Raw genomic sequence first — 55,313 nt, forward strand, 5'->3', positions numbered from 1 at the left:
TGCTTTCAGTTACAGAAGCCAATAAGAAAATTATAGAAAAATTTAATGTAAGGCATTTCGTAAAGCCCGGCATCACAGGTTGGGCGCAGGTTACAGGTTCCCGCGGAGAAATTTTCAGCGAGGAAGATATGCAGCGCCGCATCGAAAAAGATGTGTGGTACATCCAAAACTGGTCTTTTTTCCTTGATTTAAAAATCATATTTTTGACGGTTTATAATCTTATTAAGGGCGATGAGCAAGCCTATTGATTAAATATTTTCTAATGAAACTGATCCAGACACCATTAAAAGACTGCTACATCATCGAGCCCACAATTTTCGAGGATGACAGAGGCTATTTTTACGAAAAGTTTAACGAGAAAAAATTCGAGGAGCTTACTGGGCTGAACGGGCATTTCGTTCAAGATAATATTTCCAAATCGTGCTACGGCGTTTTGCGCGGCATCCATCTGCAGAAAGGTGAAAATGCCCAGGCAAAATTAGTTTCCTGCCTGGAAGGGAAAGTTTTAGATGTGGCTGTGGATTTGCGAAAAGATTCGCCGACTTTCGGTAAATGGTACGGCGTGGAACTTTCTGCGGAAAACAAGCTGCAGTTCTATGTGCCAAGAGGTTTCGGCCACGGATTTTCAGTGCTGAGCGAAACGGCAGTTTTCGCGTACAAATGCGATAATTTCTACAACAAAGAATCGGAAGGCGGCGTGCTTTGGAACGATGCCGATTTGAATATCGACTGGAAACTTCCGGCTTCTGACATCATTCTTTCAGAAAAAGACAAGGTTCAGGCAAAATTCTCGGAGGGAAATTTTTGAGCTTAGATGTGGCCAAGATGCAAGACATAAAACTTGTCATACAAACAACAATAGACAGTAAAAAACCTTTTAATCATTCAACCTTTGAATTTTTTAATCCTAAAATAGAATGCAGTCCATCATTATCACCGGAGGTGCCGGTTTCATAGGTTCGCATGTTGTGCGGGAATTCGTGAAAAACCTGCCCGATACGAAAATCATCAATCTGGATGCGCTCACATACGCTGGAAATCTGGAAAACTTGAAGGATATTGAGAACGAGCCTAATTACATTTTCGAAAAAGCGGACATTACCAAAACCGAAGATCTGCGCCGCGTCTTCGAGAAGCACAAGCCTGATGCCGTGGTGCACCTTGCCGCGGAAAGCCATGTGGATAGAAGCATTGCCAATCCAAATGCCTTCATCAATACCAATGTTTTCGGCACGGCAAATCTGCTGAACCTTTGCCGCGAATTCTGGGAGCTGAACCCTGAGCATACCCACGGAAATTTCCCGGATGAGAAGCGCAAAAACCTGTTCTACCACATTTCCACCGATGAAGTTTACGGTGCCCTGGGAGAGACCGGATTCTTCACGGAGGAAACGGCCTACGATCCGAAATCGCCGTATTCCGCAAGCAAAGCGGCTTCCGATCATCTAGTGAGGGCCTACGGCAATACCTACGGCCTGCCGTTCATCGTGTCCAACTGCTCAAATAATTACGGCCCGAACCATTTTCCGGAAAAGCTGATTCCGCTCTGCATCCATAACATCCTGAACGAGAAGCCTTTACCAATTTATGGCGATGGAAAATATACCAGGGACTGGCTTTTCGTGATTGACCACGCTAAGGCGATTTTCCAGATTTTCCACGAAGCGAAAACCGGCGAAACCTACAACATCGGGGGCTGGAATGAGTGGCAGAATATTGACTTGGTAAAGGAATTAATCCGCCAGGTTGATGAGAAAACCGGCAAGCCAGCAGGCTATTCCGAAAAGCTGATAACCTTCGTGAAAGACAGGCCAGGCCACGATAAGCGCTACGCAATAGACGCTACGAAACTTCACCGAGACTTAGGGTGGAAACCCTCCGTAACCTTTGAAGAAGGCCTTTCCCAAACCATCGATTGGTTCCTTGAAAATCAGGAATGGCTGGAAAATGTGACCAGCGGAGATTATCAGAAATATTATAGTGAGCAGTACGCAAACTGATGCGGATTTTTGGCGAATTAATGCTAATTATTAGCGAATTCTCAAAGGATGGGTGATAAAATTATTTTTCCTGAGGAAAGTTATAGGATTATCGGCATTTGTATGAACATTCATTCACAAATGGGAAGCGGATTTTTGGAGGCGGTGTATTCTGAAATTCTCGAAAAGGAATTTTTAAAAAACCAAATACCCTACAAAAAGGAAGTTCCGCTGGATTTGTATTATAACGGAGAAAAGCTGACGAAGAAATACCGCGCTGATTTTTTGTGTTTTGATGAAATTATATTGGAGATTAAATCGGTGTCGTTTATTCACGATAATCTGCTGCGCCAAACATTAAATTATCTGAAAGCCACAGGAAAAAGATTAGGCCTGCTCATCAACTTTGGAGAGAAATCTTTAACTTATAAAAGGATTTTAAACCCTATTTTGCATTAGTATGTATTTGTAAATTCGCATCAATTCGCAATAATTCGTAATAATCTGCAATAATTCGCAAAAATATGAAAGGAATTATTCTCGCCGGAGGATCCGGCACAAGACTTTATCCGCTGACCATCGCTGTTTCCAAGCAGCTGATGCCGGTGTACGACAAGCCGATGATCTACTATCCGCTTTCCACGCTGCTTTTGGCGGGGATTCGTGAAATACTGGTCATCACCACGCCACACGATCAGGAAGGCTTTAAAAAACTTTTGGGCGATGGCTCAGAAATCGGCTGCCAGATTGAATATGTGGTGCAACCTTCGCCGGACGGCTTGGCGCAGGCGTTTATTTTGGGCGCAGATTTTATCGGCAATGATTCCGCTGCGCTGGTTCTTGGTGATAATATTTTCTACGGCTATGGTATGGGCCAGCTGCTGAAGGAGAAAACCAATCCTGATGGCGGCGTAGTATTCGCCTACCATGTAGCCGATCCGGAAAGGTATGGCGTAGTGGAATTTGATGAGAATTTCAGAGCGGTATCCATTGAGGAAAAACCGCAGGATCCGAAGTCCAATTATGCAGTTCCCGGGCTTTATTTTTACGATAATGAGGTGGTGGAAATTGCGAGAAACATCAAGCCTTCGGCTCGTGGCGAACTGGAAATTACCGATGTGAACAATGTTTATCTGCAAAAAGGAAAGCTGGAGGTCGGCGTTTTGGACAGAGGCACAGCCTGGCTGGACACAGGCACTTTCGATTCCCTGCACGATGCATCGGAATTTGTGCGCGTCATAGAAAAGCGGCAGGGCTACAAAATAGGCTGCATCGAGGAGATTGCGTGGCGCAATAAATTCATCACCGATGAAAAACTTCTGGAAATCGCCGATAAATATGGCAAGAGTGGGTATGGGAATTATCTGAAGAAACTCGTGAGCGAATAGTACAAAAAAAGATATTTATATTTGTAGCCAAACTTCGCGGATGAAATTCTATATCACAGCGGCGAGCCTTTTTGCCGCGTCCTTCTTCTCAGCGCAGTCCATCAAATTTGAAGAACTGCCAATGAGTGAAATACTCGCAAAAGCAGGCAGGGTGGGGAAGCCTGTATTCCTAGATGCCTACGCAAGCTGGTGCGGACCTTGTAAAATGATGGAGCGGAATGTATTTGTAAAGAAGGAAGTTGCAGATTTTTATAATGAAAATTTTATAAACGCCCACCTGGATATGGAAAAGGGCGAGGGCAGGGAAATTGCCCGAAAGTATCAGGTATACTCCTATCCCACCTATCTTTTTTTAAATGCTAATGGCGAGGTGCTTTATCGTGGCGGCGGATATCTTGAGCCTGATGATTTTATCAGCCTGGGTAGGAGGGTGGCAAACCCGCTTGTAAAAGAAGGAAACGCAAAAGAGCGCTTCGAAAAGGGTGAAAAAGATCCGGAATTCCTGAAATCTGCCGTACAGCTCTTTGCGGCTACTGATCCGGAATTTGCCAAAAAGGTAAGCGAGCGCTATTTTGCCAATAAAAAAGACCGCCAGCTAAGCAGGGAAGAATTATCGATGCTTTTGTCTTACATACGGTCAACGAACGACGCTAATTATAAATATTTCTTTGAAAACAAGGCAGAAATCACGAAGTTGCTCCCGGAGGAAGTGTACCGCCAATTCAATGAGCAAATCTTAATAAGCGATGCGCTGGCGAAGGCCATCAACACCAGCGATGGCAGCATAAATGCTGGGATATATCGCAAGGAAATAGCAGGAAAAGTACCGGGGGAAGAGGCTGAAGCAGGCCTAGCAAGGTATGAGATGAATTTCTACCTCACCTCAGGTAATTTTGAGAAATTTGAAGAAACAGCGTTGGCATTTTTTAAAGATGGAAATGGTTTTGATCCTGCTGATCTTGTGCAGCCGGCAATGCTCATCTCCGAACACAGCAATGATGCCCGGTCGCTAAAAACTGCCTCCGCCTGGCTGGAAAAATCTGTGATGTCGCGCGAAACCGTGCAGAATACCTATGCCTTGGCAAAGATTTATCTGAAAACAGGAAAAAAACAGGAGGCCAGGATGTTTGCCGAGCGCGCGCTGCAGCTTGCGGAAAGCGGAAACCTCGATACCAACCCCGTGAAAGAGCTGCTCAATGAACTTTAGAATCTGGGTAAGTTTTTTTGTTGTTTGGAGTGGAATTCTTTTTTCCCAGCAAGCAGAGGAGCGGCAGGTTTTCGTAAAGGGGAATGCCCTACTGCTGCCAGTCGGCATTATTAATACGGCAGCGGAGTTTCAGTTAGCGCCAAAAATCACCCTGCAGGGTGATGCCACACTTTCTCCCTGGAAGTCTTTTGCGGGGCACAATGCCCGCTTTCTGATCGCAGGGGTGGACGGGAGATATTACTTTAAAGAAGCCTTTAGCGGCTGGTATGTAGGTGCTAATGTCTCCGGCGCCGCATTCAACATATCAAAGTGGAACTACTGGAACAATGAATTCTCCAAAAACAAGCAAGGCGAGATTACCCCATACATCAACTCAAATCTTTACCAGAAGGGCTACGGTTTTATAATCGGTGCTGTCGGTGGCTATCAGTTTAGCTGGAAAGAGCGGTGGAATCTGGATGTGTTTCTTGCATTCGGGAACGCGCAGGATAGATATAAAGGCTACGACAAGCTGAGTGGCGACCGCTACGATACAGACCACGGGGACGGCTGGAACCGCAGCGGAGAGTGGCTCCCGTACCGAGGCGGCATTATGGTTTCCTATAAAATTAAGTAAAATGAAACTCTTTGGCAGAAATCATATCGTAGTGTCAGTGCTTACATTTATCATCGTATTTTTGATGAATTACCTCGGTAGTGAAGCTCCCGACCGCCTTCCGAGGGCGTTGTTGAATGCCGTAGCCGGCGTGTTGGGCCTCAGCATAGGGCTTTTTATACTTTATAAAAACAGAGACTCCGGCAGGGGACCAGATTTTGATTAAATTTCCTGGATTTTGAGTTTTCCACTTTATTACGCCAATAAAATTGCTTTAGCGAAAAGTTCTAAAAATAACCTCTCGCGGGTTATCATCTTTATCGGGAGGCTTTCCGTAGCGCTGGGTGTCATCGTCTCCCTCATTACCGTATCTACGGGGCTTGGTTCCAAATACGCTATCAGGGACCGGCTGGCGGATTTCACCGGGGAGCTTATGCTGAAATCTACCCGATCTAATACCTCGTACAACTCTTCCGCCCTCAGTACGGAGGCATTGAATCTCCCTGAAATAAAACGGCTGCAGGGGGTGGAAGGAATGCAGAAGTTTGTAACCGCAAGCGGGATCCTGCGCACGAAAGACAATTTTGCCGGGATTATTTTCAAGGGAGTCGGCAAAGATTTTGACCACGCACGGTTCAAAAAATTCTTGGTAGCGGGGGAGACTCCTCAGGTCACAGAAGATGGATTCAACGGGAATATCGTGCTTTCGCAAAAAATTGCTGTGGATTTAGGCAAAAAAGTGGGCGACAGCGTGGTCGCGATTTTCTCGAAAGAAGACCAGAAGCCGCTGTACCGAAAATTCCGTATCTCTGGGATTTACAGCACCGACATCAAAATGATTGATGATCTCTACATCATTGGAGGTATTAATCACGCCAGAAAAATTACAGGTTTGGGCAATGACGATGCTGGTGGTTACGACATTTTCCTGGACAACCGCTCCGGGACAGACAGACTTGCAGCGGAGATCCAGCAATTGGCTGGCTACAAAAATTATGTTGAAAAAGTCACAGACAATTACCCGCAGATAGTGGACTGGATCAGTATTTTTGATGTCAATATAGCGCTGATCATCGGGATAATGCTTGCAGTGGTAATAATCAACATTATAATGGTGCTTTTGATTCTCATAATAGAGCGCACCAACAGCATCGGGATCCTAAAAACTTTGGGCGCAAATAACCGCTGCATACGGCAGATTTTTATTTATTACACACTTATCATCATGCTGCCGGGGCTGCTTTTCGGAAATCTCATCGGGATTGGCTTGCTTCTGCTTCAGAAATATTTTGGCATAATAAAGCTCAATCCGGAAAATTATTATGTCAGCGAAGTTCCTGTGGACTTAAATCCGTTACTCATCCTTTCCATTTCGCTCGGGATGCTGATTATATCGGCTCTTACACTGATTTTGCCCAGCTATCTCATCAGCAAAATCTCACCCGTACGCTCAATTCGCTACAGTTAATTTTAAAGCGATAACTTTGCGGCTTTAAATTTTCCGAATGAATTACGCAAATAATATTCTTGAAACCATTGGGAATACGCCACTTGTAAAGCTGAACCGAGTTTTGGGCGATGATTTTCCTGCGCTTGTTTTGGCAAAGGTAGAAACTTTTAATCCAGGAAATTCCGTGAAAGACAGGATGGCGCTGAAAATGGTGGAAGATGCGGAGAAAGACGGAAGGCTGAAGCCCGGCGGAACCATTATAGAAGGGACTTCCGGCAATACCGGTATGGGTCTGGCGCTGGCTGCCATCGTGAAAGGCTACCGCTGCATTTTCGTGACGAACGATAAACAGTCGAAGGAAAAAGTAGATGTGATGAAGGCTATGGGTGCGGAAGTTGTGGTGTGCCCAGATGATGTGGCACCAGATGATGAGCGCTCGTATTACTCTGTTTCTCAGCGACTTGCAAATGAAACGCCGAACAGCTGGTATGTGAATCAGTATGACAATTTGTCAAACCGGCAGGCTCATTACGAACAAACAGCGCCAGAAATTTGGGCGCAAACTGAAGGGAAGCTCACGCATTTCGTGGTGGGTGCAGGAACCGGCGGAACCATTACAGGTTGCGGAAAATTCTTCAAGGAAAAAAATCCGGACATCAAAATTATCGGTGTGGATACCTATGGCTCGATTTTGAAAGAATTCAAGGAAACCGGTGAATACAGGCCGGAAAATGCGTATGCCTACATTACCGAAGGCATCGGAGAAGATATTATTCCGCAGAATTATGATTTTTCAGTAATTGACCATTTTGAGAAAGTAACTGATAAGGATGGTGCGCTTTTTACGAGAAAATTAGCAAAGGAGGAAGGGATTTTTTGCGGATATTCTGCGGGAAGTGCGATTTCGGCAATCAAGCAAATGCAAGCGCAATTTACTGAAAATGATGTAGTTGTGGTTCTACTTCACGACCACGGATCTCGTTATGTGGGCAAGGTTTACAACGATGATTGGATGAAGGAAATGGGCTGGCTTTAAGATAAGCCGTTCAAAACTTCCGCTAATTTTTTCGTGAGATTTCTTCTTGAGAATTCTTCAATATTGCTCGTCTTATTTTGAGAATTTCCTAATTTCCATTGATTGTAGGTTTTTAAGATAAATTCTTCAATCTTTGCGGAATCATTAAATTGGAAGTGTTTTCCAGAATTTGTTTTTTCAAGAATTTTTTCAACATCTGCATTTTTTGGTCCGAAGGAAATAATATGGTTTCCTGTTGATAAATATTCGAAAAGTTTTCCGGGAATGATTCCACGGGAATTTTCCTGGGGGAAATTTGTAATTAACAGTAAATCAGAGCTTTGCATTTCTCGATAAGATTCATCGTGAGAAAGATAGCCCATATTTTTGATATGGCTTTTTAAGTTTTTGCGCTCTAAATCCTGTAAGATTTTTTCATCTATTTTGCCTACAAATTTGAGTTGAAAATCATTGGAAAATTCAGCATTCTGTTTTATCATTTTCTCTAAAACCTGCCATAAATTTTCAGGATTTCGTAATTGCTCCAAAATACCGATATAGCTCAGCGAAAATTTTTCAGTTTTGGAATTTGAAACTCCTGGTTCAAAATCGAAACCATTGGTTATGGTCACAGACTTTGCGCCTCTTTCTCTGAAGTTCTCAGCATCTGTAAAGCTGGTAGCGATTGTAATATCGGCAGTTTTAAAAACTTTCCGCTCAAGTTTATGGTGAATAAAGTTGGCTAACTTACTGAGCCTCAGATGTTTATAGTATGAAATTTCAGTCCACGGATCACGGAAATCTGCAATCCATTTTAGTTTGAGATTTGCCTTTTTCAATGCTAATCCGATGAGATGCAAAGAATGCGGCGGACCGGTTGTGATTACTGTATCTATTTGATTTTTAATTAAATACCTTTTCAGAAAATTTACGGATGGCTTCACCCAGAAAACTCTTGCATCCGGAATGAAAAAATTGCCGCGAATCCAAACTGAAAGTTTTGATTTCCAGGATTGGTGTTTCCCGACATCAAATTGCCCAGCTTTAAATTTTTTATTTTGCGGATTTAATTTCTCTGCAAAACGGTACGGTTCCCATATTTTTTTTCTTATAACTTTCAGGTTTTCAGGCACTTCCTTCAAAAGTGATTCGTCAGAAATCGGGTAGCTTGGATTTGCCGGTGCGTAGATTACTGGCTCGAAACCAAATTCCGGAAGGTATTTCGCAAACTTTAGCCAGCGCTGAACACCTGGTCCGCCAGCAGGCGGCCAGTAGTAGGTGACGATGAGGACTTTTTTACTTTGCAAAATTTTTCTGTTTTCTGAAATAGAAAATTCCGGCAAGGCTCAGCGCTAAAAATAAACCGAAGGAGATCCAGGAAAAAAGTTTGCCGCGCTGTAAAACTTCCGGCTCGAAAATCATTTTCACATCGTGCCTTCCGGCTGGAATGTGCAGCGCACGAAGCAAGTAATTCGCCTTGATGTACGGCACTTCCTCACCATCCAAAAACATTTTCCAGCCGTGCGGATAAAATATTTCTGAGAAAACTGCCAGTTGTGATGTGGAACTGTTAGTTTTAAAATGCAACTCGTTCGGCTGGTAACTTGTCAGCTGGATGCTCGCCAAAGAATCACGCTGCAGATTTTTCCCATTAATATATTCTTTGTCATTTGCCGAGATTATTGCGAATTTTTTAGTGTCTATTTCACCTATTTTTTCAATTTCTTCGTTTGGTGTATTGGCAAACTGAATTTCGGAAACTAGCCAGGCATTTCCGTTGTTGTTCGGATTGGCAATCACCTGTCCACTTTCAGTGCCAAGCACAAAGTATTTGGTGTTCAGCATATTAAGGATTTCCATCGTCTGTTTTTCTTCAATAGAATCCTTCGGTGAAAAATATTTCCCGATTAAATCATCGTATCGTCTCAGCTTTGCAGCAGAATATCCACCAACCGAAGATTTAAAATAGGAGGTGTTTGTTTCGCTGAAAGTGCCCAACACCTGATTGTAAATTCTGTAATGATTCTGGTCTTTTTCTGTGATTTCTTCAAGGCGCTTATTGATTTCGATGCTCGCTAAAAGTGGTTCAAGTTTGGGATTTTCCATCATCCGTTCATCGAATTCGGTTTGGAAGGGATGATCGGCGAAGACTTTTTCCACGAAATTATCATTGTTCAAATAGCGCCTATTCACCGTCCACAAATCGAAAGTGCTCACCAAAGCAATGATAATCAGCGCCACATTCCCTGAGATTTTTTTGGAAACAGCAAGGAGCATCGCAGCGGCGGTTATTAGGATGTAAATGATGGCTTTCAGCGTATCGGCCTGAAACATTTTGTAGCGCTCATCTATCAGATAATCAAGGAGATAGGGCGGAAGGTAAGTCTTTTCATTTTCGCTGTAGAAACCTAAAATCGGTTTACTGAAAATCATTAGCAAAAGCAAAAATGCTACAAATCCAGCAGTCAAGAAAATCAGCGTTTTAGCTTTCGGGTTTTTTTTCAGATTGATGAATTTAGCATTACTTTCCGCTTGAGATTTCAGCTCTGCTTTTTTTGTAACCTTTTGATTTTCATTGAGTTGAAAAAAATAATAAAGCCCAATCATTGCAATTAATGGCAACAATAATTCCGGTACTACAAGTATGGAACTTGGCGCGCGGAATTTGTTGTACAGTGGCACAAATTCGATAAAAAAATCGGATAGCCACATTAAATTGCTGCCCCAGGCCAGCATTATGGTGAGAATTGTGGCGGCTAAAATCCAGTAGCGGTAATTTTTCGGTGCAAAGAAAAACCCGAGAAATGCCAGGAAAATTACCACCGCACCCTGATAAGCTGGTCCGGAAGTTCCGGGCTGCTCACCCCAGTAAGTTGGGCTTTGAAGGCCGCGGTAAATATTCTGTAACTCGTTTTCAGATTTTACATTTTCCTGCACAATCTGCGATATCTCCTGCATCATTTTTTCCGAACCTGGCTCATCACTTGCACCACCCATCAGTCTGGGTATCAATAAGTTAAGCGTTTCCATTTTGCCGTAGCTCCACATCAGCATACTTTCCTTATCCATCCCGGATTTTGTGGAAGAGCCGCCTTCGTCCTGCAAAATTTTCTTGCCGCGCACAGTTTCTGTCACATATTCAGCGTTCGCCATCAGGCGCTGTGCATTCATCCCAACACCCAAAACGCAGGCGATGCCCACGATTCCAGTGGAAATCAGGAAGTGCTTCCACGATGATTTTTTCTGAATGGCGCGGATTAATTCCGAAATGAACAAAAATGCCAACGCGATGAACAGATAATAGGTCATCTGTGGATGGTTGGCAGCCACCTGAAGCCCCATAAATAAAGCGGTGATGATAAAACCGAGCAAATATTTTTTGCGGATGTAAACCAGCAAGATACCGGCTAAAAGCGGTGCAAAGTACGATATGGTGTGCACTTTGCCGTTGTGCCCGGCCGCTATGATGATGTAGAAATAGGTGGAAAGCCCGAAGAATAAAGCGCCGAGAAGTGCGTACTTCCAGTTTCGCACGGCCACCATCCCCAGTAAGAAAAAGCCGGCAAACAGCGTGAACAGGTAGTTTACAGGTTTCGGGAAAATGTTCAGCACATCGTCAATTTTGTTGATAACATCGCCGCTGAAACGGGCACCCATCTGATAAGTGGGCATTCCGCCGAACATACTGTTGCTCCAGTAGGTTTCCTTGCCGTGCGCTTCGCGGTAATCCAGCAGTTCCTTCGCACCGCCTTTGTACTGGATGATGTCGTGCTGGAAAAGCTTTTGCCCGGAAAGCACAGGGTTGGCATAGATGAAGCCCAGCAGCACGAAAAGCAGCAGGCAAGCGAGAATGTACAGCCAGTTTCGTTGGTTCTTTTGCATAAAAAAACTTTGGTCTCGCAAAAATAGCAAACCAAAGTTTAAGAGTTTGGTGTTTAAAGTTTAAATTTCTACCATACAATTGTAACCAAAATCACTTCTCGGGATACTTTATCCACATATTTTTCTCGAGTGGGTTTTGGCTGTTTCTTATCGTTTTCTGCTGTGCCAGCCTTCTTTGGTCCAGCTGTGTAGGCGATGTAATCGGTTGATTGTCAATCGTTACCGTGCCGCCATCTTTCAAAACCCGAATCAAATTCTCAAACGGATTTTCATAATCATCCAGCTTTATTTTCTCGTACTGCTTCCAGCTTACCGCTATTGGCTGTGCGCCGTAGTGCGTTTCCACGAAATCCGTAGTGTTGTAGGTTTCCTTCAGCATCTTGTTCTTCACAAGTTTGTAGATGAATAGCTGCTCATCATCGGAAATCTCGAAGATTAAGCCGGGCAAGCCGCGGAATTTGTACGGCCCTTCGTTGATGTTCACATCGTGGGCAAACCACGCCGTCCAGTGCCTTCCGCCGAAATCCGTTTCCGCTTTTTGCAGCTTGTAGCCGTCCACCGTTTTCGTTTCCTTGCCCAGCTTCCATTTCATTTCGTCCTTGGTTTTCAGCTGGAAATAATCGCCACGGTTGTTGGTGAGGTAAGAAATGTTCTCGCTGGAATTTCTCTTCCGCTTCAGCACCTGTCCGCTCTGTGAGTTCGTGCGGAAGTTATGTCCTGGCGTTTTCTTCGTGAGAGAGTCCGTCTCGATGAATTTATAATCATAAAACTTCGTCTCATCAGGGTTTACATCCAGCGCCATATAAAGTTGGGTGTAGTTGTTCCAATCCGGTTTTTTGCTTTTGTATTCATAAACGAAGCGGTTGGTTTGCGCAAAAACATTCGCGAAAACAAGGCTTAATACCATTCGCAAAATTTTTCTCATAATTCTTTTTTTTGATAAATTTATAATGTTTAGGTTAAATCCTTCAAGCAAATTTAATGCAATATTATAAAATTTTTTGGTTGAGGTTAATATAAAGTTTAAGGTTGAGAAAAATTTTCAGGGTAGAAGCAATGAAACGCAATTTGCTCTTGGCTCTTTTTCCTATCTTTACGAAAATTTTCCCAATGAAAAAGTTGGCATACCTTCCGCTGTTTTTCGCCCCGCTTTTCTCGGCGCAAATTCAGGATTACAAATACATTGCCGTGCCTTCCGAAATGAAGGACTTCCGAAAAAATGATTACGGCCTGCCGAAAATCCTGAAGCAAAAACTGAACGCGAAAAACTATGCCGTGCTGGAAGGAAAGCAGCAGGAATGGCCTGCCGAAGCGCAGAACAACTGCAATGTCCTCAGCGCAGAAATCGCCAATTCTTCCAGCCTTCTGAAGAATAAAATCACCGTGAATTTCTCGGATTGTAATGGCAGGCAAATCGCAAGTTTCACGGGCGCTTCCAACGATAAGGATTATGACACAGGCTATCCTGATGCGCTGAACAAGGCGCTTGCCAACCTTCCGGAATCGAAGCCTGTGCAGAAGGATTTTGCCAAAACCGAAGCACCGACGATAGCTGAAACGCCGGCGAAAACGGAACCGAATTCCACCACGAATTCCAAAGCGGAAATCTACAGCAATGGCACCATTTCTCTCAGCAGAATTAATCTCAATTCCAAACAATTTATCTTGTCGAACGCATCCAGCTCTGTACCTTTTGCAACTTTCACGCAGTCCGGAAAGCGCGAGGTCTATCACTGCAAATTGGAAAACGGCAATTTTGCGCTGGGCTATTTCGATGGCAATGATTTAATCATCGAAATCCCAACAAACGACGGCAATTTTGCGAGAACGGTTTATACAAGGGCGAAATAAAAAGTAAGGTTTGGGCTGAAGTTAAGTTTTAGGTTAAGGCGGAGATTAAGGTTAAGGCGGAGATTAAGCTTGAGCGGATTGTCACCCTGAGCTTGTCGAAGGGCAAAAAATTTTTAAGGTTTAGATTGAAAAATTTAAACGCTTCGGCAAGTTCAGCGGGACGACACTTTTTACTTTTACCTTTTGCCTTTTTCCTTTTTCCTTTTTCCTTGGCTCTTGGCTCTTACCCATTAAAATACTCCCACACCACTTTGCCTTTGCTTTTGCCCAGGATTTCTTCCAGCGTTTCCAGCGGTGCTTCCTTGATGCGCTTCACGGATTTCAACTTCGTGAAAAGCAGTTCCACGCTTTTCGGACCAACGCCCGGAATTTCGTCCAGCTCGGTTTTTATTGTTGAATTTTTCCGGCGCGTTCTGTGGTGCCTTACGCCAAACCTGTGCGCTTCGTCTCGCACTCTTTGCAGGATTTTCAGCGTCTCAGATTTTTTGTCCAGATATAGCGGAATGGGATCTTCTGGGAAGAATATTTCTTCCAGCTTTTTCGCAATGCCGATGACTGTGATTTTCCCGTATAGTCCAATCTGCTTCAACGATTTTACGGCGGCGGAAAGCTGGCCTTTCCCACCATCTATCACGATGAGCTGTGGCAAAGGCTCTTCCTCATCCAGCAACCTTTTGTAGCGGCGGAAGATCACTTCTTCCATCGTGGCAAAATCGTTCGGCCCTTCTACAGTTTTTGGGTGGAAGATGCGGTAATCTGCCTTGCTCGGTTTGCCGTCCTTAAAAACCACGCAGGCTGAAACAGGGTTGCTGCCCTGGATGTTCGAGTTGTCAAAGCCTTCTATGTGCCTTGGTTCCTCGGGCATTCTCAGGTTTTTCTGCATCTCTGCCATTATTCGGTTGGTGTGCCTATCGGGATCTACAATTTGGATCTGCTTCAGTTTTTCGATGCGGTATTCCTTCGCGTTTTGCGCGGAAAGCTCTACCAGACGCTTTTTATCGCCAATTTGCGGCACTATGAATTTCACGCCAGGTATTTCGAAATTCAGGTGGAACGGCAGCAGGATTTCCTTTGATTCTGAAGCGAATTTCTGCCGGATTTCTATCAGCGCTTCTTCCAGGATTTCCTCGTCGCTTTCTTCCAGCACCTTCTTTATTTCCGTGGTGTAGCTTTGGATGATGTTCCCGTTCTGAATTTTGAAATAATTGACATAGGCCGCCGTTTCATCGCTTGCCATCCCGAAAACATCCACATCGTTTACCGCTGGGTTTACCACGGTATGCTTCGCCTGGTAGTTTTCCAGCAGGTCCATCCGTTCCTTCACGAGCTGTGCGTTTTCAAATTCCAGGTTTTCGGCGTAGCGCATCATTTCTTCCGTAAGATAGGCCTTCGCCAAGCGGAAATCCCCCTTGATAATTCCACGGATGGCATTGATTTTCCGGTTGTATTCGTCCTCCGCTTCCAGCATTTCGCACGGCCCAGCGCAGTTTTTTATGTGGTATTCTAGGCACACCTTGTATTTTCCCTCGGCTATTTTCTCTGGGCTAAGGTTCAGGTTGCAGGTGCGGATTTTGTAGATGTGCCGTATCGTATCCAGCAGCACCCTTGCTGGCTTTACCTTGGCGTAAGGCCCGTAGTATTCCGAGCCATCCTTAATCACTCTTCTTGTTAGGAAGATTCTGGGGAAATGTTCGTTCTTGATGCAGATCCACGGGTAGCTTTTATCGTCCTTCATATTCACATTGTAGAAGGGCTGATGTTCCTTTATCAGGTTATTTTCCAGCAGAAGTGCATCGTATTCGCTTGGTACTATGGTGGTTTCCAGCCGGTGTATTTTCCCTACCATTATCCGCGTTCTGTAGCCGGAAAGGTTTTTGTTGAAGTAAGATAATACCCTGTTTTTCAGGTTTTTAGCCTTTCCTACATACAGTAGCTGATTGTTCTTGTCGTAATATCTGTAGACGCCCGGTTCATTCGGCAGAGATTTCAATTGAAGTTCCAGCTCAGAATTCATAGGGCAAAATTACGAAGTATGCGCGCCATCCGCAATTCTGTGGATTTTGGCAGTCGCCAAAAAAAAGACCGCGAATCCGCGGTTTTATTTTGTATTGTTCGGTTCATTAGGAATTTCCTCGTACTCAGCCGTCTCCGCATCCCACTTGATTTTACCCGAAGTTCCTTTCGGAAAATTTTCTTCCTTCGGTTTCCTGCTGAATCTTCTCTGGGGAAAAAAGCCCTGCAGCCAGTTCCAAACAAAGAAGACGATGGCAGTACTCAGGATAAGTTCCAGGATGTATTTCATGGCGTCTATTTATTACCCGGGTTTACGATTACTGTGGTCACCGCATTGTTTTTTATCGTCTGGCTCTGTTTCCCATCCGAGATGCTTTCGCTCTGGTTAGTCTTCACGGCGATGTTCTGATTGTAGACCCATCCCGTATTCCGGTCGAAAATTACCGTGCCACTTTGGCTCATTTCCGAGCTGATGCTGTGCGTCATCCCGTCTTTGCTACGCTTGTCAGACTTCTTCGGAATCCCTCCGGATACGCTGAGGATAGCTCTGGTATCATCTACCGATTTCAGAGTGTAGGTAGTTGTAAGTTTTACGGAGCCATCAGGAGAGGCATTTTCCGTGTGCGACCAGCTTTCCCCGATTTTCGCCCCCTTTTTTGGTAAAACATTCAAGTTCTTTTCAAGCTGCTCTTTCAGCGCCCTATCACTTAAACTTTGTTTAAAACCGGCCATGAAATTTTGCTGCTGTTCGGCACTTTTCAGGTGTTTTTTTATCACACTTTCCACCTTTGTGTAAATATTGTCAAAACCAGAAACGGACAGCACTGTGCCATCCGGCTTCATCATCATTTTCAGCTGGCTGCCAGCCAGTGCCTTGTTCACCGCCCACATCAGTTTCAGGTTCTCGTCCTTCGGCTCCGGGGAGTTGGTATCTATGGAAATTTTCTGCCCGTTCGCTGTTTCAGAATTCTTCTTCCCGATGAGGTTTATCGTGATGTCATAAATATTATTTTCAAATTTATTCACCCTAAAGCTCATCTCGTCAGTCGCCTCCGAAGTTCCGGAGACCGCCTTGCCGTCTGGAGCGGTAAGTGTCTGTACATTTTTCGTATAAGTCGTCAGCGGGTAGCTCTGCCCCGGCACCAGTTTGTAAGATTGCGTGTAGACCCCCGCAGAGTCGGAAATAGCGGGTTTCACTTCGGCTATCTCGGGGGCAGGCTCCTCCGTCCGCTCCGTATTTGCGGGCGCTTCTGCACTGGCTTTTCCTGCTTCATTCGTTCCTTTGCTGGTTTGCCCGTCCTTTTTGCACCCGGTGAGAGCTATGCCGATCAGCGCGATTGCTGTTATTTTTTTCATTCTGATGATTTTTTTTAGATTGGCAACTCTGCTATTTCTATGCCGAATTCTGCAGGAGAGCCGGAGATTTTTTATTTTAAATTTCCGCCGCCGGATTTCTGCCGTACCGCCTCGTAGAGGATCGCTCCGCACGCTACGGACACATTCAGGCTCTGCGTTCTGCCAAGGAGGGGCAGCTTTACTTTTTCATCGGCGTGATGCAGAACTTCCTTCGAGATTCCTGCCTCCTCATTCCCCATTACAATGGCGCAGGGCTCTCGCAGGTCGGCATCATAGATGTATTTTTCGGCCTTTTCTGTAGCCGCAAAAACCTGAACGCCACTCTGCTGCAGGTAGTCCAGAGTGTGCGCGAGATTGCTTTCCTTGCAGATTTTAAGGTTGTAAATGGCACCCGCGGAAGTTTTTATCGCATCGGAATTTACCGGCGCCGCGCCCTTCTCCGGGATGATGATGGCGTGAACGCCCGTGCACTCCGCCGTGCGGCATATCGCCCCGAAATTCCGTACATCCGTAAGCCTGTCCAGGATGAGAAGGAAGGGAGTTTCCCCTTGCTCAAAAATCGCCGGCAGCACATCCTCAATTTTGTAAAAAGGAACATCTGAGATGAATGCCACCACGCCCTGGTGGTTCTTCCGGGTGAAGCGGTTCAGCTTTTCGGGGGGCACAATGTTCGGCTTTATTTTCTGCTTCGCAAGAAGGGCTTTCAGCTCGGCATAGTTCTGCCCCTGGAGGCCTTGCTGGAAGAAAACTTTGTCAATAGTTTTCCCAGCATCCAGAGCCTCCATCACGGGGCGGATCCCGAAAATGAAGTCTTCTTTTTTCTCCTTGTTCAAATGTAAATTTTTCGCAAATTTCGGGATTTTTAAAAATATGGATCACTCCTCCCAGCTCCTCTCGCCGAGGATGGCCCTTTTCTGCGCCAGCGCGTAGCCGTAGTGCTGGCATTCGTGCATATTGTTGAAGATTATGGCTTCCTGAATGTCGTGCAGTACCAGCCCGAAACTGGTGGTATATTTCTGGTATTCCGGGAAGAAATCCGCATCATAGTCCTTCAGCAGTATCTTCGATGTCTCCGTCAGCAAAAAATCCAGATCTTCAATCTCGGATGCATTTACGCTCAGGTTCGGCAGCGTACCCTTTTTATAAGTCTCGATCCAGTATTTATCTATACGGAAGGGGTTCCCGCTAAGGTAGTAGTGCAGCAGCTGCTGCGTGGCCACGCTGTGCGCAATGTTCCAGTACATATTGTTATTGAATCCGTCCGGGATTAGCAGAAGGTCTTCCGTAGGGGTCTCGCGCAGCAGCTGGCGGAGGTTTAGTCTGATCTGCCGGTGCGCCTGGAAATGAAAATTCATCGGGAAACTTTTTCCAAAAGTAAGGATAAAGTTTTTAGAAAATTAAAATCAATAGATTTGTAAATTCGGCAACGGGAATCAGGCTTCAAAATTGGGTTCTGCATATTAAGATTCCTAGGGAGTTTTAGAAAATCTGGCAGGAGCGTTAATTGGCTTTAACAAATTTTAACCAAAATTAGACTTCGCCAGCTTGATTAATAGCGGGAATTATCGCAATTTTACCACTTATTTTTTAATAAAAAAATGGCAGAAGCAAATCAGTCCGATGATATTCGGCAGCTGACAGAACGCGTACGCGAGCAGAATTATTTTTTCAGCCTCCTGAGGCAGGAGATCAATAAGGTCATAATCGGGCAGCAGTATATGGTGGACCGCCTGCTGATCGGCCTTTTGGGGAACGGGCATATCCTCCTGGAAGGCGTACCCGGGCTTGCGAAAACGCTCGCAATCAAAACTTTGGCAGAGGCGGTACACGGGGAATTTTCCCGCATACAGTTTACGCCGGACCTCCTGCCTGCTGATGTGGTAGGCACACAAATTTATAACATCAGGGAAAATAATTTTTCCATAAAAAAAGGGCCTATTTTTGCGAATTTCGTATTGGCAGACGAGATCAACCGGTCACCATCCAAGGTGCAGTCGGCATTGCTGGAAGCTATGCAGGAAAAGCAGGTAACCATCGGGGAGGAAACCCTTCCGCTGCCGCGGCCTTTCCTGGTTTTGGCTACGCAAAACCCTATAGATCAGGAAGGTACCTACACGCTGCCAGAAGCGCAGAGCGACCGTTTTATGCTGAAGTGCCGCATAGACTACCCCGAGCTGGAGGATGAGAGAAAGGTGATGAGGATGGTTTCCACTGCGCATCAGCCGAAGATCCAGCCTGTGATTTCGCTGCAGAATGTGGTGGATGCCAAGGCGCTCATCAACCAGATTTACCTTGATGAAAAAATAGAGACCTACATCCTCGACATGATTTTCGCTACGCGCTACCCGGAGCGGTACGGCTTGCCGCATTTAAAAAATTACATTTCCTTCGGCGCATCTCCCCGAGCGTCCATCAACCTTGCCATCGCTGCCCGAGCCAATGCATTTCTGAAGAATAGGGCATTTGTAATCCCGGAAGATGTGAAGGAGCTCGCCGTGGATGTGCTGCGCCACCGCATAGGCCTTACTTATGAAGCGGAGGCGGAAGATATTTCGGCGGAAAACCTTGTGTCTCAGATTCTTGCGAAAATTCAGGCGCCTTAATTTTTTAATCCTCAAAGCAAAAAGTTGCAGTTGGAAATCAGGGAAATCCTCAAAAAAGTACGCCAGATAGAAATCCGCACCCGCAGGCGAACGCACGCCGCGATGATGGGGCAATACCAGAGCACCTTCCAGGGGCAGGGGATGAGCTTTGCCGAAGTGCGCCAATATGAGCCGGGAGACGAGGTTCGCAGGATTGACTGGAATAAAACCGCAAGATTCCAGGATACCTTTGTGAAAGTAATGGAGGAGGAGCGGGAGCTCAGCGTTTTCTTCCTGGTGGATGTTTCGGCATCGATGGACTACGGAACTAAAACGGCGCTGAAGAGGGAATTCGTGGCGGAGATCTGCGCAAGTCTGGGCTTCTCCGCCGCGGCAAACAACGACAGGGTGGGGCTGATTTTATATTCGGATAAAGTTCATAAAATCATTCCGCCTAAGAAGGGGCGCTCGCACATTCTTACCATCATTGCTAGCATCCTCTCTGCCGACTATCGGCCAGCTGCGGCAAATCTCGACGAAGCCCTGAATCTCGCCGTAAAACTAAACCGCAGGAGAGGTTTTTTATTCTTGTTTTCCGATTTCGGAGAAGATTTTGACAGGAAAATCCTGAAGATTGCAGCCAAGAAAAACGCGCTCCTCGCCATAAGGATTTTCGATGAAAAAGACGAGATAATCCCAGATGTAGGCTATGCCTTGCTGCGCGATGCGGAAACCGGCAGAGAATTTTGGGCAAATACCTCCAGCCCAAGGTGGCGGTATAATTTTGCCGAGCAGCAGAGGCAGCGGGTGAGAATGCTTGGCAGCGAGTTCGAATCCGCATCCGCTACTTTCCTTAATCTGGCTACGGGCAGCGACTATGCCCGCGAGCTTTACCGTTTTTTTCAAAAAAGCTGATGAAAATGAAGCTTTTTCGCATTTACATATTATTTATTTTTTCCTTTGCCGCCTCTCTTCGTGGCCAAACCCTTTATTCCTCCCTGGACAAGAACATTGTGGAAGTTGGCGAGCCCAATGTTTACCGGATAAAAATAGATGGCGTCAATGCTAAAGATGTAGCTGCAGCACCAAAGAACGAGCTGCTGCCGTTTCATTTTGAAGTTATAAAGGATTCCATCATACGGTCGCAGGATGTGTACGAGCGCACTGTGGAATTCTCAATTTTTCAGGAGGGGGATTTCCGAATACCGCCGCTGGATTTCGTGATCGACGGACGAAAATTCAGCACCATTCCTTACGAGATTAAAGTGACCAATCCCGCGCAGGCGGGCGACCCCATCAGCGATATAATGAACAACAAGGAGCTGCCGCTGGGCATCCGCGACTACTGGGAGATGTACAAATGGTATGTTCTCGCGACGCTCACTGCTGTGGCGTTGGCTTTAGCATTATGGCAAATCCTTCGCTACGGGAGGAAATTGCGGAGGCCGGAAGTGCGAGCCACCAACTCCACGCTGCGGCAGCTGGAAGATTTAAGGAAAAAAAATTATCTGCAGGCAGGGGATTTCCGCAGTTTTTATGTGGGTTTAATAGAAATTACGCGCCACTTTCTTTCCACCCAGTACCACTTTCCCGCTGAGGTGCTTCTCACAGAAGATTTAATTGAATATTTGCAAAAAAACACTACGATTTCTGAAGAAAACGAAAAAGCTGTCTCTGGTGTTCTGCTGCGCGGAGACAATGCTAAATTTGCAAAAATATTCCCCGAGGCTCAGCAGGCAGTTCAGGATTTTGAGAATATTAAAGCCTTTGTGAAAAGATCATCAAAAGATTTGGAACTTCAAAACCTTAGGCAGGATGTTTAGATTCGGGAATTTTGAATTTCACTCCCCGTGGTTTCTGCTGCTTTTCGCCCTGATGATTCCGCTATTTCTGCGGGATATTTCCGCGCGCGAGAGAAAGGGTATTCCCGTACCGGCCACCGCCGGCATGCAGGAATCTGCCGGTATCCTGGGGGCGCTGGCTTTGCTGAAACTTTTAAAATATATCATCCTCAGTTCCATGATAATCGCCATGGCTAGGCCTAGAAGCTTTACGGTGATGAGCGCTCAGGACGATGACAAGGGGGTCGACATTATGCTCACCGTGGATGTTTCGCTCTCCATGCTCTCCCGGGATCTGGATCCGGACCGCCTCACCGCCCTGCAGGGCATCGCCAAGGATTTTGTAAGGCAGAGGCCGAACGACCGCATCGGGCTGGTGACCTATTCCGGCGAGGCCATTACGAAGGTGCCCGTAACCACCGACCACGATGTGATGCAGGAAGAGCTGGATCTGCTGAACCCGATGGAGCTGGAGCCAGGCACGGCGATAGGTGAGGGGCTCATTACCGCCGTGAACCACCTGAAAAACGGTAAGTCTAAAAGCAAAATCGTAATCCTGATGACCGATGGCGTGAACACCGTCGCGAACGCGATGCCTCCACACACCGCCGCGGAAGTTGCGAAAAACAACGGGATTAAGGTTTACACCATCGGGATTGGTACCAATGGCTTTGCGCTGATGCCCACCGCGATCGATGTTTTTGGAGATCTGGTGTTCAATCATACCGAGGTGAAAATTGATGAAGGTGTGCTGCGCGATATCGCTGCGATGACGGGCGGCAGATACTTCCGGGCGACTACTAATAGGAGCCTTGCGGAAGTGTATCAGGAGATCAACCAATTGGAAAAAAGCGATGTAAAAAGCCGGAAGCTCTACAGCTACACGGAGTATTTCCGCCCGTTTCTCTGGGTAGCGCTCCTTGCGCTGCTGCTGGACGCGCTGCTGCGCTGGGTAGTTTTTAAGACACTGCAATAATGAATTTTTATATTGACAATTACCGATATCTCCTTCTGCTCTTGGTGCCCGCGCTGGCTGGGCTGCTGCTTCTGCGCTTCATCCGCTGGCGGAAGGCAAAGCAGGATGCCTTCGCCGAGCCGCGCTTTCGAGAGGCAATTTTCGGGAAGGCAGGGCGTTTCAGAAAGCTTTTCCCGATGCTCTATTTAGCTGCGCTGCTATTTCTAATTTTTTCGATAATAGATTTCCTTGCAGGCAGCGAGGAGGCCATTGCCAAACAGAAAGTAAACAATCTAGTGTTTGCATTGGATCTTTCCAATTCAATGAATGCCGAAGATGTAGAGCCAAGCCGGCTGGCACAGGCGAGGAACATTATCACCAATTCTCTGGATAAATTCCAGAACGACCGCGTAGGCATCGTGGTTTTCGCCGGGCAGGCAGCCAGTGTAATGCCGCTTACCACCGATTTCGCAGCTGCAGAAAATTACATATCGGCGATGGAGACCAGCGTGCTGAAAGTACAGGGAACGGATTTCCTGCAGGCTGTAAAGACAGCGGCAGAGAAGTTTAAAAAAATCCCCCCTGGTGCCAGGCAGGTAATCCTCATCAGCGATGGGGAGGATAATGAAGGCAATGATGCCGAGGCGGCGAAACTCGCAAAAAAGGAGGGTATAAAGATAATAGCAGTGGGCATAGGCACGGAAGAAGGCGCGCCAGTGCCGGAATACCTCTACGGCCAGCTGATGGGCTACAAAACCGATATGAACGGGAATACGGTGATTTCCCGCCGTGCCGTATCTGCCCTGAAGGAAATGGCAGCTGCCACGGGCGGAGAATACATCGATGGCAATGATATGGAACAGGCGGTGCAGAAGCTGGCAGCGGAAGTAGCCAAGCAGTCGTCGGACTCCTCTATTATGGTAAAATCGCAGAATCCTGTACATTATTATCAATATTTTCTTGGCGTGTCGCTGCTGCTCTTTTTCGTGCTTTATCTTACCAACCCAAAGAGAGATCTGAATTTTTAAACCAGATTTCTGCCAAAAATTTTCTGCCCATTTTAACCCTATTTTAACAGTAGGAGAGGTGGTTTTTTAACACATAATCAAATAAATTTGCATCCTGAATATGGTGCATCTTTACAGGTTGTTTCTCTTTTTTTCGTTAATATCTTCCGGGCTGGCTACTGCCCAGAAGAACTATAATGCCCTGATTTTTGAAGGCAACCAGGCATTCCGGAATAAGGATTACGAAGGCTCTTCCTCAAAATTCGGCGATGCGGCGAGGCAGCAGCCCAATGATTTTGCCGCGCACTACAATCTGGGAAATTCATTTTACAAAAGAAAGCTGTACGCCGAGGCGGAGGCGGAGTATGCCAAGGCAGAAAACCTTGCCAAAACCCGGGAAGACAAAGCTGCCGCAACCTACAACCGCGGGAATGCCCTAATGCAGGCGGGCAGGAATATGGAGGCTGCGGAGTTTTACAAAAAAGCTCTGAAGATGGATCAGTTTAATGAGGCGGCGAGGAAGAATTACCAGATTGCGATAAAAAAACAGGAGCAGAAGCAGCAAAAAAATAAGCCTGAACAACGGGATCAGGATAAATCTCAGGACAACAAAAATGGCGATTCTCCGCAGGACGGCAAAGGGCAAACGCCTCAGGATGGCGGCGAGAACGGCGGCGAGAATGGCAGGGACGGCAGCGGGAGAATGCCGCAAAACAATGGCGAAGAGAGGAGGGGAATGCCAAAGGAGCTGGAGGACCAGCTGCTGAACCGCGCAGGAGATAAGGAGCGCGAAACCGCGAGAAAAATTTTAAACAACAATGCCTATTCCGCGCCGCGGAGCAGGCCGAAAGACTGGTGAGGGGAAGTTTACATTTCATATTCTATTTGTTTTTTGCCGGCATAGCGCAGGGGCAGGTTACGCTCATCACCGCTGTGAAGGACAGGGAGTATAGGGTTGGCGAGCAGGTCACGGTAAATTTTGTGCTGAGGATAGAGGGGCAGGATCTGGTGCAGGAGTCGCCCCTGTATCTTCCTGATTTTTCGAAGTTCCAGGTGGTGGGGAATGCTTCTGAGCGCAACGCTTTCATTGATCCCGCAAAGAAAATAGCTGTGAACCAAGTAGTCTATCAGTGGGTGATTTCTCCTAAAAACCCAGGCAGGCAGCGCATAGGCTCCGCAATGGTGGATGTAAGCGGGGTGCGCTACAAGACTGAGCCCATCGATATCCTGGTTCGGGAAAATATGGCGCCGGAAAAACCGGCGCGCCAGGAGGGGGGGCAGGTGCACCTCGCGATGCACCTCAATAGTAAAAACACCTTTGAAAATCAGCCGGTTGTGGCTACAGTACGCGCTTACAGCACAGATTACAACAAACTCAGAAATGTGGGGAAGGTGCATTGGCAGGCACAGTCCGGCGTTACGGTAACGCCCGTATCCCTCGAAAAGGCGGAGATAGAGCAGGACGAGGAGAGTAAAATGGCTTCCCAGGTGATAGCGGTACTCACGATTATTCCCGACAAACTTGGAGAAATAGAGCTGAACCCCGTGATGGCGGAATACCGCACGGAGCAGAAGCCGGTGAAACTCTTTACCAATAAGCAAAAATTGGTGGTGAAGACATTGCCCGGGAAGGCACCGAAAACTTTTGACCAAATCGTAGGGCGCTACAAGATGTCGCTCACCGGCAAAAATGTCCGGAAAAAAGTGCCGCTCAATAAGCCGATAGATATCTACCTGAAGGTATCGGGCGAGGGAAATCTCAGCGTAGATAAGCTGCCGGGGCTTCTGGAGTCGGATGACTATACTTTCTACAAACCGAAAATCAGCACAGAGCTGATAGACACTGAAATGGGGAAAAGCGGGGTGTACACGGCGCACTATATCGTGGTACCCAAAAAGTCGGGAATGCTCAGTATCGGCACAGAGGGTTTAACTTTTTTTAACCCAAAACGCGGCGAGTATAAAGAAATCAGCGGGAAAACGCTGATAGTGGAGGTGCAGGAGGAAGCCGTGGGCAGTAATACTGCTGTGATGCAGCGCGTGAACGACTATTCCAACTCCGTACTGCAAACCGTAGAAACTCCGGTGCTAGGGACGCGGAAACTGATAATAGACCGGGATGAGGGGATCAGCTGGAGCACCGTGCTGGGGAATTTTGGTATTTTCGCAGTTGCGGCGGGGGCGCTGGGTGCAGGTTTTTATTATTTCCGAAAATCCAGAGCGAAAGTTCCCCAGGGCAGAGATAGCGCTTTAAGCCTTGCCGAAACGGAAAGACTTCTGCGCGACCAGCAGGCTCCGGATATTTCTGCCGATCTGGAATATCTTTCGAAATTAATTAGGGAGGGAAACATTGAGGAATTTTTCAAAACTTTCTATACGATGGATTTTGAAGTAAACGAGTTCCTGGTACGGAAATATCGCCAGAATACTGCGCAGTATCTTGAGGATAAATATGGATACTCCCTTGCTCAGCGCTATGCCCAGCTGATGAGCCGAGTAAAAATCGAGAAATATTCCCCGATGAGAGAGGCTGATGCTCCAGCTTACCTTCTTGAAGAAGCTAAGGATATTTTTTCTCAGATTAAGTAAATTTTACCAATTATATTCTATTTTTGCGAAAAATTAACTGTATGCTGCAAGAGCTCTCTTTCCGCGAAATTCTTACCTGCACCATGGTGCTTTTTGCCCTCATCGACATCATCGGCTCAGTGCCGATCATCGTTTCCCTGAAGCAGAAATTTGGCCGAATAGAGGCGGAAAAGGCGTCGATCGTTGCAGGCGTGCTTATGATTTCCTTTCTCTTCATCGGGAAGCAGATCCTCGGGCTTATCGGTGTTGATGTAAACTCATTCGCCATAGCGGGAGCACTCGTGATTTTCGTAATTGCACTGGAGATGATTTTGGGCATAGAAATACAGAAAAATACCGAAGCCTCCTCAGCGAGCATAGTGCCCATAGCGTTTCCCCTGATCGCCGGTGCCGGCACGCTTACCACTATACTTTCGCTCCGTGCTGAGTATCACGATATTAACATTATCCTTGCTATCATTATCAACTGCCTTATCGTTTATCTTGTCTTGAAATCTGCGGACTGGATTGAGAAGAAGCTCGGAGCAGGTACCCTGCAGGTACTCCAGAAAGTCTTCGGGATTATCCTTCTGGCTATTTCTATCAAACTATTTACTGCTAATTTCGCACAATTGGTACAAACTTATATAGAATTTAATTAATTTGCCTACTTCGCATCAAAATATAATAAATGAAAACCGTTTATAAAGTATTTCTAATAATTTTTGCAATAATTATAGCTGCCAACCTTTATTTTTTCGATTGGCAACTGGGAATAATGCATACTGAAAATACCAAATTTGTATTCTCAATCGCTGCAGCACTCATCGGGATGCTGCTGACGGTGGTGATGAACACCTGGTCTCAGTTGGGGGCTAAAAGATAGCGAGATTATCCAGTATGGCACGGGACTTCAGCTCTGTTTCGCGCCACTCCTTCTGCGGAAGGCTCTTGCTGGTTATTCCCCCGCCGGCGAAAAGCATCGCTCGATTCCTAAAAAGTTTTGCGCAACGCAGATTTACAAAATAATAAACTGCAGTTTCCGTCTCCGTTCGGGAATAGCCGGCGTAAAGTTCGCGGTTAAAATTCTCCAGGGATTTTATTGCGGATTTACATAGGTCTTTAGGAAATCCGCAGACCGCGGGCGTAGGGTGAAGCTCAGAAATAAGAGTTTCGAGATCCTCAAGATTGATGTCCGCACTAAAATCTGTACGGAGATGTTTGATGCTGCCCGAAATGTGATCATAGGTTTCGGAAACCTCTACATCATCAGCGTATTGGCGCAGAATTTTTAAGATAAAATCTGTAACGGGTGCCTGTTCTTCAATTTCTTTCGGAGTCCACTGCTCCTCCACGGGCAGGGTTCCCGCAAGGCTCATAGTGGTAAACTTTTGGCTTTTTTTATCAAATTTCCCGAGAAGTTCGGAAAATGCACCAATCCAGCTTTGGCTCTCATCCCGGAAAAAATACACAAATGCATTGGGATAATTTTTGGAAAGATTGAGGAAACTTTCGGAGATATTTATATCATTAAAATCAACCCCGATTTTCCTCGCGATGACTATTTTCTGAAGCTGGTTTTCGTTAACTACACCAATTGCCCGGTTGATTTTTTCAAGATAATCTTCCCTGCTCTCCTGGCTAAATTCCGGGGTTGCCGGCAGCTGCTTGAAATCCAGAGCCCGGATTTCATCTGCGCTTAGAGGTTTAAATTTCCCTTTAAATACGGATGATCTTTCTCCACCGAAGGTATGAAATACCACAGAATCTCCGCCTTCTCCATAGCAAGTATGGAAAACCCCATCGGGTAAACGGAAGATAATCAAGGCTTTGTGATGATATTGTTGGTCATCACGATATGAGAGATAAGGTTATCGTTTTCATCCTTTACCATTATTTCCGATACATGCATCGTGTTGCCTTTCCGGATAAATCTCGCAACGCCCGTTACCAACCCGGAAGTGGTGGACCGCAGGTGGTTGCAGCTGAGGTTGGTTCCCACAGGAACCTGTTTTTCCTGATCTATGTGCAGGAATGAGAGGGTAGAGCCTAGTGTTTCTGCAAGTGCTGCTGTGGCGCCGCCGTGCAGCAAGCCCATCGGCTGGTGTACGCGCGGGCTTACCGGCATAGTAGCTGTGAGGCTGTCTTCGCTTATATCTGTAAAGCGGATTTCTAGAGTATCCAGCATTGTTTCGGATCCCCAGGTGTTCAGCCGCTGGAGTGTTATTTCTTTTTTCTGCTCAGTCATTTATAGTAAAATTTGGGTTCCAATTCTCAGGGACGGCAGGCACAAGATTTTTTTCCTCTACATAATCGCTTATCTCCTGCAGCACGCCTGCATAGCCGAGTTCTAAAATTCTTTCGTAAGGAATTTTATATCCGAGGTAAACGGTTTTTGTGGCATAATCTCCCGCACCTATTACGATGGGTACTTTTGCCGCAAGTGCCATCTGGTAAAAGCCGCTGCGCCAGCGCTCTACCTGCGTCCTTGTGCCCTCCGGGGCTATCACGAGGCTGAAATCTTTATTCTCCAGCTGCTCTGCCACGAAGTTTACGAGGTCATTTTTTCTGCTCCGGTCTATCCCTATGCCGCCGATGCTCTTTACCAGCCCCCCGTACCAGGCGCGCGTGTGTTTGTCCTTTATAATGATTCTCAGGTCTTTGCCTAGCGCCATATAAGCAAAATTCCCAATGAGGTAGTCAGAGTTATGCGTATGCGGCACCACCACGAGGATGCACCTGTCCAGGTTGTCCGCATCGCCGTCCAGCACCACTTTCCAGCCGATAATTTTCAAAATGGCTTTGCCAAGAAACTTTCTCATCCAAAAAATAAAAAAGTATAACCATAGCGGTTATACTTCACAAATATAAGAAAAAAGGAAATGCTACCTGGCCTTTATCGTGATTTCTTTTTTGCCGTTTTCGATTTTTACGCTCACGCTTTTGGCTTCACTGTTTTTGGCATCACGCAGCATTTTTTCTGCCTGATTTTCAGTCACTTGCTTTCCGTTTACAAAAATGCTGTCTTCGCTGATTCTCAGCGTAGTGCCATAATCTTCGTCGCCGTTTTCATCCGCATTGTCATCATAATTATCATCGGCAGAATCTTCAATTATTGATTTTGGAAAATTGTTGATAATGGTTTTATTTGCCGGAATTACCAGCTCATAATTCGTGCGGTACCCTCTCCCAATTTCAGAATATGGATAGCTTATGTAGTTGGGAATCAATACTTTATTATCCAAAACTTCCACCGCCACTTTGGATTTTAGTGGAAGATTATAGCCGTCGGCTTCTTTGGTAATGATAAGGTGGGGCTTCACATCGCCTTCCTTTCTGGTAATGCGGATTTCCGGCGTTTCACCATCGTAAACCGTTTTTTTATCACTGAAATAATCGTGGCCTACCGCCTTGAAATTTGCAGGAATCTGAATTTTTTTCTGCTCGATGAAAATGGAGTCCGATGCTGAATTTATCGCCACATTCTGCACATCGCTGTTTTCACCGGAATAGCGGAATTCCTTGCGGAAAAATAGCGCCGAAAGCACGATGAGCAGCACAAACCAGGAAATCAGCATTCCGCCGAAAACATAGCCTGTGGATTTTAGCGTGGTTTTTGGCGAGAGCAATTTTATGGCGAAATAAATGAAGAGCGATGCTGGAAGCAAAATGCTGATGAGCGTGAATGCCAGGAAGAGGTAGCGGAAAAGCGGATCGTCCAGATAGAAACGAAACTTGCCCGGAAGCTGCAGCATATTTTCGGAAAATGATGCGAAAACTACCGACATTGCGCCGAAAATCAGGGCGATGCCAACCAGCGCAAAAATACCGCCGATAAAGTAGCGGAGAACATTCCAGATGCTGCTGAACGCCTTTTGGCTGCCATTTTTTCTCACCGCATTTCCAGAATTTGGCTCGATGATGAATTTTGCATTTTTCGCAGATTCCGCTTTCAGATTGTCAAAACCCAAGGGCTGCCCTTTCATTTTCAGGAAGTCTGATGCCGTTACAGCATTTGGGATGATAATCCATAACAGGCAGTAAATCAATACGATAAGCAGCGTGGAAATGTGCGCCGTGAAAATTCCAAGCACGGCAACTGCCGCCCAAATCAGCTGCATAATGTACGGCTGTATGCCGAAATAATGCGCCAACCCGGAACAAACGCCGCCGATTTTTGCGTTGGTAGGATCGCGGAACAGCGGTTTCTCGTAAAATTTTTGCTGCGCTTGCTGCACTTCAGGATTTGCGGTGTAGCCTTCGTTCTGCGCCTCTATTTCTTCTGGGTTTCCAATTTGTGTGATGACTTTCTGCACATCGCTTTCGTTGATAACTTCCCGTTTTCCGAGTTCTTCGCGGAAGATTTCCACCATCCGTATTTCGATGTCGTGCATTACCTCGTCGGCTTCTGCAGCATCCAGAGTGTTTCGCAGCGCTGATAAATAGTCACTTAGCTTGATGTAAGCGAATTCATCGATGATGAAAGAGTAGCCTGCAAGCGCTACTGATATTGTCCTATTCATGATCTTTAGTTTTATTTTGAGAAGTGATTGAATTGATCGCCGTGCTCAGTTCGGTCCAGGTTTTCTCCAGCTCGGTTAAAAACTCTCTGCCTTTTTCCGTGATTCTGTAATATTTCCTGGGCGGCCCGCCCGTAGATTCCTCCCAGCGGTAGGCTAGGATTTCAGCATTCTTCAGGCGCGTCAGCAGCGGATATACGGTGCCTTCCACCACTTGCAGCCCTCCCTTTCGAAGCGCTGCCAGCAAGTCGGCTACATACATTTCCTGAATGTTTATGAGGCTAAGTATCGCGTATTCCAGGATGCCTTTGCGCATTTGTGCCTGCGTGTTTTCCAAATTCATCTATGCTAATTTTCTGTTGCAAAGATATAAAAATTAAAATGTAATATGCAAAGCAAAGTATTAGAATTTTGATATTTACTAAATTTATGCCGTGGGTTTATTCAGCACAAACATCGATACACCGATCGGGGAAATGCTGGCAATAGCAAATGCCAATGGCGTGCTGCTACTGCTTTTCAGGGATGATGAAAAGCTGGAATGGGAGACGGCAAAAATAAGGCAGCATTCCCAAATGGAAATATCAACACAAGAGAATCCTGTGCTCTGCTCATTGGTATCAGAGCTTGAAGAATATTTTTCCGGAAAGAGGGAGAGTTTCAGAGTGAAAGTTTCCCCTCGTGGCACGGATTTTCAGCAGAGGGCGTGGCAAGTTCTCACGGAAATTCCTTTTGGAAAAGCCGTTTCCTACCGGAGGCAGGCAGAGATGATGGGCTCTGCGTCGGCGATCCGAGCGGCTGCTGCAGCCAATGCCGCCAACAGAATTTGCATCCTCATTCCCTGCCACCGCGTGCTCACATCCTCGGGGAAGATCGGCGGCTACCGAGGAGGCGTCTGGCGGAAAAAGTGGCTGATAAATTTTGAACAGAATCGCATCATATCCTCTCCAGCTCATCTCCAGAAATTTGCGTTTTGAAGCTGCCGTAGTTCACGGTTACTTTGCCGTTTTTGTCGATAAATTCTATGGTGCCTACAGAAGTCGAGCCTTTTATGCGCACTCTTTGTCCGGGTTTCAGCCAAACAGCCCGCTCTTTTTTCCGTTTTTCCTCGAGTTTCTCGTTTGTTTCCGCGATTTTTTCCTGAACATCCTGCTTCTTCAGCTGCTGCGTTATTTTCCGCTTTATCACTTGTAGCCGTTTGCTCTCATCTTTGTCTGCACCAAGCTTTCGGAACTTCTCCTGCTCCAGGATTTTCACGAAATCCCGTACCAAATCCTTCCGCGGTTTTCCATTGATGTATGATTTGATGAAGCCCTCAATCTTGTTCCCGAACTGCAGCTTGCGGTGCTCCTCCTCGTAAAGCTTTTGGAAATTAAACAACTTCTGCTGCAGCTGCTCATTCAGTTTCTGAAGGTTTTCGCGCTTATCCTCCACAGATTCACGCTGCTCCGTAAGGTTCGTTTTCAGCTTCTCCACTTCAAACTTCTCCTGCTGCAGTTTCACGATGGTTTTATCCAGGTTCACCACATCTTTCTCCACCTTTTGCCGCGCATTTTTAATGATGAATCTCGGGATTTTATTCTTCTCCGCCACTTCAAAGGTGAACGAACTTCCTGCCTGCCCTATTTCCAGTTTGTACAGCGGCTCCAGCGTTTTTTCATCGAAAAGCATCGCAGCATTTGTAGCGTTCGGAAGCTGCTCCACCAGCAGTTTTATGTTGGTGTAATGCGTGGTGATGATGGCGAAGGATTTTTTATCGTAAAAGAATTCCAGGAAACTTTCCGCCAGAGCGCCGCCCAATTCAGGATCGGAACCTGTGCCAAATTCATCGATGAGTAGCAGCGAATGTCTGTCGGCTTCGCGAATCATCGCTGCCATTTTTTTCAAACGGGAAGAATAAGTGGAAAGGTGATTTTCAATCGATTGATTATCACCAATGTCCGTCATTATTTTCCGGAAAAAGAACATTTCCGATTTTGGATGTACCGGCACTAAAATTCCACTTTGAAGCATCAGCTGCAGAAGCCCTACCGTTTTCAGCGTGATGGATTTTCCGCCGGCATTCGGTCCGGAAATCGCGATTATTCTGTTGTGCTCCGTTAAAGTAAGCGATTGCGGAAGAATTTTTTTGCCCTCATTTTTGTTCTGGATGAAAAGTAGCGGATGATAGGCATCGCGAAGCCTGAGCGTTTGGTGGCGGTTGATTTTCGGCAGCACGCCGTTGATTTTCAGGGCAAATTTCGCCTTCGCCATCGTTAAATCCAAATCGAAAATGTAGCGCTGATAATCCGAAAGCTGCGGCTGGAATTCTGCAATTTCGGCAGTCAGTTTCCGCAAGATTTTATCAATTTCCCGCTTTTCTTCTTCCTGGTTTTCCCGAAGTTTGAAGTGATGCCTAATCACGCTTTCCGGCTGAATATAGGTGATAGAGCCCGTTTTCGAAATGCCGAGAACTCTGCCGGAAACCCTTTTTTTGAAGCCGGATTTTACCGCCAGAACTCTCTGGTCATCAATGATGGTTTCCCTTATATCTTCCAGAAAATCAGCGTTTTGCGATAAGGCTCTGCTGAAATTTTCATCAATGGCTTTCCTCGATTGCTGAATTTCCGTGCGGATGTTCTTCAGGCTAGGCGATGCATCGCTTTTCACCTCGGCAAAACGGTTGAAGACACGGTCGATTTTTTCAATAATTTCTTTCCTGAATTCAATTGCGGAAATTTCTTCCGAAAGAATCGGGAAATTTTCCTTAAACGATGAGAAAAATTTCTGCAGCCTGCCGATTTGTTCCGTGAGTTGTTTAATCTTTACAAAACTCTGATTATCAAGTCGATAGTTTTCAATCAGAATCAGCTTTAGCTCCGTTTCAATGTCATCAAATTCATTAAACGGTATGGTGTTTTCGCTCTCAAAACTTGCGAGAAATTCCGAAGTTTTTTTCAAAGAAATTTCCGCTTCATCGATGGGCATCGGGCGAAGCTGCGCAATGTTTTCCGCTGTTTTTCGGGAAAAAGCAAAGGGCGAAATTTCCGCAAGCAATGCCGGAAATTCAAGCTCGTCCAAATCTTCCTGCTGAATAATCACAACGCAAATTTAGGCTTTCGCCGCCAAATAAAATTTCGGTTTCATCAGATTTGCTCTAATTTTGCAGTTGATTTTCTGATATGACCTGGACTGAAATTTTGGCGCCGGTAAAGAATTCTGACGAGTTTAAAACGCTGTGGGCAAAAGTGAAAACCGAATATGCCACGGCGAAAATCTTCCCGCCAAAGCATCAGGTTTTCCGTGCTATTGAGCTTACGCCGTTTGATGAGGTGAGGGTGGTTATCATCGGTCAGGATCCGTATCATGGTGATTTTCAGGCAAATGGGCTCTGCTTTTCTGTTTCGGAAAATGTGGAAGCGCCGCCTTCTCTCAAAAATATTTTCAAAGAACTGCACGCCGATTTAGGTATTTCGAGAACTTCCACAGAACTTGACGACTGGGCAAAACAGGGCGTTCTTCTGCTGAATTCCACGCTTACAGTACGGGCTTACAGCGCCAATTCGCACAAAGATTTGGGCTGGGAAAATTTCACGAACTATATCATCCAACAAATTTCTGAGCGGAAAGAAAGCGTGGCCTTCGTTCTTTGGGGTTCTTTCGCGCAGAAAAAGGCAGAGTTCATCGATGAATCCAGGCATTTCGTCATCAAATCAGCGCATCCTTCGCCGCTTTCTGCGCACCGTGGATTTTTCGGTAGCAAGCCCTTCTCAAAAATCAATAAATATTTGATTTCCAAAGAATTGCAACCAATAATTTGGTGAAAAATTATCTCACCATTACAGGTTGCTTTGTTTCACCCTTTTCAATTTTCAAGGTCGCGGAATATAGCCCGTTGATTTTCCCGTCAGCATTTTTCGCTGGCTTCAAATTAATCAGCGTGATGAGGTTTCCGTTAAAACTTGCTGATGAAAATTGCTCTTTCGCCTTGTCGTCAGAAGTGCTCAGCTGCACCTTTATCGGCCTGGAATAGGTGGCCATCAGCTCAAGCTCGATGGTTGCATTTCCCGCGTGAACGCAGTTCACATTTTCTGGGCAGCGTGAATCCTGCACGATACGAAGGAAAGTCACATTCATTTCGGCTTCCTGCACGAACTGATTTTCGCCCAGTTTCAGCGTGATTGTTTTAGCCTTACTCTCTTCGTATTGAGAATTCTGCACTGCTGCTTTTTTTTCGCTGGGGTTTTCCCGGGGGTTGGCGGTGCAGCAGAGCATCATCATAGAGGCGGCGAGTGTGGCAAGTGGCATTTTCATATTTTAAAGTTTGGTTAAAATTAGAAAAAAATATAAATCAGCAATAAAACTTTGCTAAATTTGTAAAAGTGAAAGACGAGTTAATAGGTACGCAGGGTCTCCTTCAGACTCTCAGTGATGAGATCCACCGCTGGGCTTTCCGCGCAGTGCCGGAAGGCTTTATACTTTTTTCTCAGATATCGCTAAAAATTCTGCTCCTGCTGGCGGTTGTAGCCATTTTTAATTTTATCGCCTGGTATTTTCTGAAGAGTTTCCGCTCGCTGTTTTATAATAAGCTTAAAGACAATGCCGTGGTGGCGGCGCTTTACCAAAGCAAAGTGCTGGATTCCGTGGCGAATTTTATTGCGCTTTTTATAGGCAGGGCTTCCGTTCAACCGATTTTTTACCGCCACCCCAATAGTTTTGAGGTCTTATCGAGGATTTTTGCTGTGCTAATGATCATCGCCGGTTATGTCCTCTACCACAGGATTCTTACTACTGTAGACCGATACTTTATCATTAAAAAAGATTTTTATCGAATGACGGCGATGCGCGCAGTGACCTCCTCACTGGACATTGTGGGGATCTTCATCTTCGGGTTCATCGGCATTACAGTGCTTTTCGGCGTTAGTGCCAGCGCCATTCTCGGGGTGCTCGGTGCCCTTACGGCGGTCATCCTCCTGGTATTCCGCGACACGATTCTGGGATTCGTTACCGGCATCCATGTCTCCACATCGAGGATTGTAAAAGTGGGCGATTGGGTCATTATCCCGAAATATCAGATTGAGGGAAATATTGAAGACATCAGCCTGCTGACGACTAAAATAAAAAATCTGGACCGCACGGTTTCCACGATACCGACCTATGATCTGATGAGTACCGAGATTAAAAACTTCCAGGTGATGCTGGACAATAACCGGCGGCGCATCAAGCGGTCCATAGTACTGAATGTCAAATCCTTTAAGTTTTTGGATGAGGAGCTGCTTACGAGGCTCAGCAAAATAAATCTCATTAAAGATTACCTCTCGGAGTCGGAGACAATTTTGAACAGAGAGCGCGCCCTGCTGGACAATCAGGAAGAAATCATAAACGGCAGGCAGCTTACCAACATCGGCGTCTACAGACATTATATTTACCGATATCTTGAGAGTAATCCCTACATTGATCAAAATCTCAACCTAATGGTAAGGCAGCTGGAAGTAACGCCCACGGGTATGCCCTTGGAGATTATATGCTTTACAAAAACCTCCGAATGGAAAAAATATGAAACTATAATGGCAGATATTTTCGACCACCTGCTTACTGCAGCCAAAGAATTTGATCTTGTGATTTTACAGGTAACACGAATTAACGGAATTACAGAAAATGACTAAATTATCGGTAAATATTAATAAAATCGCAACGCTGAGAAATTCACGCGGCGGAAATCTTCCGAGCGTTACGCAGGTTGCAGTTGATGCGCAAAAGTTTGGCGCTCAGGGAATTACGATTCATCCAAGGCCTGATGAAAGGCACATCACGAGAAAGGATGTTTATGATTTGAAACCGCTCATCACCACGGAATTTAACATAGAAGGAAATCCGCACAGAAATTTTGTAGAAATGGTGCTAGAAGTGCAGCCTGAGCAGGTTACGCTGGTTCCCGATGCAGATGATGCGCTCACTTCAAATGCTGGCTGGGATTGCAAAACGAATCAGAAATTTTTGCGCGAAGTTATTTCTGAATTTAAAAATGCAGGCATCCGGACTTCCATATTTCTCGATCCAAATCCTGAAATGGTAAAATATGCAGCCGACACAAACACTGATAGAATCGAGCTTTACACAGAATCCTACGCCAAAAACTTTTCGCAGAACAAAGCGGCGGCGATTGAAGATTATATCAAAACTGCTGAAGAAGCGGCAAATTTTGGATTAGGTCTTAATGCAGGCCACGATTTGAATTTAGAGAATATTCAATATTTTGCCGAAAATATTCCGAATTTGTTAGAGGTGTCCATTGGCCACGCTTTAATTTCAGAAGCCTTATATTTAGGGTTGGAAAATACAATTCAGGCTTATTTAAAACGGCTTTCGTTAGCTTAACGACAACTTAGCAAGTTAAAAAAATGCAACAAATTCTGCACTCAAAAATTTATGGGGAAAATCAGGGTGGAACACCGCTACTGGTTTTGCACGGGCTTTTCGGAATGCTGGATAACTGGGGAAGTTTCGGCAAAGAATTCGGTGAGAAAATGCCGGTGCATCTGCTCGATTTGCGGAACCACGGCAGAAGTTTCCATTCCGATGAGATGTCGCACGATGCAATGGCGGCGGACATCCTGAATTATATGCAATCGAAAAACATCGAAAAAGCCCACCTTCTCGGGCATTCTCTCGGCGGAAAAGCAGTGATGCAGTTTGCCATAAATCATCCTGAAAAGACGGAAAAACTCATCGTGGCAGATATTGCGCCGAAATCCTATCCGCCGCATCATCAGGGAATTATCAAGGGTTTGCAGAGCGCAAATTTCGATGAGGTGAGATCGCGAAGCGATGTGGATGAAGTGCTGAAACAGTATATTCCCGAAGAATTTGTGCGGCAGTTCTTGATGAAAAGCCTTTACTGGACGGATGATAAGAAGTTGGCGTGGCGTTTTAATCTGGAAATTCTCGACAAAAAATATCAGGATTTTGTGGCGAATAATATAAAATTTGGAGTTTTTCCCGGGAAAACGCTTTTTATCCGTGGCGAAAATTCCAACTATATTTTGCCACAGGATGAGCTGGCGATAAAGCAGCAATTCCCTGATTATAAGATAGTTAGCATCGCTAATGCTGCACACTGGCTTCACGCCGACAATCCTTCGGATTTCAATGCTGCGGTTGCCGATTTTCTCGGCAGTTAACAGCATTTACCTATCTTTGCGAAGATGGTTTTGGTAACGGGCGCTACGGGAATTTTAGGCAGGGTGATTGTGCTGCAGCTGCTGCAACGCGGTATGAAGGTGCGCGCTGCCAAAAGGCCGGGCAGCATACTTTCCGAAGTGCAGGCATCGTGGCGGTTCTACACCGAAAACTACGCCGAACTTTTTGCGGAAATTGAATGGGTGGATGTGGATTTTACAGATGTCAACACTCTGGAAGCTGCGCTGGAAGGCGTTTCCCAAGTTTACCATTGTGCGGCGGCAGTTGGTTTTGACCCAAGAGATGATAGGAAAATTTTCGACACTAATATAAAAGGAACGCAGAATTTGCTGTATGCCGTGGAAAGTTCTTCGGTGGAAAAATTCCTTTTCGTCAGCTCGATTTCCGTGCTAGATGAGCCGAATGAAAAGGGTGAGCTGGACGAGGATTCTGCCTACAATCCTAAGCTGGATCACGCAGCGTACCCGATTTCCAAGCACTTCGCAGAAATGGAAGTTTGGCGTGCCGCAGCGGAAGGCCTGAAGGTCATCGTGGTGGTGCCAGGAATGATTATCGGCAGCGGAAACTGGGGGCAGAGCAGCGGTAGCATATTTTCCACTTACGAGAAAAAAAAACTGATGTTTCCCGGCACTGGCTCTTTTGTAGATGTTCGCGATGTGGCACGCGCATCTATAGAACTTATGGAAGGAAACCACTTTGGCGAGCGCTTTATTCTCATTTCCCAGAACCTTCCTTACCTGCAGGTAGGGAATATGGTGAGGAGAAAGTTAGGACTAAAACCCGCAGCAAAAATACCAGAGAAACCGCTGCATATGCTTGTGAAAATCAGCCCGTTTCTCTCGTGGCTCGTTCCGCCACTGAGGCTAGCAACGCCTTACAATATCAACGCTATGACGGGGATCAACAGGATTTCCAATAATAAAATCCGCGAGACTTTGAAATTTAATTTCATTCCTGTAGATCAAAGTATTGACTTTCATGTAAATAACTATATCGCTGATCATAATTCCAGGAAAAAAATAAATCAATGAACATTGCCGAACTTCTGAACATCAACGCTGAAAAATTTCCGACAAGGCCAGCCATCGGTTTCCAAAAAAACAATGCCTGGAGAGATTTGGACTGGAAGAGGTTCCGCATTCTGGTGTTCAAAATTGCGAATGCGCTGAAGAATGCCGGCGTTCAGCAGGGAGACCGTGTGGCGATTTTTTCGGAAAACTCTGCCGAATGGATTTCCTTCGATCTGGCAATTCTCTGTGTGGGTGCTGTCACAGTCCCCATTTATGCCACCAACGGCAGGGAGGAGGTAAGATATATTTTGGAGGATGCAGATGCTAAAATAATCCTTGCCGGCGGGCAGGCTCAATATGATATTTTAATTGGTTTGCTAGCGGAAGGTGTTGATATTCAGAAGATAATCATTTCGAAAAAATCTGTCTGGCAAAAGGATAGAATCGGCATTTACCTCGAGGATTTTATTGCTACGATGCCGGAGACTTTTGAAATTGTCTCCAAAAATGCGGAAGATCTTGCCACCGTGATTTACACCTCTGGCACTTCCGGGGAGCCGAAAGGCGTGATGCTTTCTCACGGCAATTTCCGAAGCACCTTCCGTGCGCACCACGAATATTTTCGGTTTAAAAACTTCGAGAAGGAACATTCGCTGGCGTTTCTGCCGCTCACTCATGTATTTGAGCGTGCCTGGACGCTGCTCTGCCTGGATGGCGGGGCGAAGGTATCGTTTCTGGAAGACCCAAAGGCTATTGCCGACACATTGCCGCAGGTACGCCCAACGATGATGTGCTCCGTGCCCAGGTTTTACCAAAAAATATATGCCGGCATCCGTGGAAATATCAATAACGGCAGTAAGGCTATTCAGAAACTTTTCCGCTGGGCAATGGGTGTGGGAGCAAGAGCTGCTGAACTGAGGAGAAAGGACAGAAAACTGCCGCCAGTATTAGCAATGCAAAAAAAATTAGCAGATGCTCTGGTTTTCAATAAAATCAAGATTAAACTGGGCGGAAAACTTAGGTTTCTGCCGTGCGGCGGCGCAGCCATTTCTCCCGAAATCACGCGGTTTTTCGATGCAATCGGAATTCACATCATCGCGGGATACGGACTTACGGAAACCACTGCCACTGTAGCCGCCAGCCCGCTCACAGGCTATGTACACGGGACTAACGGCGCCGCATTCGGGAAAACGGAAATACGGATCGGGGAGGAAAATGAGGTGCAGGTGAAGGGCGAAAATGTGATGCTTGGCTACTGGAAGAAACTTGAGGACACGGCGGCCGCTTTCACCCCGGATGGCTGGTTTCGCACCGGGGATGCCGGAGAGCTAGATGAGAACGGGTTTCTTATCATCACAGACAGGATTAAGGATTTGATGAAAACCTCCAACGGGAAATATATAGCACCCCAACCTATTGAAAATCAATTGAGTGAGGATGATTTCATCGAGCAGATAATGCTTGTGGCTGAAGGCAGGCCTTATCTGTCTGCGCTGATAGTGCCGAATTTCCCTTTGCTGGAAAAGGAACTTGCTTCGCTGAGTGTAGAATTTACCAATTGGAAAGAAGTCTTGTCGAATTCTGCTGTTAATGAATTTTATGAAAAAAAAATTGGGGACCTTCAAGCCGCTGCTTCCAAGGTGGATAAAATAAAAAAATTCAAGCTGATGCCGCAGGAATTTTCATTGGAAACCGGCGAAATAACGCCAACGCTGAAAATCAAGCGTAGGATTCTGATGCAGAAATACGCCCAGGAAATTGAGAATTTATACAAATGATTCAGGAAACGGAATTTATTGGAAATCAAGAATTTACAGTTAATGATGCAAAAGTTTTTGCATCCTGCCCGAGCAATATTGCCATCATAAAATATTGGGGGAAATATGAGAATCAGGTGCCTGCAAATCCGAGCGTCAGCTATACTCTGAACAATTCCAAAACCAACACGGAAATTGAATTTAAGGCTGACGAAAATTTCTCTGTTCGGACATTTTTGGCAAATGAAGAAAATTCAAAATTTTCCGAAAAAATTGAGAAATACTTCAAAAGTATCGAACGCTATTTGCCGTGGATTTTGCAGGGCAGTTTTGTAATCAGAACTGAAAATACCTTTCCGCATAGTTCTGGAATTGCAAGCTCTGCATCAGGTTTTGGTGCGATTGCAAAGTGTTTGATGCAAATTGATGAGCTTTTTTGCGGAAAGGTTTCGGACGAATTTCATCTGAAAAAAACTTCTTTTCTTGCAAGATTGGGCAGCGGAAGTGCGGCGCGAAGCATTGAAAATGGACTGATTGTTTGGGGAGAAACACCTGTGGTAGAAGGTAGTTCGGATTTGTTTGCCGTTTCTTTTCCGCCAGAAAAAATCCATCCGATATTTAAGCATTTCAACGATTGGATTCTGCTGATTCACGAAGGTGAAAAAGCAGTTAGTTCTACAGTGGGCCACAGTTTGATGAAAACTAATCCTTATGCAGAACGGCGTTTTCAGGAAGCAAAAGAAAATTTTTTCACGCTTGAAAAAATTCTGAAAAACGGTGATTTACAAGGGTTTATAAAGCTAACCGAACACGAAGCGCTCACGCTACACGCAATGATGATGGTGAGCGATCCGGCTTTCATTTTGATGCAGGCAGGCACCGTGGAAGTCATTCATAAGATATGGAATTTCCGGAAGGAAACTGGTTTGCCACTTTTTTTTACTTTGGATGCCGGTGCCAATGTTCACCTGCTTTTTCCTGAAAATGAAGATTCCCAAAGAATATGCGATTTTATTGAAAATAATTTATTTCAGTTTTCGCAGAAAGGGGGATTAGTTCGAGACTTTATAAATTTTTATTGAAACTTCAATTTTATGAAAATTGGCATTTTAGGCGGCGGGCAATTGGGCAGGATGTTCATACAAAACGCCTTGAAATACGACGATGAATTTTTTGTTTTGGATCCAAATCCGGAATGTTCCTGCGCCAGAATTTCGAAATTAATGGTAGGTGATTTCAATGATTATCAGGCAGTTATGGATTTTGGTCAGGATAAAGATGTGGTGACGATTGAGATTGAGCACATTAATGCCGATGCGCTTTTCGAGCTGGAGGCTCAGGGTGTGAAGGTGATTCCTTCGCCGAAAATCATCAGCATCATCCAACAGAAAATTTTGCAGAAGCAGTTTTACCAGAGCAAAGGCATTCCAACGCCTGATTTTCAGATTGTTCACAGCAAATCCGAAGTGGATTTTCCGCTGCCGTTTGTTCAAAAACTAAACACCGGCGGTTACGATGGAAAAGGTGTGCAACTCATTAGAAATGAGGAAGATAAGGAGAATCTTTGGGATGAGCCTTCCGTGATTGAAACGCTGATTGAAATTGACAAAGAACTTTCCGTAATCGTGGCGAAGAATGAAAGCGGCGTAACGAAAACTTTCCCGGTAACTGAGATGGTGGCCGATCCAGAACTGAACCTGCTGGATTTTAATATTTCGCCGGCTGAAATTTCGGAAAACATACAGAATCAAATAGATGAGATTGCAGCGAAGTTTATTGAAGCGGCAGATTCTGCGGGAATTTTTGCAATTGAATTGCTTCTGGACAAAGCCGGAAAAGTGTGGGTGAATGAAACTGCGCCAAGGCTGCACAATTCCGGGCATCAGTCTCAGGAAGGCAATTCCAACTCGCAGTTTGAGCAGATGTACCGCACACTGAAAAATTTGCCTTTGGCAGATACTGACAATCTGAAATTTTCTGGGATGGCCAACTTGGTTGGTGCCGAAGGTTTCAGCGGAAAAGTGAGGTACGAAGGGCTGGAAGAAGTGCTGAAGATGCCGCAGACCTTTGTACATCTTTATGGAAAAAATATAACGAAACCCGGCAGAAAGATGGGGCACATCAATGTTTTGGGTGAAAGCAGGGCTGAAGTTTTCGAGAAATTAATGAAGGTGAAGGTACTTGTGAAGGTTGTATCAGAATAGTTTTTTAGTATTTGTTGAATTCGCAATAATTCACAATTTCTTGTAAAAATTCGAAAAAGAATGATTGGAATAATAATGGGCAGCAAGAGTGATTTACCAGTGATGTTTCAGGCTGCTGAATTTTTAAAATCGATGGAGATTCCATTTGAACTGACGATAGTTTCTGCACACAGAACACCGGAACGAATGTTCGATTATGCGAAAACAGCTGCAGATCGCGGCATAAAAGTCATCATCGCTGGTGCTGGCGGCGCTGCGCATTTGCCAGGAATGGTGGCAAGCTGCACCGCTTTGCCTGTGATTGGCGTCCCGATTTTGTCTTCCAATTCGATTGACGGTTGGGATTCTATATTGTCGATTTTACAGATGCCGTCTGGAATTCCAGTGGCAACGGTTGCGCTGAACGGTGCGACAAATGCCGGGATTTTAGCCGCGAAAATCCTCGGAACCTCAAATGAAGAAATCGCAAAAAAATTGCAAAATTATCAGGATTCGTTAAAGCAAAAAGTTTTAGATTCTGTTGGGGAAATTCAGAACGAGCATCCTAACTTTTTCGATAAATAAAAAAGCGGCTTGTGAATGCCGCTCTGAAAAGTTTTTAACTGAAATTATTTTAGCGCTTCCAAAAGTGCATCTGCAACTTTCCCTGAAGAAAGCGGATTTTGCCCGGTAATCAGGTTGCCATCCTGCACGGAATGTGGCGCAAAAGGAATCACGGAATTATCAATCTCAGCGCCAAGTTTTTTCATACGGTCTTCCAGCAGGTAAGGCACATTGTCTTTTTTGAAAACCAATGCTTCTTCGGCATTGCTGAAGCAGCTTATCTTCTTGTCTTTCAGGAAGTTAGGCTGATGTTTGGTTGCTGCAATTAGTGCCGCAGGTCCGTGGCACACGGTGGAAATCGGCTTATTATTTTTGTAAAATTCCAGAATAATTTTTCCTGTAGCATCATCATCAGCTAAATCGAACATTGGGCCGTGCCCTCCCGGAAAAAATACGGCGTCATAATCGGCAGCGTTGATTTCGGTAAGCTTTAAAGTATTGCAGAAGGCTAACTGAGCAGCCTCGTCATCGTTGAAGCGGCGGTTAGCGCCAGTAATATTTTCTGTTAGCTGGCTTGTTTCATCAATGGGCGGACGACCTCCAGCCAAAGAAGCTAGTGTGACTTCGTGTCCGGCATCCAGGAATTTGTAATAAGGTTCAGTAAATTCTCCCAGCCAAACACCAGTTTTGGTATTGGTGTTGAGCATATCAGCGTGAGAGGTAATGATAATTAGGATTTTTTTCATAAAATAAAATCTGCCAAGACCTCAGCAAATATTATACCTCTGTTATTATTGCTTCTGAATCCGCAATTGTAGATTTTCACACAACAGAAAAAAGATGCACTTATATTTTGAAAATGGGAGCAGTATTTTAGTATATGGATATTAGAAACAAGCTCACAATCCATCCAGACAAAAAAAAGGTAAAACTAAAGTGGTAATATCTTATCAGTACGAACAGTAGTTAATCCAAAAGAATTTAAGCAGGCACTGTAAAAAAATAAGATGACAATAAGCGGTGGGACTCGAACCCACTCCTACTGGCTAGGCCAGCCGCCGTTCCGACATCATGACTCTACTATATTGCCATCTTGTTTTGCAAACTTATAAAATATTTTACATTGCCAATTATAGCGCAAATTTTTGAAACGAAAAAACCGCTCCTAAAAAGAGAAGTGACCCCGCACTGGGCGGAATTTTACAAAGTTTTTCTTACCAAAGATTTGGGAATGCGAAAGAATAGCGTTTCCACCAACTTGGCAAAAATGAAAAGCATACTAAACCGAGCCTACGCAGCCGGCATCACGAGGCGATCCGGATACGGAATTAAAATTCAGCGAGAAGCGACGGTGCAGATTTACCTTTCCTGGGATGACCTTTCCAAACTTTACCACAGCGAACTTTCCACCGAGGGCAAGGAGAGAATCAGGGATATATTTGTAATGCACTGCCTTTGCGGAATGCGGATCGGCGATTTTTTAAGGTTTCTCCGCAATCCGAAAAAATATATCATAACGGTGGAGGGTAGGGAATTCATCCAATATTTTTCTGAAAAAACCAATGTGGAATCCGTGGTGCCAATTCACACCGTGGCACGGCAGATACTGGAAAAGCACGGCTACAATTTTGGTGAAAAATTCTCCTACCAGCACTACAACTATTATTTAAAAAAGATAGGCGAGGAATGCGGACTGACGGACACGGTACGCCTATATTACACCAAGTCCGGAGAATTTATAGAGGAAAGTGTACCGAAGTTTGTAAAGATTTCCAGCCATACCGCACGGCGCACCTTCGCCAGCCTTGCCGAGCTTGCGAAGATAGACCGGCCTTCGATAATGAAAATCACAGGGCACAAAACCGAGGCGGCGTTTATGAGCTACATAAAGATAAGCAAGCTGGAAAGCGCTCTGGATATTTCTGGCCATCCGTTTTTTTTCAAAGAAATTTAAAATGGATAATTTTGGGCAAAAATTCAGAATGGCGGTAACAGAAGAGATTTTGCGGAAGCGTGAAAAGGTGGCGGACATCCTGCAGCGTGCAAGGGTTCAGCGTGGCCTTACGCAAGAGCAGCTGGCGGAGATGACGGATTTTAGCCGTAGCACGATCATCCGGATCGAGCAGGCAAAATTTTCTCCAAACGCCGACCAGCTGTATGCGCTTTGCGATGCGCTGCAGATAGGGCTTAAAATTGACGAAGAAAAAATATGAAAGGGATTCCGCTAAAAAAAAGCGGAATTTTTTTTTAAAAAAAAGTAAAAAAACTTTAAAAAGTTTGCTTAATACAAACTTTTGTTTTATCTTTGTGGTAACAAAAGCAAAGGGGTTCTTTGAATTTATCGTCTAACAAAAAAGTTTTCAAAATGGAAGATTTAATTGAGAGAGTTTGGGAGCACTCACAAAACAATCCCGAAGGTTTTACGCTGAACCTTGAAACGCTGAGACCTGTGAAATTCGGCATTTCGGTAGCTTACTTCGAAACGCAGAACTCACACGACAAGGAAAGTCTGGAGAAGGTAATCAGCCACGCACTACGGCACGAAAAAATAGTGGGCGGCTGGTTGAATTACGGAAACGGAAAGTTTTACTTCGATTCTGTAAGAATCTTTAAAAATTCGGAGCTTGAAGAAGCGATAGAATTTGCAAAAGATAATGAGCAACTTAAGATTTATGATTTAACTAACTTAAAAGAAATTAACATCGCAAAGGGGTAAAACCCCGCCCCTTTGCCTTTGTTTTTTTAAAAAAAATAAAATGGTTGAAACATTAGAAATTATGAAAGAGCAGGCTGAATCTATCGAAGCCTACAGAAGAATGGGAATTGATATTGATGTTGTGGATGATGTGGTGGTGGTTCATCAGCGCCGGCTGCTGAACGGCTATATATTAAACCAAAAGCAACTTCACGAGCGAGCGAGGGAAATTTTTCCAACAGAAAAAATTCACGCTGATGTTTTCTCGCTGGATGTTTCGCAGATTGACGAAAAATGGATTTTGGATAAGATGGATGAATTCGGTATCAAGCGGAACGATCTTATTAAACAGCTTGCATTGACGAAATCTTACATAAGCCTGCTGTTTGCCGATGATGACAATCCGCGAAAAATCCACCTTTCCAGGCAGACGAAGGCGATGTTTTATTACTACTTCCTTACCTATGAGCTGAACAGGGATTTCCGTGAATATCTGAATAATGAATAATTTGCTAATTTTGCATCGTGATCCGTTCTCATTTTCGGATTTGAAATTGTTTTTAAGGCGGCCGCAAGGCCGCCTTTTTATTGTGCCAGCTTAAGCTGTTTTAGCTTATCATTTTTACGCCGTTCCCTGCCGGTAGCGTAGATGCCTGTAGTTCGGTTGGTGGTGTGGCTTGCGGCGGCCTGCGCCAAAGGTATAATCGGAGCAGCGTCTTCCAACGCATCCAGCTCATCAAGAAACTTATGCTTTAATGTGTAAAAGTCGGCGGTAACTTTTACCGGATTGCCAGCATCGTCTAAAATTTTGCTCGATTTCTTCACCAGCCTATTCCAACGCCGTGTTATCTGGGAAGGTGATATTGCTTTTTCACCTGGTACCAATCCAACGGAAAACAAGTAATCGTCATCGTTTTCCGCCAATTCTAAAATCTCCTTCCAAAAAGGCACGGCATCCAGCGTTATAACTTTCGTCTTCCAAACCGCCTTCCTGCCTTTTTGAATTTGCACCAAGAATTCCTGTTCTTCCAGCCGTACATCTTTCTTTCTGACCTTCATCAGCTCGCTGGAGCGGCCAGCGGAATAGCCGAAAATCATTCTATACCGGTAGAATTCAGGGTAATTTTTTTTCAGGTAAGGGTCGATAAACTTCAGCTGAGAATCGGAAATAATCTCCCGTTGTTTTTCCGGCGTATATTTTTTCTTTCGGATATCACGGCAAGGGTTGTGGTCAGCGCAGCCGTACTCTATAAGCTCGTCAAAAATCCGCTTCAAATACTGCAGGAACTTATTGTATGTATAGTCTGAAAGGTTGAGGAACTCCAAGGAATTCTTAATGTGGTGCAGGCGGATTTCTTCAATGTTCAAAATGTCGTAGTTCAGCGCCTTCATCGCCTTTAAAACATTGTTCACGCACCACTTGATCTGCTTGACATAACTCGCCGATCCGCTGACTTTCTGCAGGGCGGTTTGGAGAGCGGCCTTGGTGTCCATATCCGGTCGCAATTCTGCAAAATCCGAATACATAAAGGTTTTAGTAATGGGGTTGTAATGCTTTTCATCCAGCTGGCTTTCCAGCATCCTTTTGAAATGCTCGGCGGCGTATTTCCGTTCCTGGATGTCTTCGAACTCGTTCACACGCTTCCGGAACTGAAAGCCTTTAGGGTATTGCTCTGCAAATTTCGGGTCGAAAAAACGGCAGGCCACAAACCAATCCTTGTCAAGATCGGATTTGTTCCTAAGGGATTTATAGTTTTTGGGGAAAATAAAAACTTCGGTGCGTGAGCATCCGTTCCGGAGTTCCGTTCTGGGTTTTCTTTTTTTTGTCGGCATCTTAGAGTTACTATTAGAGTTACTATTAGCAACAATTAATGCCCGAAGTTGAGGTGGTAAAAATCGGCAAACCCTTTGTGGCAGTGGGTTTACCAATAGTGAGCGCGATAGGATTCGAACCTATGACCGTCTGCTTAGAAGGCTGTAATTTTTTATTTTCTCTTGTTTTCCTTTATTTTGTAATTAATTGATATTTAATCGATTGTGTAATTTATTTTTTTCTTATGTTATCTATTTTTATCTTTTATTTCGTAAATTTGTGTTACCTATGTGTAACCCAAGATATGAGATTGAACTATGGCAACATCAAAATTAGTTCTTAAAGATAAAGTTCTTTCAAATGGATTGTATCCAATTTTTCTTCGAATTACTAAAGATAGAAAAAGGAAATATATTTCTACCGGATTTTCATGCGAAAAATCTCAATGGAATGATAAAACTTCAGAATTTAGAAAAAACTGTCCTGAATATCAACAAAAAAATGCATCTATTCTTAAACTTAAAAATAGATGTGAAAAAATATTTCTGGATAGTTTTTCTGATGGGAAGGATTTGTCAATAAACGAATTTGAAGAAATTTTTTATGATTTCAAAAGGAATAAAAAAATTACTGTTAATCAATTTTGGGAGAATAAAATTGAAATGCTGGTTAAATCTAAACAAACCGGAAATGCTAGAGCTTATAAAGATGCAAAAAGAAGTTTTTTCAAATTTCTTGGATCTGAAAAAAGTATTGATTTCAAATATATCACCCCATCGCTACTTAATAATTATGAAGTTTTTTTAAGATCAAATAACGGGACTGATGGAGGTATTTCTGTGAAAATGAGGACAATTAGAGCCTTGTTTAATGCTGCTATTAAAGAAAAAATCGCTTCCAAAGATGATTATCCTTTTGATGTTTATAAAATATCTAAATTAAAATCTTCTAGCAATAAGAGGGCTTTAGCAATTGAGGATATGGAAAAAATTAAAAATTTTAATTGTGAAAATTATCCAACATTGCTTAATTCGAAAAACTACTTTTTGTTTAGTTATTTTACTAGAGGAATGAATTTTTATGATATGATGATGCTTACTTGGAGTAATATTGAAAATGAAAAAATTATCTATAAAAGAAGAAAGACAAAAACAAATTTTAGTATTAAAATTACTCCTCCTGTGAGGAAAATTTTAGATTTTTATAAAGAAAATAATAAGAATAATACAAGCTATATTTTCCCAATTTTACTAAGTGATAACTTAACTCCGATGCAAATTGAATATAGAAAAGATAAAGTTTTAAAGAAATTTAATAAAGATTTGAAAAAAATAGCAGAATTGTGTGGAATTGATGCAAAAATTACCAGTTATGTAGCAAGACATAGCTTTGCAACAAATCTAAAACAGAAGGGTATTTCGACAGATATTATTTCTGAAGCAATGGGACATCAAAATGTTTCAATTACGCAGGTCTATCTTAAAGATCTTGAAAGTTCGGTTATTGATGAGGCGATGGAAGTTTTATTGTAACTAATTCTTTATACCTCTATCGTGTTGTAAAATAATTTACTATTCTCTTTTATTACTTAAATAGTCTTCCATCTCTTGCTCTATTTCTGAAGTGGATTTAGTACTATTACTTGTTAGCCATAAATCTATTTTTTTTCTTTCAAAAAATAAGACTTTTCCATTAGGTTTAGAGTAAGGGATAAGGTTTTTATGAACTAATTTGTATATATAGGATTTTCTTAATCCTGTATAGTGTGAAAGTTCTTCCACATTTAGAATATCTTTGAGTCCGAAAATATATTTTTCTATACGATCGAGTTTTTTTATGATTATTTCATTTTCTATATGCATGGTTTTATTTTGAAATTTGATAAAAATTTTTCTGATTGAAAAGTCGAGTATATGCTTTAATAAATTATAGAAATTTTTCTATTTTTTAATGAGTTCAATTAGAGAAGCTACTTGTTTCATACTATCTGATAGCTGATCCTGGCAGGTCTTCAATCGATCACTAAGCTCACGCTGCATTTCCTGATAACCTTTCTGGATGTCAATCATATTGGAAAACTCACTATGGGAAATAGTAACATTTCCACTGATGTTCCCATTAATATTGCTGTTTACATTGTTGCCGTTACCGTTATGGTTAGACTGGTGATTGGTTTTTAGCATTGATCCAATTTCAGAAATAAACCACTCCGGGCTTAAATCATCGTAAGTAGATAGTATTTTTTCTATAGTGTCAGAGTTTAATCCGGAGTTATTCTTAATCGCCCTTCCGATTAATCCGTTCGATAACCCCGCCTCCACAGTAATCCTGTTTGGGTTTAAGCCTTTGTGCGCCATATAGGCTTGAAGCCTTTCTGTGATTGTCATGATATGTAAGATTTTATTTTTGTTTAAAAGCTTTATTTGTATAGATTAAAATCTATATATTTGCAATGTTTTTACAATGCAAATATAGTTAAAATAATATATTACAATGCAAAATAACATGAAAGTATCTTTTTTAGACAATTAACACTATTTTGTAATATAGGAGCTAAAGTTAAGATACTGAGGAACGGAATACATTAAAAATAAAAAACATAAAATGGAAGATTTAAGCAAGCCTTTATGGCAATTAACCATTGGAGAGTTTGTAGAATTATTAGACTCCAAAATTCCTTCAACAAAAACAGAAGAAGCAGACTCCGAAACTCTGAATAAAAACTACGTCTACGGACTTGCCGGCTTAGCCAAAATTTTAGGCTGCTCAAAAAACCATGCCAGCAAGCTCAAAAGCACGGGGATGTTTGATGAGGCCATCATCCAAAATGGCAGAAAGATTATCATTGACTCAGAGAAGGTATTAAAATTATTCAATAAAAACCTATGAAAAACATAAACCCTAAAACCCCGATTTGGAAGCTTACTGTAGAGGAATTTATAGATGTTTCGAACCAGATACAAAGAGAAAGTAAATATACCTTTGGCTTGCAAGGTTTGGCAGATCTTTTAGGCTGTTCTGTTTCCACGGCATCAAAAATAAAATCATCAGGGATATTAAAAGGTGCCATCTTTCAGAGAAAGCATTTAATCGTTACCAATAAGGAGAAGGCGTTAAAGCTTTTTGACGAAGCATCATAGGCGATGTATTATTCGGAACTCATCCATAAATTTTGGAAATTCAATGAAAAAATCAACATCGGGGCCACTGCCATTGCGATGTACCTCTACCTTTTAAAGTTAGCAAAAGATGCCAACGGATATGCAATCACGGCTTCCGATGTCGCAGTAGGCAGGGCTTTGGGCATAACCAGAAAAACCGTGAAGGCCACCAAGCAGAAATTAAACAAACTCGGACTCATTGAGTATGGGACTAAAAATGGCATCTCCGGATCATACAGGATTATTGTGGATTATCCTTTCCGGGAGGCCGGGGCTGTTTGTCGCAAAGAGACGGAGCGGAAGAAATATAGCAGGGATAAGAAGCCTGAAGAGGAAACTGCTTTAACGCCTTACCATCAAAAACAAAAGCGAAATGATAAGGATAGCAATAGGAATCTCAATTTAACTGAGGGAGAACTCCCGCAAACCAGTATGCCAAATATTGGGCACCAATCCCGCATTCCCACTTTGGATGAGTTTTTAGAATATGCCCAGACCCTGGACGCCTTCGTGCCACCGCTTCACTCTGAACTAATCCAAAAGTATAGCTTCTGGAAAGGCAATGGGTGGAAGAACAACTCCAATCGTCCCATTACCAATTGGAGGCTAGCCTTAAAACAGCTATTGCCGTATATGAGGGAGAATTCAAATCAAGAATTAAATGCAATTCTACCAATCCCCAACATCAAAGTCCCCGAGGAATTAGGCCGTAATTAGAAATTATAATAGACATTATTCTATATCGAGATAGCAGAATGACCGTGCCAGAGAAGGATTCAAAAATCATCCGAAAGCAATTTGAATCGCCCAAAACGACCGAGCCAGAAAAAATTCGGTTGGGCAATTCTTTTGCAGATGATTTCCTTTTTGAAGGGGCGGAAGCGGCGGATATTCCCATCAATGCCTTACGGGTTATATTCAATATCGTTTCTATAATCGGCAGCGAACAATTCCGCCCGCAGGACAGGCCTAAGCAGCTTTCATTGTTTGAGGATGAATTTGAAACCGAAAACAATATTTTTGTATCCCTTAAAATCCCGAACTATAAAATATCTCCTAGCGGTTCCACTAAACAGGTGGTAGAGGCTTATGAATTCCTCGCCAGGTTTAAGATGGGCTGGTACAAATCTACAAACCGGCAGGGTAAAGAAATCAAAACTTTCGGGGGGCTGATCTCCACGCCCGCCTACGACCAGAGGGGACACACCCGCTTTCTCATAAGCAGCTACTGGCTCAAAAAGCTCTTGGTCATTCCTGAATATAACTATGTTCTGTATAATCTGGTGTACCATATCCGGAATAATAAGCACATCCTTCTGGCGATATGGTTAACGAAACTTCCCAAGGAAGGCGTCCGGCTAAGACTTTCCACTTTAAATAAAAAATTTGGATTAAACTATAGAACCGCGAACGACTTCTGCTCCAAATTTTTAAAACCCGCAAAGCTCAAGTTTAACCAATACAACGACCGCACGTTTCTTTACCATTATAAAGGCGATTTCATTACGATAATTCCTTTTGCCAATCCAAACCCTATGGCCGAAAAGAGCATTGAAATTTCGCAGGATAAAAAGTCTGTCAACAGAAGGCTGCTTTACTTCCGTAAGCGCTATGGACTAAAAACAGAGGAAATGCAGCGGTTTTCCTATCAATACCAAAACATTGCACAAACCAGGGAGCTTATAGAGAAAGCTTTTAAACGATTTGTCAGGGTCAGCCGGCACAACAATATCAAGTCAACTGAGTGGCAGGGAAAAGCGTTCTTGCACCAGATTCAAGGCTTCATTATTGAAATTTATGGTGAAACCAAATTGGGACAACTATTACCGAACGGGTATCCCGTTATTGTATGAATTCGGAATTGCACTCCTGCGCTTTTCGGAATTGCACTCTTAAAACTTAAGGAAATGTTAAAATCAAAATTTTTACCGACCTCTTTTCGGAATTGCACTCGTGTCCCGATTGAAGAACCGAAAAAACCTGTGGATAACCCCATGAAATTGTGGATAAAATCGGAAATTAGGCCAAAATTAAAAAATCAATTCGGAATTGCACTCCTGCGAAAAACAGCCTTTTTTCGGAATTGCACTCTTGATTTTTCGGAATTGCACTCCTGTGATTTTCGGAATTGCACTCCTGCCAAAAGTGGCTCTATCGCCTTGCTGAAAGGCGATAACGAGAATCATTAAAAGTATTATAAAAGTAATAAAAAAGCTTTTTTTATTTAAAAGGAAAATGTGGAAAACTCAATTGCTCTAAAAACAAAAAAATGAATTGTAAAACCATCAAGGAAAAAGTCGACATCCGTACGGTTTTGGAGTCCTTTGGAAAATTTCCGGCGAAAGAACATTCAAAGACGGCATTTTATTTCGCCCTGGATCGCGAAGAAGAAAAACCCAGCCTTTGTGTAGATTTTGAGAAGAATATGGCATTCGACTTCGGAACCGGCAAGAGCTATGATGTAATTTCCATCGTTCAGCAGTTAAAAAAATGTTCTGTTTCGGACGCTTTGAAATACCTGTCTCAATTTGTGGTTCTCAACCAGAATTTTACTCCAAAAACACTCACTCCCAAACCGGAAAATTATCAAATTCTCAACGTTCAGGAAGTTAAACATCCGGCATTGTTGGATTATCTGAAATCCCGCAAAGTCCTTGAACAAAAAGATTTAGTAAAAGAAGTCCATTACCAACTTGGCGGAAAACAAGGTTTTGGAATTGGTTTTCAAAATAATTCCAAAGGCTTTGAAATCAGGAATGCTTATTCAAAAATTTGTCTTGGGAAAAAGGATATTTCCTTTATTCAAACGGAAACGGAATACAAAGAAATAGCCCTTTTTGAAGGTTTCTTTGATTATTTAACCTTCCGAAATTTAGAACAAGACAATACACCGAGTTGTGATTATTTGATTTTAAATTCTACGGCGATGTTTTTCAAAGCCGAAGAAATTTTGAGGGGATATGATAAGATCTTACTGTTTTTGGACAACGACAACAATGGAATTTCTCTAAAAACAAAAATCAAAAACCTTTACTCAGATGTGGAAGATTGTTCTTTGGTATATCATGATTTTAAGGATTTGAATGAGTGGTTTATCTCAAAAAAAATTTTATAAAGGTTTGATTTCATTAGTTTCGTTAACAGAACCTTGCTCTTCGAAGATTGAATTTATTTTTAGTTGAATTACTTTTCTATTAGATTTATAACGAATTTCTAAGAAAAAAGCTAAAGTAACTATAACCTCCAATTCCTCTAAATTGCTGACATTACAATATTTTTGTTTATCCTGTCCCCCAAATTTCGACCACGGTTAAGCAGATTTAAGTTTGTTGGTTGGTTCAAAAATAAACAAATCTTTTGGTTTTTGATGATTAATTCCTTGGTGTCTTCTTTGGTTATATTCATCAATAAAATCTCTAATACCATCTCTCAATTCCCATGCTGATTCTATTGCATACAAGTAAATGTAATCATATTTTATCGTTCTAAAAAAGCGTTCAATATAAATATTGTCCGTAGCTCTACCTTTTCCGTCCATCGCTGATTTTTATGCCATGTCCTTCCATGCAATCTAGCCAGTTTGATGAAGTATACTGGCTCCCTTGGTCGGAGTTAACGATTTCAGGCTTGCCATATTTCTTTATCGCCTCATTCATCGCCGAAGTCTGGGTTTCCATCTCCAAAGTGTTGGAAAGTTGCCAGCCCACAATATAGCGGCTATACACATCGATAATCGCCGTAAGGTACATAAAGCCCCTTTTCATCGGGATGTAGCTGATGTCTATCTGCCAAACCTGGTTGGGTCTTTCTATTTTTAAACCCCTCAAAAGATACGGTCGAATATAGCTTGTCTTGCCCAATTTACTCAAATTTCTTTTAGGGTAAATGGTGGCGATGCCCATCACCTGCATCAGGCGGCGAACCCTCTTCCGGTTCACGCTAAAGCCCATTTCCTTGAGTTCCCGGGTGATCCTTCGGATGCCAAAACTGGGATATTTCAGGTGGATTTTATCGATTTCCGTCATCAATATTAAATTTGCATCGCGTTCTCTTTGCGGACTATAATACAAATTACTCCTGTTGATGCATAGTAAATCGCACTGTTTGCGGATGCTCAGCCGGTGCTTCCTGTCTATCATTTCCTGTCTTTCCTTTATTCCTCGAGCATCCCTAAGTTTTTTTTAGAAAATCGATTTCTATCTGCAGCTGCCCGATTTTCTGATAGAGCTTTTCCTCTTTCCCGGCGGAGTGTTCTTTTTTCTTTTCTAAAGCAAAAACCTGCTCGGACTTGCTTAAAAATTCCTTCTTCCAGTTTTGGATTTGCTGGGGATGGACTTCGAACCGGGAGGCTAATTCTGCCAACGTTTGCCTTTCTTTCAGTGCTTCGAGGGCAACCTGTGCCTTGAAGCTTGGAGTAAATTTTCGTCTTTGTTTTTTCATCTTTTTACGAGTTAAAATTAATTCTTTTTTTTAAACTTAACTCGTGGTCTGAGTTTAGGGGTACATTATAGTTTTAAATTTTCAGATTCTGATTTATTGATGTCTCTTACTGAAAAGTAAATCTTGTACTCACTACTAATCTTTTCCAGTTTTAATTCTTTAATTTCATTATCTTGAGGTTCAGTGAATTTAAATTTAGGCAAATCTTCTTCTTTTATGATATATAAAACATTTCTTAGATCGGTTGAAGGTAGATAAATAATGTTATCTTTATGATCACTATTCTGTAATATTCCTTTAGA

The 55,313-nt window shown here is 43.9% G+C and carries 63 protein-coding genes (2 of these 63 only partly in view); 40 read left to right on the top strand and 23 right to left on the bottom strand.

The annotated features are described in order from the left end of the window. The 10 genes from IMZ16_RS09150 to IMZ16_RS09195 form a co-directional block, all read left to right on the top strand. On the top strand, nt 1–248 hold the end of the coding sequence (locus IMZ16_RS09150; RefSeq protein WP_193439782.1) for an exopolysaccharide biosynthesis polyprenyl glycosylphosphotransferase. The gene continues 1,123 nt to the left of window position 1, outside the view; the window shows 248 of its 1,371 coding nt (coding positions 1,124–1,371); the start codon falls outside the window, past its left edge; its stop codon occupies nt 246–248. Between the two features lie 14 nt (nt 249–262). Then, entirely contained in the window at nt 263–808 is a 546-nt protein-coding gene (gene rfbC / locus IMZ16_RS09155) for a dTDP-4-dehydrorhamnose 3,5-epimerase (protein WP_193439783.1), read from the top strand. A gap of 109 nt (nt 809–917) precedes the next feature. After that, a complete protein-coding gene (gene rfbB, locus IMZ16_RS09160; protein WP_193439784.1) occupies nt 918–2,000 on the top strand; it encodes a dTDP-glucose 4,6-dehydratase in 1,083 nt (360 codons plus the stop codon). 48 nt (nt 2,001–2,048) lie between these two features. Then, complete coding sequence (locus IMZ16_RS09165) at nt 2,049–2,438, top strand: GxxExxY protein (protein ID WP_193439785.1); 390 nt, start codon at nt 2,049–2,051, stop codon at nt 2,436–2,438. 65 nt (nt 2,439–2,503) lie between these two features. Then, nucleotides 2,504–3,367 (top strand): glucose-1-phosphate thymidylyltransferase RfbA, encoded by an 864-nt coding sequence (gene rfbA, locus IMZ16_RS09170; protein WP_193439786.1) that lies wholly within the window; start codon nt 2,504–2,506, stop codon nt 3,365–3,367. Between the two features lie 40 nt (nt 3,368–3,407). Then, the gene (locus IMZ16_RS09175) at nt 3,408–4,574 is read left to right on the top strand and encodes a thioredoxin family protein (protein ID WP_193439787.1); all 1,167 of its coding nucleotides are present in this window, start codon (nt 3,408–3,410) and stop codon (nt 4,572–4,574) included. After that, nucleotides 4,564–5,190 carry a DUF3575 domain-containing protein gene (locus tag IMZ16_RS09180; RefSeq protein WP_193439788.1) on the top strand — a complete coding sequence of 209 codons (627 nt, stop codon included), beginning with the start codon at nt 4,564–4,566 and terminating at the stop codon, nt 5,188–5,190. The genes IMZ16_RS09175 and IMZ16_RS09180 overlap by 11 nt, the downstream gene beginning before the upstream one ends. A 1-nt stretch (nt 5,191) precedes the next feature. Then, nucleotides 5,192–5,395, top strand: a complete 204-nt coding sequence (locus IMZ16_RS09185) for a hypothetical protein (RefSeq protein WP_073179669.1) — start codon at nt 5,192–5,194, stop codon at nt 5,393–5,395. Between the two features lie 12 nt (nt 5,396–5,407). Continuing rightward, a complete protein-coding gene (locus tag IMZ16_RS09190; protein ID WP_193439789.1) occupies nt 5,408–6,637 on the top strand; it encodes an ABC transporter permease in 1,230 nt (409 codons plus the stop codon). A gap of 37 nt (nt 6,638–6,674) precedes the next feature. Further along, on the top strand, nt 6,675–7,655 hold the full coding sequence (locus IMZ16_RS09195) for a PLP-dependent cysteine synthase family protein (protein ID WP_193439790.1): 981 nt from the start codon (nt 6,675–6,677) through the stop codon (nt 7,653–7,655). On the opposite strand, the gene IMZ16_RS09200 is transcribed toward IMZ16_RS09195, so the two are convergent. The 3 genes from IMZ16_RS09200 to IMZ16_RS09210 form a co-directional block, all read right to left on the bottom strand. Then, the gene (locus IMZ16_RS09200) at nt 7,652–8,941 is read right to left on the bottom strand and encodes a glycosyltransferase family 4 protein (protein WP_193439791.1); all 1,290 of its coding nucleotides are present in this window, start codon (nt 8,939–8,941) and stop codon (nt 7,652–7,654) included. The two genes, IMZ16_RS09195 and IMZ16_RS09200, sit on opposite strands and share 4 nt — an antisense overlap. Next, nucleotides 8,931–11,516 (bottom strand): YfhO family protein, encoded by a 2,586-nt coding sequence (locus IMZ16_RS09205; RefSeq protein WP_193439792.1) that lies wholly within the window; start codon nt 11,514–11,516, stop codon nt 8,931–8,933. Before IMZ16_RS09205 ends, IMZ16_RS09200 begins: the two co-directional genes overlap by 11 nt. Before the next feature lie 91 nt (nt 11,517–11,607). Further along, entirely contained in the window at nt 11,608–12,441 is an 834-nt protein-coding gene (locus IMZ16_RS09210) for a GLPGLI family protein (RefSeq protein WP_193439793.1), read from the bottom strand. Nucleotides 12,442–12,626: 185 nt separating this feature from the next. On the opposite strand from IMZ16_RS09210, the gene IMZ16_RS09215 reads away from it, so the two are divergent. Continuing rightward, complete coding sequence (locus IMZ16_RS09215; protein ID WP_193439794.1) at nt 12,627–13,367, top strand: hypothetical protein; 741 nt, start codon at nt 12,627–12,629, stop codon at nt 13,365–13,367. 223 nt (nt 13,368–13,590) lie between these two features. Here IMZ16_RS09215 and uvrC read toward each other — a convergent pair whose 3' ends face one another. The 5 genes from uvrC to IMZ16_RS09240 all read right to left on the bottom strand — a co-directional run bounded on the left by uvrC (nt 13,591) and on the right by IMZ16_RS09240 (nt 18,091). Beyond that, nucleotides 13,591–15,381, bottom strand: coding sequence for an excinuclease ABC subunit UvrC (gene uvrC, locus IMZ16_RS09220; protein ID WP_193439795.1), 1,791 nt, complete (start codon nt 15,379–15,381; stop codon nt 13,591–13,593). 84 nt (nt 15,382–15,465) lie between these two features. After that, on the bottom strand, nt 15,466–15,669 hold the full coding sequence (locus tag IMZ16_RS09225; RefSeq protein WP_073179653.1) for a hypothetical protein: 204 nt from the start codon (nt 15,667–15,669) through the stop codon (nt 15,466–15,468). Nucleotides 15,670–15,674: 5 nt separating this feature from the next. Further along, nucleotides 15,675–16,736: a DUF6263 family protein gene (locus IMZ16_RS09230; RefSeq protein ID WP_193439796.1), complete on the bottom strand. Its 1,062-nt coding sequence runs from the start codon at nt 16,734–16,736 to the stop codon at nt 15,675–15,677. A 71-nt stretch (nt 16,737–16,807) separates the two neighbouring features. Continuing rightward, a complete protein-coding gene (gene rlmB, locus IMZ16_RS09235; RefSeq protein ID WP_227411506.1) occupies nt 16,808–17,569 on the bottom strand; it encodes a 23S rRNA (guanosine(2251)-2'-O)-methyltransferase RlmB in 762 nt (253 codons plus the stop codon). 42 nt (nt 17,570–17,611) lie between these two features. Next, nucleotides 17,612–18,091 carry a DinB family protein gene (locus IMZ16_RS09240; RefSeq protein ID WP_073179648.1) on the bottom strand — a complete coding sequence of 160 codons (480 nt, stop codon included), beginning with the start codon at nt 18,089–18,091 and terminating at the stop codon, nt 17,612–17,614. A 243-nt stretch (nt 18,092–18,334) separates the two neighbouring features. Between IMZ16_RS09240 and IMZ16_RS09245 the strand changes: the two genes are divergently transcribed. From IMZ16_RS09245 to IMZ16_RS09285, 9 genes are all read left to right on the top strand, one after another. Then, a complete protein-coding gene (locus IMZ16_RS09245) occupies nt 18,335–19,339 on the top strand; it encodes an AAA family ATPase (protein WP_073179646.1) in 1,005 nt (334 codons plus the stop codon). 30 nt (nt 19,340–19,369) lie between these two features. Then, complete coding sequence (locus tag IMZ16_RS09250) at nt 19,370–20,233, top strand: DUF58 domain-containing protein (RefSeq protein WP_193439797.1); 864 nt, start codon at nt 19,370–19,372, stop codon at nt 20,231–20,233. Next, entirely contained in the window at nt 20,233–21,141 is a 909-nt protein-coding gene (locus tag IMZ16_RS09255) for a BatD family protein (protein ID WP_193439798.1), read from the top strand. Before IMZ16_RS09250 ends, IMZ16_RS09255 begins: the two co-directional genes overlap by 1 nt. Then, nucleotides 21,134–22,135 (top strand): VWA domain-containing protein, encoded by a 1,002-nt coding sequence (locus tag IMZ16_RS09260; protein ID WP_193439799.1) that lies wholly within the window; start codon nt 21,134–21,136, stop codon nt 22,133–22,135. The genes IMZ16_RS09255 and IMZ16_RS09260 overlap by 8 nt, the downstream gene beginning before the upstream one ends. Then, nucleotides 22,135–23,142 carry a vWA domain-containing protein gene (locus IMZ16_RS09265; protein WP_073179633.1) on the top strand — a complete coding sequence of 336 codons (1,008 nt, stop codon included), beginning with the start codon at nt 22,135–22,137 and terminating at the stop codon, nt 23,140–23,142. Before IMZ16_RS09260 ends, IMZ16_RS09265 begins: the two co-directional genes overlap by 1 nt. A 100-nt stretch (nt 23,143–23,242) precedes the next feature. Further along, nucleotides 23,243–23,980, top strand: coding sequence for a tetratricopeptide repeat protein (locus IMZ16_RS09270; RefSeq protein WP_193439800.1), 738 nt, complete (start codon nt 23,243–23,245; stop codon nt 23,978–23,980). A 26-nt stretch (nt 23,981–24,006) separates the two neighbouring features. Then, complete coding sequence (locus tag IMZ16_RS09275; RefSeq protein ID WP_193439801.1) at nt 24,007–25,710, top strand: BatD family protein; 1,704 nt, start codon at nt 24,007–24,009, stop codon at nt 25,708–25,710. 41 nt (nt 25,711–25,751) lie between these two features. Further along, complete coding sequence (locus IMZ16_RS09280) at nt 25,752–26,351, top strand: MarC family protein (protein WP_193439802.1); 600 nt, start codon at nt 25,752–25,754, stop codon at nt 26,349–26,351. 29 nt (nt 26,352–26,380) lie between these two features. Beyond that, nucleotides 26,381–26,575 carry a hypothetical protein gene (locus tag IMZ16_RS09285; protein WP_073179627.1) on the top strand — a complete coding sequence of 65 codons (195 nt, stop codon included), beginning with the start codon at nt 26,381–26,383 and terminating at the stop codon, nt 26,573–26,575. Here the strand turns inward: IMZ16_RS09285 and IMZ16_RS09290 are convergent. The 5 genes from IMZ16_RS09290 to IMZ16_RS09310 all read right to left on the bottom strand — a co-directional run bounded on the left by IMZ16_RS09290 (nt 26,565) and on the right by IMZ16_RS09310 (nt 30,552). Further along, entirely contained in the window at nt 26,565–27,515 is a 951-nt protein-coding gene (locus IMZ16_RS09290; RefSeq protein WP_193439803.1) for a chorismate-binding protein, read from the bottom strand. The two genes, IMZ16_RS09285 and IMZ16_RS09290, sit on opposite strands and share 11 nt — an antisense overlap. After that, the gene (locus tag IMZ16_RS09295; RefSeq protein ID WP_193439804.1) at nt 27,512–27,937 is read right to left on the bottom strand and encodes a PaaI family thioesterase; all 426 of its coding nucleotides are present in this window, start codon (nt 27,935–27,937) and stop codon (nt 27,512–27,514) included. The genes IMZ16_RS09290 and IMZ16_RS09295 overlap by 4 nt, the downstream gene beginning before the upstream one ends. Next, nucleotides 27,930–28,511, bottom strand: coding sequence for a 1-acyl-sn-glycerol-3-phosphate acyltransferase (locus IMZ16_RS09300; RefSeq protein WP_193439805.1), 582 nt, complete (start codon nt 28,509–28,511; stop codon nt 27,930–27,932). The genes IMZ16_RS09295 and IMZ16_RS09300 overlap by 8 nt, the downstream gene beginning before the upstream one ends. A 63-nt stretch (nt 28,512–28,574) precedes the next feature. Further along, nucleotides 28,575–30,212, bottom strand: coding sequence for a PspC domain-containing protein (locus IMZ16_RS09305; protein ID WP_193439806.1), 1,638 nt, complete (start codon nt 30,210–30,212; stop codon nt 28,575–28,577). Then, complete coding sequence (locus IMZ16_RS09310; protein WP_073179618.1) at nt 30,205–30,552, bottom strand: PadR family transcriptional regulator; 348 nt, start codon at nt 30,550–30,552, stop codon at nt 30,205–30,207. The genes IMZ16_RS09305 and IMZ16_RS09310 overlap by 8 nt, the downstream gene beginning before the upstream one ends. Before the next feature lie 91 nt (nt 30,553–30,643). On the opposite strand from IMZ16_RS09310, the gene IMZ16_RS09315 reads away from it, so the two are divergent. Then, on the top strand, nt 30,644–31,186 hold the full coding sequence (locus IMZ16_RS09315) for a methylated-DNA--[protein]-cysteine S-methyltransferase (protein ID WP_394368273.1): 543 nt from the start codon (nt 30,644–30,646) through the stop codon (nt 31,184–31,186). On the opposite strand, the gene IMZ16_RS09320 is transcribed toward IMZ16_RS09315, so the two are convergent. Beyond that, nucleotides 31,146–33,290 (bottom strand): endonuclease MutS2, encoded by a 2,145-nt coding sequence (locus tag IMZ16_RS09320; protein ID WP_193439808.1) that lies wholly within the window; start codon nt 33,288–33,290, stop codon nt 31,146–31,148. The genes IMZ16_RS09315 and IMZ16_RS09320 overlap by 41 nt on opposite strands. 80 nt (nt 33,291–33,370) lie before the next feature. Here IMZ16_RS09320 and IMZ16_RS09325 point away from each other — a divergent pair, with 80 nt between their 5' ends. Then, a complete protein-coding gene (locus IMZ16_RS09325) occupies nt 33,371–34,012 on the top strand; it encodes a uracil-DNA glycosylase (protein ID WP_193439809.1) in 642 nt (213 codons plus the stop codon). A 4-nt stretch (nt 34,013–34,016) separates the two neighbouring features. Here the strand turns inward: IMZ16_RS09325 and IMZ16_RS09330 are convergent, their stop codons facing one another. Continuing rightward, nucleotides 34,017–34,502: a hypothetical protein gene (locus IMZ16_RS09330; RefSeq protein WP_193439810.1), complete on the bottom strand. Its 486-nt coding sequence runs from the start codon at nt 34,500–34,502 to the stop codon at nt 34,017–34,019. 68 nt (nt 34,503–34,570) lie between these two features. Between IMZ16_RS09330 and IMZ16_RS09335 the strand changes: the two genes are divergently transcribed. From IMZ16_RS09335 to purE, 8 genes are read left to right on the top strand one after another with little or no spacing between them, the layout of a single operon-like run. Beyond that, nucleotides 34,571–35,854: a mechanosensitive ion channel family protein gene (locus tag IMZ16_RS09335; protein ID WP_193439811.1), complete on the top strand. Its 1,284-nt coding sequence runs from the start codon at nt 34,571–34,573 to the stop codon at nt 35,852–35,854. After that, nucleotides 35,847–36,566: a pyridoxine 5'-phosphate synthase gene (locus IMZ16_RS09340; RefSeq protein ID WP_193439812.1), complete on the top strand. Its 720-nt coding sequence runs from the start codon at nt 35,847–35,849 to the stop codon at nt 36,564–36,566. The genes IMZ16_RS09335 and IMZ16_RS09340 overlap by 8 nt, the downstream gene beginning before the upstream one ends. Before the next feature lie 23 nt (nt 36,567–36,589). After that, the gene (locus IMZ16_RS09345) at nt 36,590–37,369 is read left to right on the top strand and encodes an alpha/beta fold hydrolase (RefSeq protein WP_193439813.1); all 780 of its coding nucleotides are present in this window, start codon (nt 36,590–36,592) and stop codon (nt 37,367–37,369) included. A 24-nt stretch (nt 37,370–37,393) separates the two neighbouring features. Next, on the top strand, nt 37,394–38,419 hold the full coding sequence (locus tag IMZ16_RS09350; protein ID WP_193439814.1) for an NAD-dependent epimerase/dehydratase family protein: 1,026 nt from the start codon (nt 37,394–37,396) through the stop codon (nt 38,417–38,419). Beyond that, on the top strand, nt 38,416–40,176 hold the full coding sequence (locus tag IMZ16_RS09355; RefSeq protein WP_193439815.1) for an AMP-dependent synthetase/ligase: 1,761 nt from the start codon (nt 38,416–38,418) through the stop codon (nt 40,174–40,176). Before IMZ16_RS09350 ends, IMZ16_RS09355 begins: the two co-directional genes overlap by 4 nt. Then, nucleotides 40,173–41,237, top strand: coding sequence for a diphosphomevalonate/mevalonate 3,5-bisphosphate decarboxylase family protein (locus tag IMZ16_RS09360; protein WP_193439816.1), 1,065 nt, complete (start codon nt 40,173–40,175; stop codon nt 41,235–41,237). The genes IMZ16_RS09355 and IMZ16_RS09360 overlap by 4 nt, the downstream gene beginning before the upstream one ends. Before the next feature lie 12 nt (nt 41,238–41,249). Then, nucleotides 41,250–42,359: a 5-(carboxyamino)imidazole ribonucleotide synthase gene (locus tag IMZ16_RS09365; RefSeq protein ID WP_193439817.1), complete on the top strand. Its 1,110-nt coding sequence runs from the start codon at nt 41,250–41,252 to the stop codon at nt 42,357–42,359. A 60-nt stretch (nt 42,360–42,419) separates the two neighbouring features. Beyond that, nucleotides 42,420–42,923: a 5-(carboxyamino)imidazole ribonucleotide mutase gene (purE, locus tag IMZ16_RS09370; protein WP_193439818.1), complete on the top strand. Its 504-nt coding sequence runs from the start codon at nt 42,420–42,422 to the stop codon at nt 42,921–42,923. A 44-nt stretch (nt 42,924–42,967) separates the two neighbouring features. On the opposite strand, the gene IMZ16_RS09375 is transcribed toward purE, so the two are convergent. Beyond that, the gene (locus IMZ16_RS09375) at nt 42,968–43,648 is read right to left on the bottom strand and encodes a type 1 glutamine amidotransferase domain-containing protein (RefSeq protein WP_193439819.1); all 681 of its coding nucleotides are present in this window, start codon (nt 43,646–43,648) and stop codon (nt 42,968–42,970) included. Between the two features lie 377 nt (nt 43,649–44,025). Between IMZ16_RS09375 and IMZ16_RS09380 the strand changes: the two genes are divergently transcribed. The 4 genes from IMZ16_RS09380 (at nt 44,026) to IMZ16_RS10395 (ending at nt 46,105) form a co-directional block, all read left to right on the top strand. Then, a complete protein-coding gene (locus IMZ16_RS09380) occupies nt 44,026–44,856 on the top strand; it encodes a site-specific integrase (RefSeq protein ID WP_193439820.1) in 831 nt (276 codons plus the stop codon). 28 nt (nt 44,857–44,884) lie between these two features. Beyond that, complete coding sequence (locus tag IMZ16_RS09385) at nt 44,885–45,115, top strand: helix-turn-helix transcriptional regulator (RefSeq protein ID WP_227411507.1); 231 nt, start codon at nt 44,885–44,887, stop codon at nt 45,113–45,115. A 152-nt stretch (nt 45,116–45,267) separates the two neighbouring features. After that, nucleotides 45,268–45,618 (top strand): hypothetical protein, encoded by a 351-nt coding sequence (locus tag IMZ16_RS09390; RefSeq protein WP_193439822.1) that lies wholly within the window; start codon nt 45,268–45,270, stop codon nt 45,616–45,618. A 40-nt stretch (nt 45,619–45,658) separates the two neighbouring features. After that, nucleotides 45,659–46,105, top strand: a complete 447-nt coding sequence (locus tag IMZ16_RS10395) for a hypothetical protein (RefSeq protein WP_227411508.1) — start codon at nt 45,659–45,661, stop codon at nt 46,103–46,105. A 77-nt stretch (nt 46,106–46,182) separates the two neighbouring features. On the opposite strand, the gene IMZ16_RS09400 is transcribed toward IMZ16_RS10395, so the two are convergent. Further along, entirely contained in the window at nt 46,183–47,430 is a 1,248-nt protein-coding gene (locus IMZ16_RS09400; protein ID WP_193439823.1) for a tyrosine-type recombinase/integrase, read from the bottom strand. 297 nt (nt 47,431–47,727) lie between these two features. On the opposite strand from IMZ16_RS09400, the gene IMZ16_RS09405 reads away from it, so the two are divergent. Continuing rightward, nucleotides 47,728–48,942 (top strand): site-specific integrase, encoded by a 1,215-nt coding sequence (locus IMZ16_RS09405; RefSeq protein WP_193439824.1) that lies wholly within the window; start codon nt 47,728–47,730, stop codon nt 48,940–48,942. Between the two features lie 39 nt (nt 48,943–48,981). Here the strand turns inward: IMZ16_RS09405 and IMZ16_RS09410 are convergent, their stop codons facing one another. After that, complete coding sequence (locus tag IMZ16_RS09410) at nt 48,982–49,272, bottom strand: helix-turn-helix transcriptional regulator (protein ID WP_227411509.1); 291 nt, start codon at nt 49,270–49,272, stop codon at nt 48,982–48,984. A 78-nt stretch (nt 49,273–49,350) separates the two neighbouring features. Further along, entirely contained in the window at nt 49,351–49,797 is a 447-nt protein-coding gene (locus IMZ16_RS09415; protein WP_193439825.1) for a hypothetical protein, read from the bottom strand. 217 nt (nt 49,798–50,014) lie between these two features. Between IMZ16_RS09415 and IMZ16_RS09420 the strand changes: the two genes are divergently transcribed. The 5 genes from IMZ16_RS09420 to IMZ16_RS09440 all read left to right on the top strand — a co-directional run bounded on the left by IMZ16_RS09420 (nt 50,015) and on the right by IMZ16_RS09440 (nt 53,686). Next, nucleotides 50,015–50,299, top strand: a complete 285-nt coding sequence (locus IMZ16_RS09420; protein ID WP_073179589.1) for a DUF3853 family protein — start codon at nt 50,015–50,017, stop codon at nt 50,297–50,299. After that, on the top strand, nt 50,296–50,550 hold the full coding sequence (locus IMZ16_RS09425) for a DUF3853 family protein (RefSeq protein WP_193439826.1): 255 nt from the start codon (nt 50,296–50,298) through the stop codon (nt 50,548–50,550). Before IMZ16_RS09420 ends, IMZ16_RS09425 begins: the two co-directional genes overlap by 4 nt. Before the next feature lie 3 nt (nt 50,551–50,553). Continuing rightward, complete coding sequence (locus tag IMZ16_RS09430; RefSeq protein WP_193439827.1) at nt 50,554–51,288, top strand: helix-turn-helix domain-containing protein; 735 nt, start codon at nt 50,554–50,556, stop codon at nt 51,286–51,288. Between the two features lie 38 nt (nt 51,289–51,326). Then, on the top strand, nt 51,327–52,424 hold the full coding sequence (locus IMZ16_RS09435; protein WP_193439828.1) for a hypothetical protein: 1,098 nt from the start codon (nt 51,327–51,329) through the stop codon (nt 52,422–52,424). 572 nt (nt 52,425–52,996) lie between these two features. After that, nucleotides 52,997–53,686, top strand: a complete 690-nt coding sequence (locus tag IMZ16_RS09440) for a toprim domain-containing protein (RefSeq protein ID WP_227411510.1) — start codon at nt 52,997–52,999, stop codon at nt 53,684–53,686. 195 nt (nt 53,687–53,881) lie between these two features. Here the strand turns inward: IMZ16_RS09440 and IMZ16_RS09445 are convergent, their stop codons facing one another. The 4 genes from IMZ16_RS09445 to IMZ16_RS09460 form a co-directional block, all read right to left on the bottom strand. After that, a complete protein-coding gene (locus tag IMZ16_RS09445; protein WP_193439830.1) occupies nt 53,882–54,109 on the bottom strand; it encodes an integrase core domain-containing protein in 228 nt (75 codons plus the stop codon). Next, nucleotides 54,093–54,710, bottom strand: coding sequence for an IS3 family transposase (locus IMZ16_RS09450; protein WP_193439831.1), 618 nt, complete (start codon nt 54,708–54,710; stop codon nt 54,093–54,095). Before IMZ16_RS09450 ends, IMZ16_RS09445 begins: the two co-directional genes overlap by 17 nt. A gap of 31 nt (nt 54,711–54,741) precedes the next feature. Further along, a complete protein-coding gene (locus IMZ16_RS09455) occupies nt 54,742–55,011 on the bottom strand; it encodes a transposase (protein ID WP_193439832.1) in 270 nt (89 codons plus the stop codon). 65 nt (nt 55,012–55,076) lie between these two features. Further along, nucleotides 55,077–55,313: the final stretch of a hypothetical protein gene (locus IMZ16_RS09460; protein ID WP_193439833.1), read on the bottom strand. The gene runs 810 nt beyond the window's last position; the window shows 237 of its 1,047 coding nt (coding positions 811–1,047); the start codon falls outside the window, past its right edge — the gene reads right to left on this strand; it ends in the stop codon at nt 55,077–55,079.

Source organism: Cruoricaptor ignavus (genome assembly GCF_014961145.1).
GTDB lineage: Bacteria > Bacteroidota > Bacteroidia > Flavobacteriales > Weeksellaceae > Cruoricaptor > Cruoricaptor ignavus.

Excerpts from the sequence above, each read along its gene's own strand:
- IMZ16_RS09400 (WP_193439823.1), bottom strand. The coding sequence starts at position 47,430 with ATGCCGACAAAAAAAAGAAAACCCAGAACGGAACTCCGGAACGGATGC.
- IMZ16_RS09360 (WP_193439816.1), top strand. The coding sequence starts at position 40,173 with ATGATTCAGGAAACGGAATTTATTGGAAATCAAGAATTTACAGTTAAT.
- IMZ16_RS09450 (WP_193439831.1), bottom strand. The coding sequence starts at position 54,710 with ATGATAGACAGGAAGCACCGGCTGAGCATCCGCAAACAGTGCGATTTA.
- rfbB (WP_193439784.1), top strand. The coding sequence starts at position 918 with ATGCAGTCCATCATTATCACCGGAGGTGCCGGTTTCATAGGTTCGCAT.
- IMZ16_RS09385 (WP_227411507.1), top strand. The coding sequence starts at position 44,885 with ATGGCGGTAACAGAAGAGATTTTGCGGAAGCGTGAAAAGGTGGCGGAC.
- IMZ16_RS09205 (WP_193439792.1), bottom strand. The coding sequence starts at position 11,516 with ATGCAAAAGAACCAACGAAACTGGCTGTACATTCTCGCTTGCCTGCTG.
- IMZ16_RS09435 (WP_193439828.1), top strand. The coding sequence starts at position 51,327 with ATGACCGTGCCAGAGAAGGATTCAAAAATCATCCGAAAGCAATTTGAA.
- IMZ16_RS09390 (WP_193439822.1), top strand. The coding sequence starts at position 45,268 with ATGGAAGATTTAATTGAGAGAGTTTGGGAGCACTCACAAAACAATCCC.
- IMZ16_RS09225 (WP_073179653.1), bottom strand. The coding sequence starts at position 15,669 with ATGAAATACATCCTGGAACTTATCCTGAGTACTGCCATCGTCTTCTTT.
- IMZ16_RS09245 (WP_073179646.1), top strand. The coding sequence starts at position 18,335 with ATGGCAGAAGCAAATCAGTCCGATGATATTCGGCAGCTGACAGAACGC.
- IMZ16_RS09180 (WP_193439788.1), top strand. The coding sequence starts at position 4,564 with ATGAACTTTAGAATCTGGGTAAGTTTTTTTGTTGTTTGGAGTGGAATT.
- IMZ16_RS09285 (WP_073179627.1), top strand. The coding sequence starts at position 26,381 with ATGAAAACCGTTTATAAAGTATTTCTAATAATTTTTGCAATAATTATA.
- IMZ16_RS09210 (WP_193439793.1), bottom strand. The coding sequence starts at position 12,441 with ATGAGAAAAATTTTGCGAATGGTATTAAGCCTTGTTTTCGCGAATGTT.
- IMZ16_RS09345 (WP_193439813.1), top strand. The coding sequence starts at position 36,590 with ATGCAACAAATTCTGCACTCAAAAATTTATGGGGAAAATCAGGGTGGA.
- IMZ16_RS09215 (WP_193439794.1), top strand. The coding sequence starts at position 12,627 with ATGAAAAAGTTGGCATACCTTCCGCTGTTTTTCGCCCCGCTTTTCTCG.
- IMZ16_RS09165 (WP_193439785.1), top strand. The coding sequence starts at position 2,049 with ATGGGTGATAAAATTATTTTTCCTGAGGAAAGTTATAGGATTATCGGC.
- IMZ16_RS09375 (WP_193439819.1), bottom strand. The coding sequence starts at position 43,648 with ATGAAAAAAATCCTAATTATCATTACCTCTCACGCTGATATGCTCAAC.
- IMZ16_RS09325 (WP_193439809.1), top strand. The coding sequence starts at position 33,371 with ATGACCTGGACTGAAATTTTGGCGCCGGTAAAGAATTCTGACGAGTTT.
- IMZ16_RS09425 (WP_193439826.1), top strand. The coding sequence starts at position 50,296 with ATGAAAAACATAAACCCTAAAACCCCGATTTGGAAGCTTACTGTAGAG.
- IMZ16_RS09295 (WP_193439804.1), bottom strand. The coding sequence starts at position 27,937 with ATGACTGAGCAGAAAAAAGAAATAACACTCCAGCGGCTGAACACCTGG.
- IMZ16_RS09410 (WP_227411509.1), bottom strand. The coding sequence starts at position 49,272 with ATGCATATAGAAAATGAAATAATCATAAAAAAACTCGATCGTATAGAA.
- IMZ16_RS09260 (WP_193439799.1), top strand. The coding sequence starts at position 21,134 with ATGTTTAGATTCGGGAATTTTGAATTTCACTCCCCGTGGTTTCTGCTG.
- IMZ16_RS09195 (WP_193439790.1), top strand. The coding sequence starts at position 6,675 with ATGAATTACGCAAATAATATTCTTGAAACCATTGGGAATACGCCACTT.
- IMZ16_RS09445 (WP_193439830.1), bottom strand. The coding sequence starts at position 54,109 with ATGGACGGAAAAGGTAGAGCTACGGACAATATTTATATTGAACGCTTT.
- IMZ16_RS09355 (WP_193439815.1), top strand. The coding sequence starts at position 38,416 with ATGAACATTGCCGAACTTCTGAACATCAACGCTGAAAAATTTCCGACA.
- rfbC (WP_193439783.1), top strand. The coding sequence starts at position 263 with ATGAAACTGATCCAGACACCATTAAAAGACTGCTACATCATCGAGCCC.
- IMZ16_RS09185 (WP_073179669.1), top strand. The coding sequence starts at position 5,192 with ATGAAACTCTTTGGCAGAAATCATATCGTAGTGTCAGTGCTTACATTT.
- IMZ16_RS09310 (WP_073179618.1), bottom strand. The coding sequence starts at position 30,552 with ATGAATTTGGAAAACACGCAGGCACAAATGCGCAAAGGCATCCTGGAA.
- IMZ16_RS09455 (WP_193439832.1), bottom strand. The coding sequence starts at position 55,011 with ATGAAAAAACAAAGACGAAAATTTACTCCAAGCTTCAAGGCACAGGTT.
- purE (WP_193439818.1), top strand. The coding sequence starts at position 42,420 with ATGATTGGAATAATAATGGGCAGCAAGAGTGATTTACCAGTGATGTTT.
- IMZ16_RS09350 (WP_193439814.1), top strand. The coding sequence starts at position 37,394 with ATGGTTTTGGTAACGGGCGCTACGGGAATTTTAGGCAGGGTGATTGTG.
- IMZ16_RS09230 (WP_193439796.1), bottom strand. The coding sequence starts at position 16,736 with ATGAAAAAAATAACAGCAATCGCGCTGATCGGCATAGCTCTCACCGGG.
- IMZ16_RS09365 (WP_193439817.1), top strand. The coding sequence starts at position 41,250 with ATGAAAATTGGCATTTTAGGCGGCGGGCAATTGGGCAGGATGTTCATA.
- IMZ16_RS09240 (WP_073179648.1), bottom strand. The coding sequence starts at position 18,091 with ATGAATTTTCATTTCCAGGCGCACCGGCAGATCAGACTAAACCTCCGC.
- rfbA (WP_193439786.1), top strand. The coding sequence starts at position 2,504 with ATGAAAGGAATTATTCTCGCCGGAGGATCCGGCACAAGACTTTATCCG.
- IMZ16_RS09340 (WP_193439812.1), top strand. The coding sequence starts at position 35,847 with ATGACTAAATTATCGGTAAATATTAATAAAATCGCAACGCTGAGAAAT.
- IMZ16_RS09440 (WP_227411510.1), top strand. The coding sequence starts at position 52,997 with ATGGCATTCGACTTCGGAACCGGCAAGAGCTATGATGTAATTTCCATC.
- IMZ16_RS09420 (WP_073179589.1), top strand. The coding sequence starts at position 50,015 with ATGGAAGATTTAAGCAAGCCTTTATGGCAATTAACCATTGGAGAGTTT.
- IMZ16_RS10395 (WP_227411508.1), top strand. The coding sequence starts at position 45,659 with ATGGTTGAAACATTAGAAATTATGAAAGAGCAGGCTGAATCTATCGAA.
- IMZ16_RS09330 (WP_193439810.1), bottom strand. The coding sequence starts at position 34,502 with ATGAAAATGCCACTTGCCACACTCGCCGCCTCTATGATGATGCTCTGC.
- IMZ16_RS09255 (WP_193439798.1), top strand. The coding sequence starts at position 20,233 with ATGAAAATGAAGCTTTTTCGCATTTACATATTATTTATTTTTTCCTTT.
- IMZ16_RS09175 (WP_193439787.1), top strand. The coding sequence starts at position 3,408 with ATGAAATTCTATATCACAGCGGCGAGCCTTTTTGCCGCGTCCTTCTTC.
- IMZ16_RS09265 (WP_073179633.1), top strand. The coding sequence starts at position 22,135 with ATGAATTTTTATATTGACAATTACCGATATCTCCTTCTGCTCTTGGTG.
- IMZ16_RS09430 (WP_193439827.1), top strand. The coding sequence starts at position 50,554 with ATGTATTATTCGGAACTCATCCATAAATTTTGGAAATTCAATGAAAAA.
- IMZ16_RS09270 (WP_193439800.1), top strand. The coding sequence starts at position 23,243 with ATGGTGCATCTTTACAGGTTGTTTCTCTTTTTTTCGTTAATATCTTCC.
- IMZ16_RS09300 (WP_193439805.1), bottom strand. The coding sequence starts at position 28,511 with ATGAGAAAGTTTCTTGGCAAAGCCATTTTGAAAATTATCGGCTGGAAA.
- IMZ16_RS09305 (WP_193439806.1), bottom strand. The coding sequence starts at position 30,212 with ATGAATAGGACAATATCAGTAGCGCTTGCAGGCTACTCTTTCATCATC.
- IMZ16_RS09405 (WP_193439824.1), top strand. The coding sequence starts at position 47,728 with ATGGCAACATCAAAATTAGTTCTTAAAGATAAAGTTCTTTCAAATGGA.
- IMZ16_RS09280 (WP_193439802.1), top strand. The coding sequence starts at position 25,752 with ATGCTGCAAGAGCTCTCTTTCCGCGAAATTCTTACCTGCACCATGGTG.
- uvrC (WP_193439795.1), bottom strand. The coding sequence starts at position 15,381 with ATGAATTCTGAGCTGGAACTTCAATTGAAATCTCTGCCGAATGAACCG.
- IMZ16_RS09415 (WP_193439825.1), bottom strand. The coding sequence starts at position 49,797 with ATGACAATCACAGAAAGGCTTCAAGCCTATATGGCGCACAAAGGCTTA.